The organism is Chlamydiales bacterium (genome assembly GCA_031292375.1).
In the GTDB taxonomy this organism is placed as follows: Bacteria; Chlamydiota; Chlamydiia; order Chlamydiales; family VFKH01; genus JARLHF01.
Genome location: JARLHF010000061.1, coordinates 1 through 42,327 on the forward strand (window position 1 = coordinate 1; position 42,327 = coordinate 42,327).

The 42,327-nt window shown below is 37.7% G+C and carries 34 protein-coding genes and 1 pseudogene; 13 read left to right on the top strand and 22 right to left on the bottom strand.

The window, feature by feature from the left end:
* Window positions 1–259: 259 nt before the first annotated feature.
* Window positions 260–1,132, bottom strand: a complete 873-nt coding sequence (locus P4L16_07565) for a hypothetical protein (protein MDR3624978.1) — start codon at window positions 1,130–1,132, stop codon at window positions 260–262.
* Window positions 1,133–1,310: 178 nt separating this feature from the next.
* Between P4L16_07565 and P4L16_07570 the strand changes: the two genes are divergently transcribed.
* Complete coding sequence (locus P4L16_07570) at window positions 1,311–1,568, top strand: type II toxin-antitoxin system HicA family toxin (protein ID MDR3624979.1); 258 nt, start codon at window positions 1,311–1,313, stop codon at window positions 1,566–1,568.
* Window positions 1,562–1,879 (top strand): type II toxin-antitoxin system HicB family antitoxin, encoded by a 318-nt coding sequence (locus tag P4L16_07575; protein MDR3624980.1) that lies wholly within the window; start codon window positions 1,562–1,564, stop codon window positions 1,877–1,879. The genes P4L16_07570 and P4L16_07575 overlap by 7 nt, the downstream gene beginning before the upstream one ends.
* Window positions 1,880–1,971: 92 nt before the next feature.
* Here P4L16_07575 and P4L16_07580 read toward each other — a convergent pair whose 3' ends face one another.
* Together P4L16_07580 and P4L16_07585 are read right to left on the bottom strand one after the other, a co-directional pair.
* On the bottom strand, window positions 1,972–2,778 hold the full coding sequence (locus tag P4L16_07580) for a hypothetical protein (GenBank protein ID MDR3624981.1): 807 nt from the start codon (window positions 2,776–2,778) through the stop codon (window positions 1,972–1,974).
* A gap of 7 nt (window positions 2,779–2,785) precedes the next feature.
* On the bottom strand, window positions 2,786–4,012 hold the full coding sequence (locus tag P4L16_07585) for a hypothetical protein (GenBank protein ID MDR3624982.1): 1,227 nt from the start codon (window positions 4,010–4,012) through the stop codon (window positions 2,786–2,788).
* Window positions 4,013–4,158: 146 nt separating this feature from the next.
* Between P4L16_07585 and P4L16_07590 the strand changes: the two genes are divergently transcribed.
* Complete coding sequence (locus P4L16_07590; GenBank protein ID MDR3624983.1) at window positions 4,159–5,364, top strand: aromatic amino acid transport family protein; 1,206 nt, start codon at window positions 4,159–4,161, stop codon at window positions 5,362–5,364.
* Between the two features lie 2 nt (window positions 5,365–5,366).
* Here P4L16_07590 and P4L16_07595 read toward each other — a convergent pair whose 3' ends face one another.
* The 5 genes from P4L16_07595 to P4L16_07615 are packed head-to-tail and all read right to left on the bottom strand — an operon-like array spanning window position 5,367 to window position 12,326.
* Window positions 5,367–6,293 carry a hypothetical protein gene (locus P4L16_07595; protein MDR3624984.1) on the bottom strand — a complete coding sequence of 309 codons (927 nt, stop codon included), beginning with the start codon at window positions 6,291–6,293 and terminating at the stop codon, window positions 5,367–5,369.
* A gap of 1 nt (window position 6,294) precedes the next feature.
* Window positions 6,295–6,966 (bottom strand): dTMP kinase, encoded by a 672-nt coding sequence (gene tmk / locus P4L16_07600; GenBank protein ID MDR3624985.1) that lies wholly within the window; start codon window positions 6,964–6,966, stop codon window positions 6,295–6,297.
* Window positions 6,956–9,511, bottom strand: a complete 2,556-nt coding sequence (gyrA, locus tag P4L16_07605; protein MDR3624986.1) for a DNA topoisomerase (ATP-hydrolyzing) subunit A — start codon at window positions 9,509–9,511, stop codon at window positions 6,956–6,958. The genes tmk and gyrA overlap by 11 nt, the downstream gene beginning before the upstream one ends.
* Window positions 9,512–9,529: 18 nt before the next feature.
* Window positions 9,530–11,992 carry a DNA topoisomerase (ATP-hydrolyzing) subunit B gene (gene gyrB / locus P4L16_07610; GenBank protein MDR3624987.1) on the bottom strand — a complete coding sequence of 821 codons (2,463 nt, stop codon included), beginning with the start codon at window positions 11,990–11,992 and terminating at the stop codon, window positions 9,530–9,532.
* A 7-nt stretch (window positions 11,993–11,999) separates the two neighbouring features.
* The gene (locus P4L16_07615; GenBank protein MDR3624988.1) at window positions 12,000–12,326 is read right to left on the bottom strand and encodes a DUF721 domain-containing protein; all 327 of its coding nucleotides are present in this window, start codon (window positions 12,324–12,326) and stop codon (window positions 12,000–12,002) included.
* A gap of 209 nt (window positions 12,327–12,535) precedes the next feature.
* On the opposite strand from P4L16_07615, the gene P4L16_07620 reads away from it, so the two are divergent.
* From P4L16_07620 to P4L16_07645, 6 genes are all read left to right on the top strand, one after another.
* Window positions 12,536–13,987, top strand: a complete 1,452-nt coding sequence (locus P4L16_07620; GenBank protein ID MDR3624989.1) for a deoxyribodipyrimidine photo-lyase — start codon at window positions 12,536–12,538, stop codon at window positions 13,985–13,987.
* Window positions 13,984–14,874, top strand: coding sequence for a TIGR01777 family oxidoreductase (locus P4L16_07625; GenBank protein MDR3624990.1), 891 nt, complete (start codon window positions 13,984–13,986; stop codon window positions 14,872–14,874). Before P4L16_07620 ends, P4L16_07625 begins: the two co-directional genes overlap by 4 nt.
* Before the next feature lie 142 nt (window positions 14,875–15,016).
* Window positions 15,017–15,493: a hypothetical protein gene (locus tag P4L16_07630; GenBank protein ID MDR3624991.1), complete on the top strand. Its 477-nt coding sequence runs from the start codon at window positions 15,017–15,019 to the stop codon at window positions 15,491–15,493.
* Between the two features lie 131 nt (window positions 15,494–15,624).
* Window positions 15,625–16,098 (top strand): hypothetical protein, encoded by a 474-nt coding sequence (locus P4L16_07635; GenBank protein MDR3624992.1) that lies wholly within the window; start codon window positions 15,625–15,627, stop codon window positions 16,096–16,098.
* Between the two features lie 125 nt (window positions 16,099–16,223).
* Window positions 16,224–16,448 carry a hypothetical protein gene (locus P4L16_07640; GenBank protein MDR3624993.1) on the top strand — a complete coding sequence of 75 codons (225 nt, stop codon included), beginning with the start codon at window positions 16,224–16,226 and terminating at the stop codon, window positions 16,446–16,448.
* A gap of 178 nt (window positions 16,449–16,626) precedes the next feature.
* Window positions 16,627–17,076: a hypothetical protein gene (locus tag P4L16_07645; protein ID MDR3624994.1), complete on the top strand. Its 450-nt coding sequence runs from the start codon at window positions 16,627–16,629 to the stop codon at window positions 17,074–17,076.
* A gap of 60 nt (window positions 17,077–17,136) precedes the next feature.
* On the opposite strand, the gene P4L16_07650 is transcribed toward P4L16_07645, so the two are convergent.
* Window positions 17,137–17,301, bottom strand: a complete 165-nt coding sequence (locus P4L16_07650; GenBank protein MDR3624995.1) for a hypothetical protein — start codon at window positions 17,299–17,301, stop codon at window positions 17,137–17,139.
* Window positions 17,302–17,432: 131 nt separating this feature from the next.
* Between P4L16_07650 and P4L16_07655 the strand changes: the two genes are divergently transcribed.
* A complete protein-coding gene (locus P4L16_07655) occupies window positions 17,433–18,698 on the top strand; it encodes a hypothetical protein (protein ID MDR3624996.1) in 1,266 nt (421 codons plus the stop codon).
* A gap of 95 nt (window positions 18,699–18,793) precedes the next feature.
* On the opposite strand, the gene P4L16_07660 is transcribed toward P4L16_07655, so the two are convergent.
* The 3 genes from P4L16_07660 to P4L16_07670 form a co-directional block, all read right to left on the bottom strand.
* A complete protein-coding gene (locus tag P4L16_07660; GenBank protein ID MDR3624997.1) occupies window positions 18,794–19,288 on the bottom strand; it encodes a hypothetical protein in 495 nt (164 codons plus the stop codon).
* A 9-nt stretch (window positions 19,289–19,297) separates the two neighbouring features.
* Window positions 19,298–24,865, bottom strand: coding sequence for an RHS repeat-associated core domain-containing protein (locus P4L16_07665; GenBank protein ID MDR3624998.1), 5,568 nt, complete (start codon window positions 24,863–24,865; stop codon window positions 19,298–19,300).
* Between the two features lie 86 nt (window positions 24,866–24,951).
* Entirely contained in the window at window positions 24,952–25,716 is a 765-nt protein-coding gene (locus P4L16_07670) for a hypothetical protein (protein MDR3624999.1), read from the bottom strand.
* 156 nt (window positions 25,717–25,872) lie between these two features.
* Between P4L16_07670 and P4L16_07675 the strand changes: the two genes are divergently transcribed.
* A complete protein-coding gene (locus P4L16_07675) occupies window positions 25,873–26,181 on the top strand; it encodes a hypothetical protein (protein ID MDR3625000.1) in 309 nt (102 codons plus the stop codon).
* 284 nt (window positions 26,182–26,465) lie between these two features.
* Here P4L16_07675 and P4L16_07680 read toward each other — a convergent pair whose 3' ends face one another.
* The 10 genes and pseudogenes from P4L16_07680 to P4L16_07725 form a co-directional block, all read right to left on the bottom strand.
* Entirely contained in the window at window positions 26,466–27,869 is a 1,404-nt protein-coding gene (locus tag P4L16_07680) for a hypothetical protein (GenBank protein MDR3625001.1), read from the bottom strand.
* A 73-nt stretch (window positions 27,870–27,942) separates the two neighbouring features.
* The gene (locus P4L16_07685) at window positions 27,943–28,566 is read right to left on the bottom strand and encodes a ribonuclease HII (protein MDR3625002.1); all 624 of its coding nucleotides are present in this window, start codon (window positions 28,564–28,566) and stop codon (window positions 27,943–27,945) included.
* A gap of 2 nt (window positions 28,567–28,568) precedes the next feature.
* A complete protein-coding gene (gene rplS, locus P4L16_07690; protein ID MDR3625003.1) occupies window positions 28,569–29,036 on the bottom strand; it encodes a 50S ribosomal protein L19 in 468 nt (155 codons plus the stop codon).
* A 53-nt stretch (window positions 29,037–29,089) separates the two neighbouring features.
* Window positions 29,090–30,184: a tRNA (guanosine(37)-N1)-methyltransferase TrmD gene (gene trmD / locus P4L16_07695; GenBank protein ID MDR3625004.1), complete on the bottom strand. Its 1,095-nt coding sequence runs from the start codon at window positions 30,182–30,184 to the stop codon at window positions 29,090–29,092.
* A gap of 1 nt (window position 30,185) precedes the next feature.
* The gene (gene rpsP / locus P4L16_07700; GenBank protein ID MDR3625005.1) at window positions 30,186–30,518 is read right to left on the bottom strand and encodes a 30S ribosomal protein S16; all 333 of its coding nucleotides are present in this window, start codon (window positions 30,516–30,518) and stop codon (window positions 30,186–30,188) included.
* Complete coding sequence (gene ffh / locus P4L16_07705; protein MDR3625006.1) at window positions 30,509–31,837, bottom strand: signal recognition particle protein; 1,329 nt, start codon at window positions 31,835–31,837, stop codon at window positions 30,509–30,511. The genes rpsP and ffh overlap by 10 nt, the downstream gene beginning before the upstream one ends.
* Before the next feature lie 381 nt (window positions 31,838–32,218).
* Complete coding sequence (prmC, locus tag P4L16_07710; protein ID MDR3625007.1) at window positions 32,219–33,064, bottom strand: peptide chain release factor N(5)-glutamine methyltransferase; 846 nt, start codon at window positions 33,062–33,064, stop codon at window positions 32,219–32,221.
* A gap of 1 nt (window position 33,065) precedes the next feature.
* Complete coding sequence (gene prfA, locus P4L16_07715) at window positions 33,066–34,121, bottom strand: peptide chain release factor 1 (protein ID MDR3625008.1); 1,056 nt, start codon at window positions 34,119–34,121, stop codon at window positions 33,066–33,068.
* A gap of 120 nt (window positions 34,122–34,241) precedes the next feature.
* A pseudogene (locus P4L16_07720) lies at window positions 34,242–34,475 on the bottom strand (type B 50S ribosomal protein L31).
* A gap of 76 nt (window positions 34,476–34,551) precedes the next feature.
* A complete protein-coding gene (locus P4L16_07725; protein ID MDR3625009.1) occupies window positions 34,552–34,782 on the bottom strand; it encodes a hypothetical protein in 231 nt (76 codons plus the stop codon).
* Window positions 34,783–34,881: 99 nt separating this feature from the next.
* Here P4L16_07725 and P4L16_07730 point away from each other — a divergent pair, with 99 nt between their 5' ends.
* Together P4L16_07730 and P4L16_07735 are read left to right on the top strand one after the other, a co-directional pair.
* A complete protein-coding gene (locus P4L16_07730) occupies window positions 34,882–38,064 on the top strand; it encodes a hypothetical protein (GenBank protein MDR3625010.1) in 3,183 nt (1,060 codons plus the stop codon).
* Window positions 38,065–38,126: 62 nt separating this feature from the next.
* A complete protein-coding gene (locus P4L16_07735; protein ID MDR3625011.1) occupies window positions 38,127–42,188 on the top strand; it encodes a hypothetical protein in 4,062 nt (1,353 codons plus the stop codon).
* Window positions 42,189–42,327: the final 139 nt, after the last annotated feature.

Here is a 42,327-nt window from a genome sequence, read left to right on the forward strand (position 1 = left end):
ATGTAACGTACTCGTTGAAAACGCTATCACAAAATATACATAATAATTTTTTGCATTTTACGTTAACATGTCATTTCTATGAGAAGAATTTTCTTATAATTTCCTATTTTCTTTCGTAAAACATCCCGCTCCTAATTGCTGTCTTTTAGCCAAAAGCTACCCTGCCAGCCATTTTGGCTGATCCTGTCCATCCTGTTATTATTTATACACAAACAAGTTCAAGATAAGAGACTCTCTAGAACAAGCCTTTGCAAAGCACTCACCTCCACATGGCTGCAAGAGTCGCGTTAACCCTAGCGACGTTCTGTGCCGCTGTTATTTCAAGTTGCATCTTTTCTGCATTTGCCCTTGCAGCGGCATTTGCAGCTGCTACTGCTTGGTTTGCAGCTATTGCTTGCTTCCTTGTCTCTTCTACAGAAGCTTTCAAGCGTTCTTCTTCTTCTTTTCCTGCACGCGCCAATGATTTTGCTACTATGCTAGAACTATACGCTTTTTCTGATTTTTCTTGAGAAACCTCTGCCTGTTTTGTAGCCCTATCTGCCAATGCAGCCATCGTGCTTTGCTGTTCTTTAAGGGCATTGATTGATGCCTCAAATTGAGCTACAGACTCCTCTATCATCTCTTTTAATTTTTTTTCTGTAGGAGTTTTAAGCCATCTGTCATAAGCTCTCTTAGCAGAAGATTGCACCGTAGCAATTTCATCATCTGTTCTAGCACGCAACTGATTTATATAAGGCACTAAGCGAGTGTCTACATGTGACCTTATATGAACAAGATCTTCCTTACAATGCTCAAGCTCCTGCGACAACGCTATTTCTCTAGCACGTGCTACTGCTTTAAATTCTTCATGCTTGCTTTCAAGAATTGAATAGCGCCTCTTAAGGTCGCTATAGGCTTCTTGCCATTCTAAAATATGCTCTGTATCACTATCTTCAGCTTTTCCGATAAAAGCTTGAAGTGCTTGGACAGAAATTGCAACGGCGCTTATCTGCGTACTCAGCACACGTAAAGCCGTCTCTGCTACGACAGAATCTGTCTTACTTGCTTCAGCCTCTGAAACAAATCCTGTCTCAAGAGGCTTCTCTTCTAAATTCAAACGAGGAGAATAACTCACTACATCAACTGATGACATAAAAACCCTTTAAGTAATTAACTCATGTTACGCAAAAACTTTAAAATAGGCTCTTGCGTAACATGAGTTATTAACAATGCAGCATAATAAAGTAAAAATGCGATTAAAGTATACACAAACAAGATGCAGCAGCAAAAATATAGTTGACTTTGACCCCATATTTTGGCATCATTAGGCTATGAATAAAAAACATGAACGCACACTCGAATCCATATTTGCCGTGCCGATCCAGTCTAGTATCAAATGGAAAGACATAGAAGCTCTATTTGTTACTCTTGGAGCTGAAATTGAAGAAGGACGTGGCTCAAGAGTGCGAATATTATTAAATAATGAAGAAGCCGTATTTCACAGACCGCATCCTCATAAAGAAACAGACAAAGGAGCTGTCGTATCTGTACGAAGATTCTTGGAAAATACAGGAGTAAAGCCATGTTAAAGCATAAAGGATATACAGGATATGTCGTCTATGACGATGAAGCGCGTATTTTTCATGGAGAAGTAGTTGGTCTCAGGGCTGTAATCACTTTTCAAGGCACTACTGTAGAAGAAATTGAACATTCTTTTGAAGATTCAATTAACGATTACCTCGATTGGTGTAAAAAGAGAGGCAAAGAACCAGAAAAAGCACATTCTGGAAAGTTTAATTTAAGAATGCCCCCTGAATTATATATAAAAATTGCAGCTCAGGCCGCACAAGAAGGTTTAAGTATGAATTCATATATTTTAAAGCGGTTATACGTAGCTTAAAGTTTAAGAGATCCTCTAAAACAAGCCTTTGCACTGATGTCATAAATATACACAAACAAGTTCAAGAATTGGTTTGTGTATATATCCTTTATCTAACGAATAAAGCCTATTTCACGTTCCATTCTTTGCGTTGAAGCATTCATTTCGGCTTTCAAGCTCGCTAATGCTTTTTGTGCATCTTGAGCTTCTGCTTGCGCATCCTCTATAGAAGCTCTTGCACGAGAGCTTCCTTCATTACCTCCAAGAACTAAAGATTTAGCTTCCAAGGCAGCAGCAAGAGCCTTTGTTGCCTTCGCATAAGCTTTTGCCACTTCTTCTATAGCTCCATGTACTACGGTATTTATCGAAACTTGCTCTTTTCCAAGAACTGCAATTTTCTCATGGAGAGGATCCAAAGCAGCTCTTATAAGGGACCTTGCCTTCAATTCTGTACAAGCACTACGCTCAAAACGTTCAGCACAATTAATATCTGTTTCAATTTTTTTGAGTATAGCATTTATCCTATTCTGCTCACAATCCAAATCAGGTGCTAATTCTTGGTCTAGATAATCATTGAATTCTCTTGCTTCTTTGCGGCAAATAGCAACTTCTTGCATCAACCGATCATGTCCAATTTTGCTAATAGATTCATATGCATCAAACTCTTTTTCTAAAGCACCTGCTCGTACGTCAAGCCTCTTTCCACATTCTTTTAAGCTTGCAACTTTCTCTTCTCGAGCACTCATTAATTTTTCTGCAGTCTTTTGTAATTTTTGAACGGTATCTGCCAGCGACTCTCTTTGTGAGCGAAATAATTGCAACGCAACTAAAATAACACTATTTTCTTGCATTGCAGGTAAGAGTGCACTTTTCTCTTGTTCACGAGGAGTAATAGGAGGTGTACTTATTGGTGTTGTCATAGATACCTTATTTAGATACAAGTAGGTTAACAGAGACTCGAAGTGCTTCTACTTCTGAAGTAAGAGACGCATTACTTGCTTCCAAAGTACGCACCTTTCTCTCCTCTTGTAAATGTTTTTTATGTAATTCTGTAAAATCGCGATCAAGAGTTGCATGCTGCTGATCTGCGCTGGCAGCGCGCCTCTCTAGAATTAAATTGTTGGCTGCATGGGATTCTGTAACCGTGATAATTGTGTTATTCGTTGTAATAATATTTTGTTGCAACTGATTTTGCTCTATTTGCTTAGCTCTAAGAGTTGCTTGAAATTCTTTTATGCGCTCTTTTCCAATACGCTCAGCTTCTGCAAGATGCGCATCACCTATCTTCTTATCTTTTTTGCGAAGCTCTTCTTGCAGTGCTATATCTTTTTGTCTCTCTTCTTGCAGCGCTAAAAGATTTTGCTGACTAGATTGTTGCATTTCATCAAGTTTAGCTGTATGCTCAGCCTCTTTTTTTGCATTGTCTTCTCTAATTTTTTGCAGCTCTTCTTTAAGACTCTCTTCAAGGCCTAAAAGCACTTCTTCAAGCTCTTGTACTTCATCATCATGCTCCTTTTGGCTTCTTGTCAAAAGCTCATCCTTTTTGCGACTTTGTATGTTAAGAACACGCTGACCCTCATGAAGACGAGCTCTCTCAATAAAGCCTGAACACATCATTGCTTTTAAGTCCGGACATGCAGTTAATGCTTCCATATTTGCATGATTAAGTTGTGACTGAGTTGTTGTTTTTTTACTTAACGCAGAGGAAGTCTGTAATTTAGAGAGAATAGGCAAAGTCCACTTGAGGATCTCTTGTGCAAACAGATGAGGCAATGCTTCCTGCCATGGCCCCCCTTCAAGAGGATCTTCATTAAAAACTTTTTTAAACTCTTCAAAAGCCCAGTACTCCCATACATGTGCTCCAACCAGCACAGGTTCGATAAGAGGTGATCCATCCATGGGGTTAACTAAAATATCATGGAGTAAAAAATTTAAGCGCGAACGTGCAATGGCAGAGATTTTGTCATCTGCAGAATCTACCGCAAGTGATTCAATAATCCAGCTGCGAAGATCTTCAGAAAAAAGCTCATTCCACTCTGACTCTGGATACCTTTCAAGAATGCCTCTCAGAGATTCTTTTTCTGTATCGGCAAGAGAAAGCGAAAAAGTCATTGGCACAGAGGTTGTTGTTACAACTGTTGTAGAAGATGACATAAAAACCATTTAAGCAATTAATAGTAGGGCATGTTAAAGCAGAAATATGATTAAAGTAAACGCAATTTAACACGCAATTTAACTTGTGGATAATTTTCTATAAATGGTATGATTAAGCACTTTTTTTAATTATAATTGGAAAATCCATGCAAGTTCACTCTTCCTCTAATCCATATAAAAAAATAGTTAGCGGCTCTCTCTTAGTTGCTGGAACTGCCATAGGTGCAGGCATGCTTGGAATTCCTATGGTTACAGGTAATGCAGGCTTTATACCAGCAACACTCATCACAATTCTTGTATGGGCATTCATGCTTACAACTGGCTTACTTCTCTTAGAAGTTACACTAAAAATGAAGCCTGGATCTAATATCTTAAGTATCACCGAAAAATATTTTGGTAAGTCCGGCAAAATATTTGCAGGCATCATGTTTGTCTTTCTCTACTACTGCCTTATTGTAGCCTATATCGCAGGTGGCAGCCCTCTTATTGAAAGCTTACTTACTAACTTCAATATCCATGCTATCCCCACAAGCCTTTATTACATCTTTTTTACAGTCGTTATTGCAATTGTCGTTTACACAGGTGTCAAGTGGATTGATCGCATTAATATCGTTTTAAGTCTTGCTATGTTTACAGCTTACATATTGATGTTTGTTAGCGGTGCACACGCTATCTCCAATGATCGCCTACTAGATACAGCCCTCTTTGGAGAGATGTTTTTTGCTGTGCCCATTTTATTTGGCGCCTTTGGCTATCACAATGTTGTACCCTCACTTTGTGATTACTTAAGAAGAGATAAAAAGTCTCTGCAACTATCCCTTATCATAGGAACAACTCTTGCATTACTAATCTATCTTGTCTGGCAATACCTCGTCATAGGATCTATCGATGCAAAAGCTCTAACGCATGCTATGAAAAGCGGACAAACAACTATTTCTGCTCTACAGGAGGCCACTAATCGCCCTTCTCTCTATCTTTTTGGAAGATGGTTTGGCATGCTTGCACTTCTGACATCCCTTTTGGGTGTTAGCCTTTCTATGTGTGATTTCTTTGCCGATGGCTTCAGGCATATTTCTGTTCACCTCAACAGATTCTGGCTCTGCTGCATCACTTTTATACCTCCACTCGTTTTTACACTATTTAACCCAGCTGTTTTCACAAAAGCACTTGGCATTGCAGGAGGCATTGGAGAGTCTATACTCAACGGCCTTCTACCAGTTGCTCTCATCTGGGTAAGCAAATATATCCTTCAAAACCAAACAAAAGCACATAGCTTCCATAAGCTTTTACTCTGCTTTCTATTTATCCTAGGAATTGCAGTAATCGGCATAGAAATTTACAACCTATCCTAAATTTAAGCTGGGATGAGCTTTAGCAAGAGATTTTCGAAGACGAGCTGAAAGGAAGAAGACCTTTCCAGAGCAAGCTTTGCGCTTGCAATCTCTTTTTGTATAGAAACAAGCTCTGGAAGAAATTTCAAGCTTTTTAATACGCTCTCTAACACTTCCTTGTTAGGATAGATAAGGTACTTAGTATCTGCTTTAGTACTTAATAGATGTAGATCTCTGTACCATTCAAGAACTGTTTCTAAAAGCATTTCTTGCTCTAAAGATATTTGAAGAGACACATACCCCTCAACTTCCTTTTGATATACTTCTTGCTGTACAAGAGAAAATTCTTTCAAAAACTTAGATGAAGACAACCCTTCTTTATACTCTTTTTCTAGCAATTTCTTTTTTTGCTCTAGTGCATCACTTATTGCTTTAATGCTCTTAAGAAGTTCTACATAGCCTTGTCTTTTTGCTTTTGCAAGTATTTCTACTACCCTTTCTTTTAATGGAGAAACTTGAACACCTACCCTCTCTTTAAAATCAAAAATTTGACAGCGAGAAACAATTGTAGGTAACAAAGCTCTTGCTTCTAAGCTAATTAAAATAATCGTTGCATCCAATGCTGGTTCTTCTAATGTCTTTAAAAGGGCATTTGCACTTGCAGGAAGCATTCTATCCGCATCGTATAAAATAAAAACTTTGTTTTTAGATGTATAGGGAGGCAAATAGACCTCTTCAAGAAAGCTTTTTATAGATGCAATGGAATGAAGAGCAAGCTTTCCCTCTGGCTTATATATATGTAGATCAGGGTGAGCTATTTTATTTGTTTGTAGGATCTCTTTAGCAAAGAATAACGCGTATTCTTCAGCACTACTTTTTCCAATAAACAAAAGCGTCTTTGAAAAGTTTTTAGTTTCCAGCAAATTTTGTAAATACTCTTTGGCATCCATGTTATACAGCTAAAACTCTTTGTACAGCAGCAAGTGCATGATTATAAACCGTATGAAAACTCTCTTCTGCATTAATTACAACGATACGCTCTGGATTCTTCTTAGCAAGCAAAAGAAAAGCGTTTCTTACAGCTACATGAAATTCCATAGACTCATCTTCTATGCGATCAAGCATGCCCTTTGAGGCCTCTTTTTTTACTACATTGGAAGAGCGTTGTAGCCCCACTTTTGGATCGACATCAAAAAGCAGCGTACAATTTGGCTGCAAGGAACTCGAAGAAAAAAGGCAGAGATTTTCAACAACTTCTTGTGTCACTTCTGCTTTTTGCAAAGCTCCTCTTGCAAATGCTTGATAAGCAATTGTGGAATCGTGAAAGCGATCACAAAGCACAACCTTTCCCTTATCAAGTTCTGGAAGGATTAACTCCTCTACATGTTGAGCTCTTGCAGCTAAGAAGAGTAATAATTCCGCGCGCGTGCCAATAGCAATATCTTTATTTTTATGGAGCAAAAGAGCGCGTATTTTTTCTCCAAGCAAAGAGCCGCCAGGCTCTCTTGTCCTTACAACAGGAATACCCTCCTTTTGCAGTTGCTTATAGATGCGCTCCAAAATAGAAGACTTACCAGCACCGTCACACCCCTCAAAGGTGATAAACATTCCTTTATTCTTCATCTTCTTCTGGTATTTCAGGAAGGTTTTCTTCTATATCTACACTAACCTCTTCAAGGTTTTCTACTTCAGGTATCTCTGTAAATTCTATACTTGCAGAGTCATCATCTTGAGAGGCTTCTACTTTTTGTACTGCAAACAAAATGTCTTTTGCACCAAGATTTGCAAGTTTTACACCTTGTGTATTTCTTCCCATAACACGCAAGCTCTTCATGTTGATGCGTATCGTCTGACCCAGTTTAGACATCATCACAATGCCATCAGCATCGCTTACACTAATTGCACCAAGCACTTTACCATTGCGCTCGCTTGTGATAATAGAGCGAACACCTACACCGCCCCTCTTTGTATGACGAAAATCTTCTACCGACGATCTCTTTCCAAAGCCTTTTTCACAAACAACCAATATAGATTCAGTCCCCTTTACAACTTCGCATGCCACAATATAATCCTTTTCATCCTTGAGACGAACACCAATGACTCCCCTTGCAGTCCTTCCCATAGGGCGAATTTCCTCTTCATCAAAGCGTACAGCCATGCCATCATGAGTAAAGAGCATGATCTGCTCTTCTGGGTGAGCAATTCTTGCGGCAATGACTTCATCACCCTCATCAATGGTGATTGCATAGATGCCCTTACGACGAGGATTACTAAAAGCAGATATTTCTGTTTTCTTGATAATTCCCCTGCGAGTTGCCATCAAAATATACCCCTCTTCATCGAAGCTTTTGACGCATAAAATCTTTGCAATCTTCTCTTCTGGTTTAATGTCCTCAAGAAGGCTAATAATAGGCTTTCCTTTGGAGCGTCTACCAGTTTCTGGTATCTGCCATACTTTAATCCAATAACATCTTCCCAATGTCGTAAAAATCAACAGATGATTATGCATTGTTGCAACATAGAGATCCTTGAGCGCATCATCTTCTCGTTTGATATCAAAGCCTATGATGCCAGAGCCTCCTCTTCGCTGCTCTTTAAAAGTATCTATTGGCATTCTCTTAATATAATCATCCTGAGAAATTGTAATCATCACGGTTTCATCTGCGATTAGGTCTTCCATTTGGAATTCCCCTTCTGCAGGAATAATTTGCGTTAAGCGCTGCGACTTATGATGCTTTTGTATTTCAAGAAGCTCTTCCTTAATGATGCCACGTACAAGCTCTTCACTTGCAAGCACAGCCTTGTAATGGGCAATTTTTTGTAAAAGATCTTGATACTCATTGTTAATTTTGTCTTGCTCAAGACTTGTCAGCTGATAAAGACGCAATTCAAGAATTGCATTTGCTTGGCGCTCAGAAAAGGTAAATCTCTTAATTAGCTCTTGCTTTGCATCGTCTTTATTAGCGCTTGCTCGAATAAGATGAACAATAGAGTCTAAGTGCTGAACGGCTCTTAAAAACCCTTCTAATATATGTGCTCTTGCTTCTGCTTTATTGAGCTCAAAGCGTGTGCGCCTTCTAATTACTTCAATGCGGTGCACAATCCAAGCCACAATCATCTGCTTGATGTTCATTGTACGAGGAAGACCCTTATCGAGTGCAAGCATGTTGCAACCAAAAGTTACTTGAAGGTCTGTAAACTTATAGAGCTGGTTGATTGTAACGTCTGGAATTTCGTTGCGTTTCAGCTCAAAAACCACTCTCAGACCATCTTTATCTGATTCATCTCTTACATCAGAAATGCTTGTGATTTCTTTACTATTTACAAGATCAGCCACGCGCTCAACAAGACGCGCCTTATTCACAGCGTAGGGAAGCTCTGTTACGACAATGCGCTGCCTATCTCCTGCCTCTGTTTCTTCAACATGAAGAACTCCCCTCACAGTAAGTTTACCTCTACCTGTGTGGTAAGCTTCTTTAATTCCCCGATATCCGCAGATAACACCGCCTGTTGCAAAGTCAGGGCCTGGCATTACTTTCATGATCTCTTCTATAGAAACGTCTCTGTCATCTAATATAAGAAGCGTTGCATCAATAAGCTCCTTTAAATTATGCGAGGGGATATTTGTTGCCATTCCAACAGCAATACCAGAAGTTCCATTGCATAAAAGATTTGGAAATTTTGCTGGAAATACAACAGGCTCGTTCCTTGTCTCGTCATAGTTAGCAACTAAATCTACGGTATCTTTATCCAAATCTTCCATAAGCTGGATAGATGCATGTGTAAGCCTTGCTTCTGTATAACGCATTGCAGCTGCTTGGTCACCATCAATGGAACCAAAGTTTCCCTGGCCATCTACCAACCTGTAGCGCATACTCCACTCTTGCGCCATACGCACAAGCGTTGGATAGATGACACCCTCACCATGTGGATGGTAGTCTCCAGATGTGTCACCGCAGATCTTCGCACATTTTCTATGCTTTGCACCCGGAGTCAAATTCAAGTTATGCATCGCGTATAAAATACGGCGCTGAGAGGGCTTTAAACCATCACGCACATCGGGAAGCGCTCTTGAAATGATGACAGACAACGAATAGCGAAGATAGCTCTCTTTGACTTCATCTTCCACATTGCGATTAACAATGGTTTCATTTTTTGTATAGGACATGGAAAGCTCCTCAACCAATCAAATATCTAAGTTTTTAACAGAAAGTGCAAAATGCTCGATGAAAGCTCTTCTTGGAGGCACATCTTCTCCCATTAACATGGTAAACATGTGGTCTGCTGCCATAGCATCTGGAAGGGCAACGCGCAAAAGGGTGCGTTTTTCAGGATTCATGGTAGTCTCCCAAAGCTGATCCGCGTTCATTTCACCAAGACCCTTGTAGCGCTGAATCTCAATACCTTTTCTGCCATTGATGCGTACATAATCGATAATTTCTTTAAGAGTATAAACAATATGAGATGTTCCATGGTCATCAACAATATCAAAAGTCTTGCCATCTACTCTAAAGTAATTTGTAAAATCTAATCCAAGAGCCTTTAGTTTGCTATGAAGTGCTTCTAATTCATCTTCTTCATAAAGCTCCACACACATTACACTCTTAGGTGTAAAAATGCGCATGGCCTCTGTCACTTCCTCTTCTGGCATAGCAGCAAGTGTTTTTACATGCTCTTCTCTTCCAAGTTCTTCATTCTCTTTTGCAAAGTGTGTAACTTCATCTTTAAAGTACGCAAAAACAGGTCCTCGAAGTAAATTCACCTGAAATTGAGGTAACCTACCACTACTATTTTTAGCATCTAGAAACTCCTGGAAAGGAACACCTTTTTTCTCGATACGTAAGATGAAACTCTCTACTTCTAAAATAGTCTCCAAAATTGCTTTAAGCTCATCTTTTGTAAAAAGGATCATATCACTTTTCAAATGAATATCGCTAAGACCAAGTTCTAATAAATAGCCATCCATCTCTTTTTCGCTATTGATATAGCGACTAACCTTCTTGCGTGTTACTTTGTAAAGAGGAGGCTGAGCAATGTAAATAAAACCATTCTCTACTAATGCTGGCATATGCCTATAAAAGAATGTAAGTAGTAAGGTGCGAATATGAGATCCGTCTACGTCCGCATCCGTCATGATAATAATTTTGTGATAGCGAAGCTTTTCAAGAACAAAGTTACCAGAGCCAATCCCACAGCCAAGAGCTGCAATCATGCTACCTACCTCTGTGTTCTGCAGTACTTTTTCTAGACGAGCCTTTTCTACGTTGAGGATTTTACCGCGAATGGGTAAAATTGCTTGAAAGCGTCTATCTCTTCCTCCTTTAGCAGAACCACCCGCAGAGTCTCCCTCTACGATATAAATCTCACAAAGAGAAGGATCCTTTTCTGAGCAGTCTACAAGCTTTCCAGGAAGTCTTGCGCTATCTAGAGCCGATTTCCTAAGTGTTAACTCACGAGCCTTTTTTGCAGCTTCTCTTGCCTGCGCTGCAAGAAGTGATTTTTCAAAAATAGACTTTGCAATAACGGGATTTTCATTCAAAACAATTATTAGCTCTTCACCTACTATTTGCTGTGCAATAGAGCCTACATCGCTATTTCCAAGTTTTTGTTTTGTCTGCCCTTCAAACTGCGGATTGGCAACTTTCACAGAAATAACAGCTGTAAGGCCCTCTCTCATATCTTCGCCCGTAATCGAAATTTTATCCGATTTGAGCAAGTTATGGCTTTTAATATAAGTATTCAAAACACGTGTTAGAGCAGTTGAAAAGCCAGTTAAGTGTGATCCTCCATGACGAGTGGAAATATTGTTGACGTAAGTATAGATCATTTCGTTGTAACCATCATTCCATTGCATGGCTACTTCAAATTCGATAGGGCCATCATCACCCTCTCTTACACCTCTAAAATAAAGGGGATCTTTAAAAAGAGCACCTTTATTTTCATTAAGATAATTTACAAATGAGATAAGACCGCCCTCATAACAGAAAACAACGTCTTCTCTGAGTGCATCGCGCTCATCTCTAAAATAGATGCAAATACCACGATTTAAAAAAGCAAGCTCACGAAGACGCTTAGCAAGAAGGTCATAATCATATTCAACAGTGGAAAAAAGAGTATTGTCTGGCCAAAAAGTAACCTTTGTTCCCCTTTTAGGGGTATCACCTACAACAGAAAGCTGCTTAACAACATCACCACGTGAGAATTCCATTTCATAGATAGAGCCTTCCTTAAAGACTTGGACCACAAACCTTGAAGAGAGTGCATTAACACAAGACACACCCACCCCATGCAGACCTCCAGAGACCTTATACGTTTCCTTGTCAAATTTTCCACCTGCGTGCAGTACCGTCATAACAACTTCAAGTGCAGAAACGTCCCTTTTCTTTTTAGCCGATTCAGAAGGGTGTAATTGTATAGGAATACCTCTCCCATTATCTTCAACGCTCACAGAATGATCTTTATGTAATACCACATGAATTTCACTACAATGCCCCGCAAGTGCTTCGTCGATAGAATTGTCAACGACTTCATAAACTAGTTGATGCAACCCATTTATATTAGTATCCCCAATATACATACCAGGGCGCTCTCGAACTGCCTGTAACCCCTCAAGAACGGTGATCGAACTTGCATTATACTCTTTAATCATCGTTTACCTAGCCTATTCGAAAAAATATATTTTTTATGTTTGTTTTAGGAAATTTATCCCGCAAAGCTTTTAATAACTTTGGCTTGTCATGCTGCGAGAGAACACTGTACAAAGTAGAATTTTTAACTACTACATGCAATACGCCTTCTTGAAAAGAAACGGCTCTTGTCATTGCTGAAAGCTTATCTCCAATAATTGTAGGCCATGCTGTAATGATCATGTCTCCTCTATCTCCAAAGCTCGTTCCAAGCTTTTCTAAAATAGATGGCAACAACTCTTTTATGGTCTTAGAAGTAGGTTTAGAGCCATCATAGTTTCTTGGAACTCTTGACATAAGCGGTTTTATTTTTTCCTTATTTTAAAGGACCGGAGTATAGGTCATTTTCGCCCAAAACTTCAACAGACTTCTTTCAAAAAGAAATTTCAAAAGATATCTATTATCAATAGATTTCAGCTTCAATCAATGATCGAATAAACAAAAATTTCATAACGACAAAAAAAATATTTTGAATTAAATTAATAAATTAATATAGATTTATGTTTATGAATTTACAACCAACTATTCTACTATTTCACAAAGATTTGCGCTTAACAGATAACCTTACGCTACAAGCTGCCCTGAATAAAGAAGAGCCCATTATTCCTCTCTATATTCATAGTACTGAAAAAGAAAAGTACCCAGCAGGAAGCGCAAGTAAATGGTGGTTGCATCAATCTTTATATCAACTAGATGCAAAGCTAAAACAGCTAGGATCCAGACTTATTTTACGAAAAGGCGATCCTTTCGAGATTCTTTCTGAAATCATCTCTCAAACTCATGCAAAAAATATCTATTGGTCACAAGGCTTTGAGCCTTGCGAAATAGCAAAAGAAAAAAAACTCAAAGAAAAACTTTCCACTCTCGATGTAAATGTTAAAACATTTAATTCTACTCTTCTCTTTGAACCCGGGCGCTTTAAAACTAAACAAGGAAAACCCTTTCAAATCTTTGCTTTTTTCTGGAAAGCTCTTCTTCAAACAAAAGAGTGCAATCCCCCACTTGCAGCTCCAAAACAACTTCCAAGAGTTCCAACAACAATTTTGAGCGATTCTCTTGACTCCTTTAATTTAGAGCCTTCTATTGACTGGACAAGAGGATTAAAAACGATGTGGCAACCAGGAGAAGAGGGTGGTTTAATTCGCCTTTCTCACTTCATTGAAAACTACTTAGAAAAATATGAAAAAACAAGAGATAGGCCCGACCTAGAGGGCGTCTCACACCTCTCTGCCTATCTACACTTTGGAGAAATAAGCCCCAGACTCGTCTGGCATGAAGTTAGAAAATGGATGGCTACACAAGAAAGTGCTGAAGCTCTTTCAAGCGCAGAAACCTTCTTAAAAGAACTTGCCTGGAGAGAATTTGCCTATCATCTTCTTTATCACTTTCCACACACCATAGAGTCTCCCCTCGATCCCGCTTTTAATCATTTTCCCTGGCATGATAATGCCTCCTTTTTTGATGCATGGACTTCTGGAACAACAGGATATCCCATTATTGATGCAGGCATGAGAGAGTTGTGGGTAACTGGTTGGATGCATAATCGCGTACGCATGATTGTAGCTTCATTTCTTGTGAAAGATTTGCTTATTCCTTGGCAAAAAGGATCTGCTTGGTTTTGGGATACACTCGTTGATGCAGACCTTGCAAATAACAGCATGAATTGGCAGTGGGTTGCAGGATGCGGCGCAGATGCGGCTCCTTACTTTCGTATTTTTAATCCAGTTGTCCAAGGAGAAAAGTTTGATCCTGACGGTACATATATTCGTAGATGGATTCCAGAGCTTGCCAAATTGGATAACCACTATATCCACAAGCCGTGGAAGGCACCAGAAATCGAGCTAAAACTTGCCGATATCGTACTTGGCATCAACTATCCACTCCCCATTGTCGAACATGATAAGGCAAGAATTCAAGCCTTAAAAGCCTTTGAAAAAATAAAATCCTCAGTCGCATGAAAATTCTAGTTACCGGAAGTACAGGCCTTGTTGGCTCAAACCTCATATTCTATCTTACATCAAATGGGCACAACATACTTACACTAAGTAGAGACAAGCAAGCACCCCTTTATTGGGATATTGAAAAGAAAATCATTCCAAAAGAGAGTTTAGAGGATTTAGACGCAGTTATCCACTTGTCTGGAGAAAATATTGTAAAAAAACGCTGGACGCCTCTATTTAAAGAGAAACTTTGGAAAAGTAGAGTTGGCTCAACAGATTTTCTTGTCTCGACACTTCTCTCTTTAAAAAATCCACCTCGCACCTTTATTTCAGCTTCTGCAATTGGTATTTATGGGGATAGAGAGAATGAACAACTTTTTGAATACTCTAATCCAGGAACCGGATTTCTTGCAGACCTCTGCTCTGCCTGGGAAAATGCTAGTAAACCTCTGCAACAAAGAAATATACGTGTTATCCACATGCGCTTTGGCGCCATCTTAAGTGAATTGGGAGGTATGCTACATAAAATGCTTCCTCTATATAAACTAGGACTTGGAAGTGTTATTGGAAATGGCAAGCAATACATGAGCTGGATTGCGCTAGAAGATGTTATTTGCTCTATAGAGCATGTACTGCTCAACTCATCTCTTAGTGGCCCTGTTAACTGCACATCTCCTTTTTCTATTACTAACTATGATTTTACAAAAACGCTGGGCTTTATATTAAAGCGACCCACTTTTCTAAAAATGCCAGGCTTTATAGCACGCATTCTTTTTGGAGAGATGGCAAAAGCTCTTTTTCTTAGTAGCGTGAATGCTTATCCTAAAATTCTTATAGAAAATCACTACTCTTTTCGCCATCCTATTCTTAAAGATTTTTTAAAACAAAAGTTAAGTCGCGATTAAATTATTTTCTAATATAGACATAAAAACTAACGCACTATATAATTTTGTCTTTAATTAATCTTAATAATTCATGTTACGCAAGAGTCTATTTTAAGGTTTTTGCGTAACATAAGTTAATAATTATAACCAATAAGGATTTTCCATGGATATCTCCGACCTAGTTTCAAATTTTTGGTCTGAAATCACTACCGATTACAATGCTATTGCAGAAAAGAAATGCAAATCTGATACTGAATACTATCGAAGACTTACAGACATAGCCCTTCGTGTGCTTGGGGGAGGCGTTATGCTCTTCTCTGTCTACTCATTTACAGCAGCTATTCTTGCTGGCAGTGCATCCATACTCGGAGTTGCAGCACTTGCTCTTCTTTTTACAACAGGGCATGATTTAGCCAGTATAGCACACAATGACCATGAAGCTCTACAAACAACAAAAAAACCTCCTGAAGACCAAAATGTTATCACCTTCGTAAAAGATGTACGCAACTCTGTTAGCATATCTAATTGGAATAAAACAGAAGATGGCACCCCATGGATTTTACGAGATACATGGCTTGCTAGTACAGCATGCAATTTCATTCACAATAATTCAGCTGCAGCACCTAATTTAAAAAATTAAGCATACGCAAACAAGTTCAAGAATTGGTTTGTGTATAAATAAAAAACAATATTTTTATTGCATTTATAATTATAAATATTATACAATTTTGCATAACTGTAATGTTTTTTAATAAATAATAGGAGATAATCATGAATGTAATTAGAGATTTCTGTGAAAGAAATGAATTTATCAACAGAACTGCAGAAGATATAAAATATATTTATAACAATGCAAGCGGAATAACAACCTTTTGGAGAAGTAAAAACCCGCAAGTTCAATACCAACACGATCTTAAACTTCAAAACATCGCTCTTCGTGTACTTGGCACACTCTTTATGCTTGCTACTACCTGGAGCGCATTTACAGCAGTAAGTTTGATTATAGCACCACTTGCTCCAGGTGGCATTCCCTTATTAGCATATAGCATTCTTGGTTTTATCTTAGGCCATGATATGGTAGTTGCTGGAATGAATAGCAGTAGAGAATTGATTACAGACACAAATAAAGTAATTCAACAAGCACCAATAATGCTTGCAGAAGTAAAAACTAAAATTCATGATTTCATGCAAAACAACTCATCTATTTTAGGTGGGACGTGGCTTGCTAAAGCATTTGGTGTCTAAACTCATACACCTCAAAAAATAATGACCAGCGAGGGAGAAGATTTTCTCCCTCGCTTTTTTTCTAGCTACTACACTTGCAACAGCTATTTTTGCTACAATTGCATGAGCAAGTATCAGGAGCACATGTGCAAACACCCGTTTCTGCGCATCCACACGTACAAGCACACTGTTTATTACAACTAGGTACCTGGTTGCAAGGACAATTACAAACACCTGTTTCCATACAACCACAAATACATCCAACAGGACATTTACTACATCCTGTACATTTTGTATCATCTGCTTGCAAAAATGTGAAAGCAAAGAGAGAGACACTGAGTAAAGCTAATAATTTCATAAAACCTCATTAATTAAAATTGGGATACGTAAGGTGCCATAGACTGTAATAAAATTGAGTTAGCTGAGCAAGAAAAATCTTTCTATTACCTTAATTTGCATAAAAATAATTATTTTTATGTTGATACTTATTGTTTTAATAACGTATAATGGCATATTAAAACTTTTAATTTAGATAAAAGGAAGTAATGTATGCAAACTATCTATGAATTTTACAATGGAATGACAAACGATGCAAAAAGCATTTGGGAAAATGCAAATGGAGCAACTTTTTGGAGAAGCAAGAACTCAGAAGCTCAAAGCGAACAATACCAAAAGATCCTGGACATTGGTACTCGCATACTAAAAGGAGCTCTTGTAGTTGTTTCTGTCCATTCAGCGCTCTCAGCATTGGGCTTGACTATAACATTTTCTTTGGGAGGTATTACTTTATTGGCTCTTACTACTCTTGGTTGTATAGCCATTTATGATGCAATAACTCTGGATAAACCAGCAGACAATGATACCCCTACCCTATTTCAGCGTACAGTACATGTGATCGCAAAAATTGATGAAGGAGCAGACTTACTTGATCGTATGACAAAAACATTTGCAAGAATCAAAATGATCATGGAACTTTTACTAAAATTATCAGGAAAGTAAGATTTCGCATATATACCGAAAACAAGTTCAAATTAAATTCTTGAACTTGTTTGTGTATATTTATGCGTCTGAAACAAGCACTCCATTATTCCACTCGCCTTGATTATTCCAGCCCCAGGTCTTGCCCCCATCTGTATTTTTTAAATCCTTCTGCTTCAAAGATTTTGCACCTTTTTTAGAGGCTTTTATATTAAGCGCTTTTTTATTCTTTTCTGCTTTTACCATACATTCTCCTAATTCTTGCGTTAATACTAACATTACCAAAAAAAGGAATAATCTATTAAAAAAATATTGATAGAAACGACAATTTTATATCATAATGGGCGCAAAACTCAGGTTAATAAAGGCGCATTACAATGACTATTCAGCAAGACTACATTCGCTTTACTAATGATGTTTCTTGGACAGAAACAGAAACGATAAATAAACTGCGCAACTTAAGCCAAGTTAATGGAAAAAATCAATGGATTTGTGCTCATTTAGAGACTCAAGATAGTAGCCTAATTCAAAAAATCATCTGGTTTGTTGTCAAACACTTCCAATGGATGCGCTCTCTCTTTTTTGACATCAACCTCAAAGAATCTCAAGAAATGCTACAAGACCTTGTTCATCAAGCAACAATAAAAAATAATCCTTTATTGATCGAACTTCTTTACAAAGCTATCGGTAACTTCAATGCGATAGCACCCCGCCATCAAGTTATCTGGTCCAAAGAACAAATGCACCAGGCAAAGAAAAGCGCCTATCAAGCCATTATGTCAGTGCAACCAACTTCTATTACCATTAAAGTCAACGAACAATCTATTAAATCCTTTTCTAATAACATGAACAGACAGTGTCATCTAAACATTGAAACTTGCTATCTTCCAGACTTTAATGAAAAGGCTACAGCTGCTGCGCTGGAAAAAGTAACTTCTCTTGAAATCATCTTCTCTCCTACTATAACTGACAATGATCTGGTTAACTTACCACCACACATTGAGGAGCTTATTCTTTATGACCTTCCAAGTGTTACTGAAGTGCCTCTCTTGCCATCTGGTCTTACTAGGCTTTACATAAGTACTCTAAACGTTGATAGCCTTCCTGTATTACCATCCACCATTAAAACACTTCGTATCGATCATCTACCTATTAAAAGCTTTAATCTATCTGAGAAACTTATAACGCTTGAGCTTGCTGCCTTGCCAAATCTTGACATAAATGCCCTCCTCTCCTCTTTAGCTTGCAGTAGGCATCTAAAACATCTTGATTTGCGCATAATCAATATCACTAATGCAGCATTGGCAAAGCTTCCACAGCTCTCTTCTCTCACTTTAGCTTACATGCCACAGATCTGCGATTTATCTGCTCTTCCCAATTCCATTCAAACTCTTACACTAGACTCATTAGAGAATGTAACGAATGAGACTTTAGCTTCTATTCCCAAAACAGTTCAACATCTAGAATTAAACGGATTACCAAAAATTACAGATCTATCTTCTGTATTCCATATTAAAGAAGTAAAGTGTTCCGATTTACCAAATGTTATGAATCAATCTTCCTTGCCCTCCAATATTACGTATGAAGATAAGGGCGCACCATCCATAGGAGCCACGGGTCTTGACAACAACAAGTCCACCTAGAGCTTATCTAGGGCGAATGCTTCCTAGGGCGTTGCCCTAGGTACCACAAAAAAGATATTGCAGGCTGAAGGCCTGCGTTATAATAACCTAAAACGTCACTCAACGGGCGTAAGATACTTTAAGTCCGGCTCTAACAGAGAATAGGGATAAGCAAAAAGGTCTTCTCCCTCTGCAACAATTTTCTTTCCTGTAATGCTTTGAAATTCAACATAAATGTGGTCGATACGCTCAGGATACATTTTTACGTAAGAGCCTCTCATGGTAATCTTGACAACACGCAAGTGATTTCCCCTCCTAACCATCTCCAAAAGCCTACAAGAGGGTGAGCTAACATACTTTGTTTTCGATCCATCTTTTTCAAAAACAACTTCCCAACTTGGAGATGCACTAATCGTGGGACAATCAGAACCACTTATATTATATAAATAAACATCTTTATTAAGGGCAAACGTCTTGCCTATCAATTGCTGGTATCTAGGATCGTCTTTCTCCTCTCTTTCATAACGAGTTGTTTTATCTACAACGACACTCAACATAGAGCAGCTAGTAAACATACCTAAAAGCATCACGGCTAACAAATATCTCTTCATGCTTTTTCCTCAATAGCCACTTTCAGTAAAATAAGCTCCATAATTCTGCCAGATGCTTTGATAAGATGCACTTAAAATACCATGATCCGCAGGAATCCAAGAGCCATGTACATGCAGATGCACTCCATACCCAAAATGCGCACGCAGCATACCTGGAAAATCACCTATCCAGGCAACTGGATCCAAAGAATTCACATGGTTGACAACTGATGCTGCCTGATCATTTGGAATCATATGAGCTGATCCAAAGCTGCGCACATGAATGTGTTCTCTTTCTTCTGATGACAAGTGCTTTAATCCAAGAGATGTGAGAAGACCCCCTTGACTATGCGTATAATGAATAACATGCGCACTTTCACTAATGGCTCTTTGAGTAAGTTCCTTTAATCCATCTCTTGTAACTTGCTCTGCATGCGTTGGAATACCCACCACATTAGCTATACATTCAAAAAAATCCAAAATAAAACCATGACTACTGTTATAAATCATATGAACCACTGCATTTCTATGAGCCCTAGAAATTTCTAAAGCTGTTGCCCTTGCTTCCTTAAAAGTATTACCTATCCCATTTTGAAAGGCATAGATTTTGCCAGGAGAGGGTTCTGTACCTACTTCGTGTGTCTTAGAGATGTCTTGCAAGGGGCTGCCATCGGGCGGCAAAAAGCTGCCATGCTCAATGGCATTACCAAGCGCTTTTATACCAAGGCGCACATAAGGAATAGGAAGCTCATGCCCCAATACATGAACAAACCTGCCAAGAGTAGAGCGGGCATAATCGATAGACTTTCCAAGATAGTTGACATTTTCCTTAGGAGAAATCACCTCTTGCTCTTTTTGATGAGAAGTGTGCATCTTATGACTTGCGTACTCATAACGAGGATCATGGCGGTGTACACCTGCCGTTGTAAGCCCATAAAGGTCAATAAAAGTTAACGGATTGTTATGCACATAGGCATACAGGTTTACCCCATCTCCAAAACCCTTTGGATCCATTGTAAGCCAAGTGCCCACTTGAGGATCAAAGTAGCGCCTTCCAAAGTAGATAAGGCCACTTTCATGGTCTTGCCTTTTACTAGAAAAAAGCCAAGGAATGGAGTAAGAGGAGTGTTCTTTTTCACAACCTGTTTCATCATAAACAAAAAATTTTCCAAAGGCCGTGTAGCGATAAGATTCCAGAGGAGCGCTTGTATCCAAATCCAAGAGAAGAGCCAAAGAGCCTTGAGTATCATGAATGGGGATAAAGATGCGATCACCTATTTCTAGAGCAATGGATGCTCCTATCTCTGCACCCAACCCCTCTCCTAATATTCTAAGCTCTTTAATAACCCCAGAGTCATCAAGAGATCCAATCTCATTATTACCGGCATAGAGATAGTGTTCCTGATCTTTTGAGATGCGACGATTAAAACCATCATAAGTATAACTATGTTCTTCACCACAACTTTTAACAAACTTAATAAGGCGGTTCAATGCATCATAAGAGTAAACACCTCTCGCATCTTGAACCCTGTTCCCAGAAAAATCATAAGAATACACACATTTTTCTGCCTCGACAACCTGATTTAATGCATTATGCACATATTTCTTATCATTAACGCTTATGCGATTATGGATAGAGTCAAAAGAATAACAAATAACTTGACTCGATCTCTCTTCTACCAGCTGGTAGAACTCATCGTACAAATAATTTGTAGAAAACCTACCTCCTGTATCAGAAGTAGTTGTTTTTAAAACATTGCCACAAAGATCAAAAAGATCGACACATTTTTTATAATGCTCTGAATCTATGCTAGAAATATTTCCATAAAGACTCCAACCAAAATTCACTGTTCCAGAGGGCGTCTGCATGCAGGTAATACGACCAGACAAATCCCTCTCTTTATACATGTGTTGATAACGTATATTTTTATTAGGGTCTAACCTGGTAATAGTTTGTGGATACTCTCCCACATAAGTAGTTTTTATTGAAGAGCTATCTGGAAGAATAAGCTCTATACATCTACCCAAATGATCGTATGAGTACTTGAGAACCTGGTCATTGGCAAGCACTTCTTGTGTTACTTGTCCATGCACATTATATGCCCGTGTAGTTACAGTCTTTGTAATCTTGTCAATGACCTGTAAAGGAAGATCTTGCTCATTGTAGACATAAAGATAATCAGTAGGAGCTGCCAAATCATCCCCATCAGAAAACAGCCTAGAAATCCTTCCACGTGCATCATATTCGTAATTGATAGCAACACCTACTTGATTTATACGCCTTATAAGCCTTCCTTCCCTATCATATTCAAAAGAAGTTGTTTGTGCATCTTCCGTGCCAGAGGCAATGACTTCTTTCTCTTTTCTATTCATGGGACCAAACTTAAACTGAGAGACAAAAGAAGATTTAAAATCTGTCCCCTCAAAAACATCTACAATGACACAAGATACATTGCCAGACAGATCATAGTACACTTCTTTGTAAGAAATACGCTCGCCTGCAGCATTTTTAACTTCTGTAGAAGAAATCTTCCCATTTCTATCATAAGTTACAAGTGTACATACGCCTATGGGATCTCTTGTTGTAACTTGAAGTACTCTTTGTCCATGAGAGTTAATGTAATTTCTATCATAAAAAATATGCGTTGCATTACCTGCAGCATCTATAATTTCTACTGGCATATTCAATGTATCATAACGTGTTTTTTCCACTTGAGGAGCTTTACCAAACGTCGTGCTCTCAATTTTGTTTCCATAGGAATCGTAAGTATACATAAGCCTTTTTAATAAACCCTGAGAAGATTCTACTTGCTCTTCAATAACTTGCCCAAGTAAATCTCTTATCGTAACATAAGTAATAAAATCAGTATTAGACTCTCCTATTGTTTTCCTACACACCTCATTTAAATCATCATATTCAAAAGTTGTAACACGGCCCTCTTTTGAAATCTTTATAACCCTTCCAGCACCATCATAAACATATTTTGTAATTACACCTGCTGCATCTGTTTCAGAAATAATATGAAAGGCATTATATTCTCTGGAAGTGGTTATCAACTGTTTTCCAGATCGATCAAAAACTGTTTTTTTAATCTCTCTATCCTTTGCATCGTACTCATAATAAACTTTAGAACCATTTTTTAGGGTTACGCTTTTTAGAGTACCGCAAAAGTTGTACTCATAAAACTTTTGTGTTCCATCTGGATAGAGAATATGCGTAGGATTGCCTGTTGTGTTATAAGAAATCTGTGTTACATACCCACAAGGACCAACCTCTTCGACAACATTTCCAAAGCTATCATATTTTTTTGTTACAATAGGTGCTTGAAGAGATCCATCCTCTAAAGCTATCTCTGAGCTCGCAGCTTTTAGTAAATTACCAAAACAATCATACTCAAAATTTTGTTGTGCTCCAAAAGAATCTTCTTCTAACACCTTCTGACTTAAATAATTATAGCCATTTTTTGTTGTCAGAAAAGTTCCATCTGGATGCACTTCCCTCGTCGATAGAAGGCGATTTACAAGGTCGTAAGTATATTCTCTGTAAACTCCTCTTGGAAGATCTTCTCGTATTTTATTTCCACATGCGTCGTAAGAATAAGTACTTATATTGCCAAAAGGATCTGTTTCTGATGAGATATGTCCTTTGTCATCATAAGTAATGTGCAATATGTAGCGAACGTCTCCATTCCCATCACAAATTGTTTGCTCCATAATCTTATTATTTTGATGATAACAATTGATTTTTCTAGAAAGCAATATTTCTCTTCCTGAGGATTTATCATAATAAAGCTCCTCTAAAACCTCTGGAAGACCCATACCAGGATTAGATTTTCTTGGAATAATTCGAGAAATACGCCTTTCATAGACATTTGTAAGATCAGAACATTCTTGAGAAGAGCCATCGTCAATGATTTTTGAGGTAAGCAAATGATCTGAGTCATACTCGTAAAAACACCTCTCATGAACTTTTCCATCGATGATAAGTAATTCGCTTTTTGGAAGATTCGTACCACTCAGATAAGTAAAATGCTTGACAGCTCCCTCTTTTATAGATTCTGTTAATTTCAAATGAAAATCATCTTTACTGTATGTAAATGCCTTAGTAAAACGCTCTACATTGCCTTTAAACTGCTCTAAATCATTTGCATTTTTAGGCGTTGCTTGAAACTTTCCAGATAAGTTACCACAAAAGCTCTCTTTTATAACGTTGCCTGCCTCGTCATATTCAAATAAGCGTGCACACACGATTTGTCCCATCTCATTTTTCCAAAAACGACAATTCAAATTCGTATAGTGAACACTCTTTGAATTTTCTTCCCATATCATATTCTCGCTATGATAAAGCCTTCCAGAAGAGAGGTGGCGATCAATTGCATAAACACGCCGATTTTTATTAAAGTAATAACGCACTCGGTTATCATAAGCATCAAACACATCCGTATAACCTGCATCTTCTCTATGCTTATGTGTCAGCTGATAATAACAGAAACGCTGCGTAATTACAGGTGTTGCATCAAATCCTACAGGAGCTCTTTGAATAAATACTTTACCACCATCATTGGAGGGTTTATATCCCTTATCAGCCTTCTGAAAAGGGCAAATAGGGGGTAAATAATCTTTTTCACAATAGTAAAATGTTTCGAAAGAAGCACTATTTGGCAATATTTTTCTGGCAAGAGAGCCCTTTTTTTGATGGTACTCATAAGTGATATCGCACCCCTCTCTTCCGTTTGCTTCCTCTATTACAAAACTATCTTTTTTTAGTTGCTTATAATTATAATAAACCCTCTTACAATCACTTGTTGAAAGCTCAACTAATGCGCTCTTTCCTGCTTGCATATTTTGTATCTGCAATGTTGCACTACCAAAAACCTTGTCTTTTGAGGGATTTGTTGCTTTCAGTGTTACGACATTTGTACTTGCCGTTTTACTTCTTTCAATGATGATACGGTGTCCACTTGGTTTAATGATCTCACAAAGCTCGAAGGGGTGAGCATAAAGTCCGCTCCAGCCAGTGGTTATAGGTGTCTCTGGCTTATAGATACGCTTTGTTCCATCACTTTCTTGAAGATAAAGTTCTTCAAAAGAGGAAACACATGCATACTGATTTTTTTTATTGGTACTGCCTCCAATCTCGCCTGTTGCAGAATTGACAAGACCTTTGTCAAAATGGGAGCGTGCGATGGGAAGGGGCGTCTGTACAGCGCAGGGCTGCTTAGAAAAGTAGGCAAACTGATCCCCCGTTGAATCTGTTGCCAAAACCTGAAGTGAAGTTCCATTTTGTCCAAGTAATGCTGTATGGTCATGTAAAATATGCCATCCACCACAATTAGAATGCTCTTTATCATCATGATAACGCTCAAAAACAAAGGGAACGGGACCTGTTAGCACATAATCTATGTCCCTACCAGCGCATCTTCCTGTCATCACATTGACAGTACCATTCACATGCGTTGTAAGCTCACCCTCTTGAGTAAGCTCCAAGTTCTTTTCTGGGTTTACTCCCTTTCTTGATTGATCAAGCAGATCATTACAATGACCTTGATTCAAGCTTAATAGGATTATAAAAGATGTAATGAATGACAATTTTTTCAAAATCCCACCCCTATTTAAGCAATACGAGCAAGACTTTATATATTTAAATTAAGTTTGAAGCAAGTGTAAATTTTGAAAAGTATTTCCTAATCTGGCTCCGTTATAGCAGCATTAAGATCAAATAGCTTATTAGCTCTTTTAGGCTCAGTACGAGTGTGGGTGGTTGTTTCATGTTGAACGATCATCGGATTCATCTTAATTAATACGACCTTATCATCATGCAATAGCTGGCGGTCTGCTAGATTAAGACATCCCAAATTCCAAAGAAGATCTACATCTCTCAGGATATCCCCATTAACTTGAAAATTTCGTGTTGAAAACTTAGTTATCCAAGTTTTTTGTAAATAGCTGGTACAATGATGCGTTTCATTACGTAGGGCTATATAATCAACCTCTGAAAGAAAAATGATTTTGCGATTCTTTAAATCATTCTCCTCAAGTTTTAATTTTTGAATATAACCACTAACCAGCTTACCAAAAGAATTTTGACCTTTGGATACATATACTGTTCCAATATCTTTATTTAGACATTTCTTGATAAATTCATCACTCCCTTTTGCATGGTATTGATGCATTGCATAAGCCTTCAGCGCAATACCAATAATGACACCTGGAATGAGCAGAACGACCATAATTGCACATTTTTTCCAAGAACGCTCATCTAGTTGGTAGATAAAATCTGTTTGAAGAGCCAATTGTTCATCTCTTTGAATTAACTCTACTTTTTTACCATTCCAAAGATATTGAGCTGGCTTCAAGCACATATTGGCAAAGTTTTCTATAGAATGTATTTCTTTCCCTTTAACTTCTGTAGTTAAAATATAGCTCATCGTATTTGCTAAACTACTCATAAAGAAACCTCATCTAAATTTATTTACAAGCTAATTATATCATAATTTTACATTAAATATCAATTATTTTTTATAATTATAAACATTAAATTTTTATGTATTTTTTAAATCAAATTGATTACAATCTTGTGAGTTTTAATTTAACAAGGATAATTTATGAAAAAAATTACATTATTAATAGTATTCGCATCACTACTTGCTTCTTTAAGCTTAAGTGCCGCTCACCCAAGAAAAAAACATAAAGAACACTCCATAAATTTCTCATTTAACGTAAATTATGGATCCCCTGCAAGAAAGCCCTCATTTCAAAGATACCGTCCTATTGCATATGCTCCTCAACCAACTGTTATTATCCTCGATGATAGCCACTACTACTCTTCTTTTTACAGAGAGCGTTGTTATCCAATTGTTGTAAGAGAACCTGTTATTATAAGAGAATCCGCGCCCGTTATCTTCCTTCGTTAAACGTATAAAAGCCTGGTTTAGAATACTATAAAGCAGGCCTTCAGCCTGCAAATCATGTCCTCAGCACACCTAGGGCGAATGCCCTAGGCTTTTATAAAGCAGGGCTTTCGCCCTGCAAATTACGCATACAATCATTAAGGTACATAGAAAAAGATACTGCAGGCTGAAGGCCTGCGTTATAATAGCCTAAGGCACACGCCCTAGGAGGCACACGCCCCTAGGAGGCCCTAGGAGCCCTAGGTGTGTTGAGATGTGATTTGCAGGCTGAAGGCCTGCTTTGCAAATTATGGTTGAGACTCTGTTACTTTAACCAACTTAACTAACTTAACGCGAGTTTCTGACTCAGCTTGTTTTCCTGCTAAGAAAACTCTGGCTATATCTTCCTGTGGCAATGCTTCACCTGTAACGCTTGTAAATACTTTGCCTGCACTACTCTCCTTCTTCTTCTCATACTCTTCAGCAATTTCTTTGCGTATATCCAGGACAACTTGCCATCGATTTAAAATGCTTTGCATACGCTCTTGAACTACAAGATGCGGCTTTAAGAATTCTCCTATTTTTTCTTCTTGCTCGCTTGCTACTGCCTTTCCATTTTTATTAATATTCTCATGCTCATAACCAAGATAGACACGAGTAAGCCAAATGGCTGTAGAGATACTCCAAAGAGGTATTGCTATATAAACTGCAGAGGTAATTAAAGCAGAAGTTGCAAAAGCAGAAAATATTGCAGAAACAGCTCCCACAATAATTAAAGCAACTTCTGCCCAAGTCTGATAAGAGCGTAATCTGTCTATTCTAGACTTTAGTGCACAAATTTTACTCTCATAATCACTAATTTTTTCACGTTGTTCTTCTGTAAAGAGCTCTATTAAATCTTGAGCAGGCTTGGGCTTTGCACTAGAGTTATCTTTAACAAAATAATGTTCAATATTACCAGTAGTTCTGATTTTATCAGTAATTAGATCTAAAATCGCATCATCTTTAGGGTCTTTATTATCAAAACAGTTATTTTTAATGGCTTCAAGTAAGGCGCTTACCCCAAATTCACTATCTAATGCATCGTTCAATATCCCTTGTAATGCACAATAATGCTTATTCAGGTTCATGCAAAAATTTTGCTCTTCACGATAAACGCTTTCACCCTTTTTAGAGGCCAAATCTTCACGATATTCAGAGTAACTCTTAACAAGCCAAACAATTACTGTAATAATAGAAATAGGTAAGGCAACGTACCATCCCGTGGTAAGTAGTCCTACACGAGCAATGAGTATAAAAACAAAGCTTGCAAGACTACCTACAATACCAGCTATATTTAACCATTTGGCGGCAGAACCCCAACTTTTCCATTCTTGCTCAATTGAAGCAATAGAAGATTCCTTTTCTGCAATCCAATCATTAATCCCCTTTGCATGCTCACCATAAACTTCCACTCTATAACGACAAACTGTTCTTCCATTTTCCTTGGTGACTGTTTTAAAAGGAATAGGCTCTAAAGAGCCATTAGACTCTACAAAAAAATTTAAGATTTTTTCTTTATGATCTTGAAAAATCTTGCTAGCGCTTAAATCAACTGATCTTGCAATTGGATGATTATTAATACTACAAACCCTTCCGCCAGAACCTCTACTTACAATATGTTCAATAATATTAACAGAAGAGATAGATGGTATTATTGCAGAGGCTGACATAAATTTTATCCTAACGTATGTAACTTAATTGGTGTTAAAGCAATTATTGTACTAATAAATAATTAAGAAATAATTAAGACCCCTTCAAAGGTTCAAAAGTAAAACGGTGAAGCGGTGTTGGCCCATGAACTTTAAGAGCATCTAGATGCTTCTTTGTACCATATCCTTTATGAGAATCTAACCCATAGTTGGGCCATTTTTCATGATATTCAAGGACCAATCTATCTCTAGTTTCTTTAGCAATAATTGAAGCTGCGGCAATAGAATAAGACAAAGCATCTCCACCAACTATTTTTTTACAAGTAAATCGCTCATGGAAAAGCTGCATTCCATCTACAAGTGCATAATCAGGAGAAACTTCTAGTCCATTAAGCGCGAGAATCATCGCCCTTATACTTGCTTGATAGATATTAATTTCATCAATTTCTGCGGCAGAAACGATTCCAACTGCATAAGAGACTTTTGCATGACGTATGAGCTTAGAAAAGATAGATGCTCGCTTTAGAGGAGTAAGCTTTTTACTATCATTGACACCCTCTATCCAAACACCTTCTGGGATAATACAGGCGGCTGCAACCACCGGCCCAAAAAGGCAGCCTCTTCCAGCTTCATCAACACCTGCAATATGTTTATACCCCAGGTCTCTTGCTGCCGTCTCATACGCATAAAGTGCTTTAAGACGGCTCAGTTCATTCATACTTAGGCACTAGCTGTAGCTTGAACAACTTTTGCTTTCTTTGGCCCGCCAAGCAACTCTTGCACTTTTGCTTTCTTACCAGAAGATCCACGTAAATAATAGAGTTTACTACGTCTTACGCGCCCTCTTTTGGCAATTTCAATTGTAGCAATACGTGGGCTATGCAAGAAAAATACTCTCTCCATACCCTCTCCATAAGCTACTCTATGCACAGAAAAAGTCTCAGAAACACCTTTTCCCTTACGAGCAATTACAGTGCCTGTAAATACTTGAATACGCTCTTTTTCCGCTGCAGCCTTAGCTTTAGATTTACTCTCAGCAGTTTTTGCGCCTCCACCCTTAACTCCTTCTGTAAGAGCCGCTTCCACAATACGCACATGCACACGTACAGTATCTCCTACTGAAAAGTCAGGAATATTGTCCTTCAACTGACTCTTACCAATCTCTTCCACAATTGCGGCATTGCTCATTTCAAACTCTCCTCATATACCCTAAAATAAAAATATCTAAAAATAAAAAATACTTAATTACCCGCTAAAACAGCATACCAAATGTGCCCATCAAGATCAACAAATGTGATTTCCTTTTCAGCAATAACAAGATTAGGAGATCTCTTTGTGCACGACTTTTTACTGCGTAAACGGCCTGTAAAACTGTTAAATTCTTTAGGATCTGTAAAAACCATCTTCATGCAGCTTAAAAAGCTTGTTCTCTCATCCGCACTACTAGCTTCTACTAACCCAATCCTACTCACAACTTTTTCTTCACAACTTGTAAATTCAAGTACTGCCTCTTGCTCGTTTTTCTGCTCTAAACGAAGGCCTAGTTGTTCAGAGTAAAACTTTATACTCGCTCTTAAATTTTTAACAACTAAATAAGGAAATAATCCCCTATTTTCCAACTTACTTTTCGACTCACCAAAAAGATGGCACGTAAAGAGATCTGGTCTAACAACGTAAGTTTTTGCTAAAGATTCACTATAACGCCATTTTCTAACCCGCTCATGATTCCCGCTGAGCAAAACTTCTGGAACTTCTAAGTCCTTATCAATAGAGGCATAAATAGGAGGTCTTGTAAAATGTGGGCAATCAAAGATTCCTGCTTCAAATGAGTCTTCAGCTGCAGCATCTTCACACCCAAGAACTCCAGGAACAAACCTTGCAATGGCATCTACTAAAACTATTGCAGGCAAGCACCCATTAGTTAATACATAATCTCCAATACTTATCTCTTCATCTACCTCTAAAAACAGAGCTCTCTCATCTACACCCTCATAATGCCCACAAAGTAAGATAATATGCTCTTCCTTAGCAAGAGCTCTACTCCTTGCAGCATTTAAAACAGCGCCTTGAGGAGATAAGTAGATAACTCTAGGCTTAACTTTAGAAGCCTTTTTAAGGCTTCTAATTGCATCCACCACAGGCCCTGGCATAAGAACCATTCCAGGTCCTCCTCCATAGGGTCTATCATCTACTCGCTTATGCTTATCTGTTGCAAACTCACGAAGATCAACTAAGTTGATCTTTAAAAGCATCTGCTCCCTTGCACGCTTAATGATACTCTCATCGAATGGACCTTTAAAATAGCCCGGAAATAAGGAGAGAATATCTATCTGCAAATTACTTGCTGCCTGCTTTTCTACTCTTTCTCTTCAATGCAACTTTTGCTCTTTTAGCAACTTCTTTTTCGCGCTGAAATGCAACTACATGAGGAGCTACTTTTGCAAGGAGTGCTGTAGCTCTTTCAGATACTTGTACGCCATGAGAAATCCAATGTTGTACACGATCTGCTTTAATAGAAACAAGTTTATCTTGCTCTTCTTCAAATGGGTTATACCATCCCAAATTCTCATGATACTTTCCATCTCTCTTAGAGTGCTCATCAGCAAGTACCAATCTATAAAATGGACGATTATTACGTCCTTGTTGCCTTAGTCTAATTTTTAGCGCCACGCCATTCCTCCCATCATTTTTTCTAACTGTTTCATGTTAGGCATATTTTTAAAAAATTGCTTTGCTTGCTTAAAACTTTTAACAAGCTTGTTAACTTCTTCTACTTCTGTCCCGCTACCCTTTGCAATTCTCTTGCGTCTACTCGGGATAAGCTCTACTTTTTCTTGCCTTTCCGCAAGCGTCATCGACAAAATCACAGCCTCAATCTTGGCAAACTTTTCATCTGACATCTCTAACTCTGGCATCGAGCCTACACCAGGAAGCATTTTTAGCAAACTTTTAATGGAGCCCATCTTCTTCATCGTCTGCATTTGGCTCAAATAATCGTTATAGGTAAACGTAGCTTTTCTAATCTTTTGCTCAAGCTTTTTAGCTTCATCATCATTCACGTGCTCTTGAGCCATTTTTACGAGATTAATCGTATCTCCCATACCCAAAATACGATCTGCCATCGATGTTGGATTAAAAAGCTGCACATCATCAAGCTTTTCACCAGTCCCCTCAAATTTCAGTGGCTTTTCAGTAATATGTGCAATAGAAATAGCAGCCCCTGCTCGTGTATTACCATCGAGCATGGTTAGGACAGAGCCTGTAATTTCTATGCGCCGATTAAATTCAGCTGCAATATTTACTGCTTCTTGACCCGTTGCCGCATTCGCAACAAAAAGCACCTCTTGAGGTTTCAAAGCACTTTTAAGAGTCGAAAGCTCCTTCATCAACTCTTCATCAACATGCAAGCGTCCTGCAGTATCCACGATAATGACATCAAAATTTTCTGCACGCGCCTTTTCAAGGGCCAATAGGGCAATATGTTTTGGATCTGTTGATCCCTTTATCGAAAATACAGGAACAGAGATCTGCTCACCTAGCACCATTAACTGATCAATGGCTGCAGGTCTTTGCAAGTCACACGCCACAAGTAAGGGCTTTTTATGAAACTCTTTTTTCTTTAAAAACTTTGCAAGCTTCGCTGCAAACGTTGTTTTTCCAGAACCCTGAAGACCACAAAGTAGAATAACAGCAGGACTCTGTGATAAATCTAAAGCGGATTCCTGCTCACCCATCAAGGCAATTAATTCATCATGTATAACTTTAATAAATTGCTGACCAGGACTTACCGACTTAATGACAGCATCACCCAAGGCTTTTTCTTTAACTCTCTTAACAAAATCTTTAGTTACAGAATAGTTTACATCAGCCTCTAAGAGGGCAAGACGTACCTCTCGTACTGCTTCAGATATGTTATCTTCGGTCAGCTTTTTTTTAAAAGAAAGCCCTGAAAATACACTGGATAACTTTTCGGTCAATGCACCAAACATCTTAAAACTAAAATCCACATTCAAACGTGAGCATTATATTTCATTAGAGAGTATTTCGCAAAGAAGAAATGATATTTGATATATACTCTCTCAACAGTAGACTTCTTGCATAATTACATTTGCTTAGAAAAATTGAAATTTTTTGAGTAGATTTGTTGATAAATTTTGAGAGCATATATGAATATATGGTTGAAAAATTTAACGATAAAGATGCCAAAAAAGACAATTTTAACAAGCAAATGTAATTATGCAAGAAGTCTAAATAAGATAAAAAATTTTTTATGTATATTCTATCGCTGAAGGCGATCTTGTTTATCCTGTTCTTCTCGATTCAGAAGGCAGCAACATTTAAACATAGCCCTCTAAACATAGCCCTCCGTTTCAACTCTTTGAACCACTCAAGAACCGATCCCTTTGAGACCAGTCTTGTTCTACTTGGATGTCTTGCCAGCCTTCCCTCTCAAATAAGCTCCTAACTGCCGGGCCTTGGCTACAACCTATCTCTAATGCAATGATGCCACCAGAGGGCATATGTGCTAAAGCCTCTTTTGCAAGCTTTTCGTAAAACTCAAGACCAGTTAGGCCTCCTACAAGTGCACCCTTAGGCTCAAAGTTCACAACGCTTTCATCTAAAGCAGAAAACTCCGCTTCAGAAACATAAGGAGGATTACAAATGATAAGATCTACTGTTTCAGAAAAATTTTCCAAAAAATCTGCATGAATAAACTGGATGTTAACACCATTTTTTTGTGCATTGCGCTTTGCAACTTCAAGCGCATCTGCCGAAATGTCTAATGCATAAACCGTTGCAGTTTTAAACCTGTTTTTAAGTGCAATAGCAATACAGCCAGAGCCTGTACATAGATCCAAAATAGAACTATTTTCAAGTCCTCGCTTTTTGATGTCTAAGGCAATTTTATCCACCAAAATTTCTGTTTCTTGTCTTGGAATAAGAACAGAAGAGTTTACCTCAATTTTGCAATCATAAAAGTCGACATAACCCTGTATATATGCAATAGGCTCATGAGTACTCCTGCGCTTTAAAAAATGACGACACCTAGAAAGCTCTTCTTCTGTTAGGGGCTTTTGGTAATCTAGATAGAGTTGCAATCGCTTAAGTCCAAGGGCACAACTCACAAGTTCATCTGCTTCTCGTCTTGGATTTACAAATCCCTTCTCTTCTAGATACTTTGTCGATAACTGAAGAATATCTGCAATTGTTTTCACTCTAAATTGCTTCTAATTTTTTCTGATTATAATGGCTTACAAGGGCGCTTGTGATATCATCTAGCTCACCTTCCATTACAAGATTCAAGTTGTAAAGTGTCAAATTAATGCGATGGTCTGTCACTCTATTTTGAGAGAAGTTATAGGTGCGAATACGCTCTGAGCGATCACCAGAGCCAACTTGTGTCGATCTTTCATTGGCAATATCTGCTTGTTTTTTTGCATGCTCTGCTTCAACAATCTTAGCCTTTAAAAGACGCATAGCTTTATCTTTATTCTTATGCTGACTTCTCTCTTCCTGACAATAAGAAACAAGTCCTGTTGGGATGTGTGTCACTCTTACTGCTGAGTCTGTTGTATTAACGTGCTGACCACCTGCTCCTGATGATCTGTAGGTATCTATACGAAGATCTTTTTCGTCAAGTTCGAAATCTTCCTCAGCACCAGGCTCAAGAAGGACGGCAACCGTAATTGCAGATGTGTGTACTCTTCCTTGCGTTTCAGTTGCAGGAACCCTTTGAACCCTATGTGTGCCACCCTCATGACGCATAAATCGATAGACGTTTGGGCCAGAAAGAACCATTACGTATTCTTTGAAGCCACCCACCTCGGAAGGCGAGGCTGAGAGAGTCTCCAATTTCCAACCCTTTTTAGTTGCATAATACTGATACATACGTACCACATCGCCCACAAAAAGAGCCGCCTCATCACCACCCGTTCCTGCTCTGATTTCAACGATTGTATCTCTATTATCATTAGGGTCTGGAGGGACAAGAAGATGCTGCAACTGAGTTTCCATTTGCACAATCTCTTTTTCAGAGGCCTCTATCTCTTCTCTTAAGAGCTCTACAAACTCTTGATCAGTTTCATGCTTTAAAAGCTCCCTATTTTCTTGCAAACTATTTTGCTTTGCAAGCAAGAGCTTCCATGTTGCGACAACTTCAGAGAGATAAGCATGTTCCGTCGCTAAAAGACGATAGTTTTTCTGATCAGACAGGACTTCGGGCTTTCCTAAAGCCTCTTCGCATTCAGCAAGCCTTGATGCAAGCCTTTCGATCTTTTCTTTCAATGCTTAGCTCTTTTTTTTCTTTTTTGCAGCTGCTGCGCCTTTTGCTGGGGCTTCTTTTTGATCAGACGCAGATTCTTGATCACTCTCCTCTCTTTTTTTAGTAGCTGCTGCATAACGCTTTAAAAACTTGTCTACGCGTCCCTCAGAGTCAACAAACTTATTGCTACCTGTAAAGAAAGGATGAGATGCTGAAGAAACTGATGCATAATATGCAGGATATTCTTTTCCTTCAAATTTCTCTACTTTATCAGTCTTTAATGTGCTTCCACAGACAAACTTATGGCCAGTAGAAGAATCTATAAAAAGAACATCTCTGTAAGCAGGATGGATATTTTTTTTCATGGTATAATTCCCAAGGGTTCAATAGTAGATTAAAAAAGAGCAAGCTTACCCACAAAATGAAAAAAATACAAGGCATTTATTCTGTATAAGCAATAAGCGCCATCCGAAGGGTAAGCATACCTTCCAGAATTCCTTCCTCGTGACGAAATTGAGGATTATATTCAAGTTCTGGATAATCATTTGGCTGCAAAAGATCCTCTTCTGTAATGTTGGGAATAAAACGCTCAGCCTCTTTTAATAACTTTATCTTTTGCTGCTTGATGACATCATCTGCTACTTCCATAAAACTTTCTTTTATTAAATCCATATTTTACATTCCATTTTTTAACTTTAACTCTTCTTAATATAAATCAGCTACACTACATTTCATTGAATTATATACCTAATGATAGTAAATACTTAAATTATGAGCAGCACTAATCCTATTCAGCCCTTTAAGGCAAATTTTTCTCAAGGACCTAACTTGCCAAAGCCACGCACTTCCTCTTGGCTCGGTCGTATCTTCCGATGGATAGGAAGCGCCTTTGGATCTCTCTTTCATATTTTTAGCCGAAGTATTCCCTCTCATCCAAGACAACTTCCTCCTCCACTTCCTCTTCCACCACCCCTTCCTCCCACAGGCAATGCTTATACAGAACCACCTGATCAAAAAAGTCTAAGGGATGCTTTAAAGATGATTGCAGAAAATCCTCTTTTCGATGTAGCCCTACAAGTAGAACAAAGAGAAGAAGATAGACCCATTGAATTTGTAAATTTTTTATTTGAGCCCTCAACAGAACCTGAAAAAATTGAAAAATTAATAGATTTTGAAAAATTAAATGCTTTTAGACAACAACTTTTAGAGACTATTTCTTTTATAAAACGCCAAGATCCTACTGAAACTATCCCCAATTCACAGATCATGCGTCTGCAAACTCTTTTTCAAGGTCTAGATAAAAAAGCTCCCAAAAGTGCTGAAGAAATCGTTACAAGCATTGGAACACTCTTTCAAGTAGACTTTTCCCTCCTTATTCCTACTCTAGAGCAATCGATTACTGATGATATTACCAAACTAAATATCTCTCCTACTCCTGAGAATCCCAATTTTACTTCAGAGATACCTGAAGACTACAGTACCGTTCCAAAAATACCCAATAGATTACTTAATGTAGAAGAATTGCTCCATCAATCACTTCTATTCATAAGCAAAAGTTCTTCCTTCTGTAATGCCTTCCTAAACCCGCAACAAGTAAGTCTAGACAGTAGCAATCCAGAGCAATATACACATGCAATGCAACATAACGCCTATCTTCGCGCCCTTTGCACCCATTTAACAGCACTTGTATACAAGCTCAGAGAACATCCTCCAACACCTATTTCAAAAGAAGAACTAAGCACGCTCAAACAATTATGTCAAAACCTCAACATCGTCATAGACAATAATCTCGATGTGGTAGACGTCATTGCACGCCTTGGCAATTTCTTTTCAAGACCTGTAAAAGAATTAAGTCCACTACTTCAGCATTGCACTCTTGCTTTTACAGCCAATTGCCTTCCAATGCCTCCAAACCTAGAAGAAAAAATCGAAAATGCACCACAACCCCCTTCTCAGTTTGCCTCCTCTCTTCAAAGAAATCTTTGGAAATCCCTCTCAATTGCCAGTAGAACTGACATTCTATTGCCAAGTGAACCCAACAAGGTTGTTGATGAAAATCAATCCCTTCTTGAATACTGCAATAACTTAAAAATTCAATCTATAATCAACCTCTTTCACTCTCAATACTTTGCTATTATCAATAAAATAAGACTACAACAAACGATTAGCAAAGAAGAAATAAGTACTCTAGAAAACTTATGGATAAAATCTCAAGGATTACCAACAACACCTCCATCGCCCATTGCAATTCTATCCTCAATTGAATCTGGTTTAACAATGGATATGCGCGCACTTGGGGATCTCTTAAAAAAACAAGTTGAAACTTATACAAGTGACTTAAAAGTCCTATCCGTAAAAAAGGGACAATATAAACGGATCTCAAGTGAGCCCTATTCTCAATCCCCCCCGCAAGGTTTAAACAACGAACAATCCCTACTTTTAGAATCACTTTTATTAATGAGCCGCAATCCTATTATTGATAAGCTTTTAGAGTATCCTAAATGTATTGATCTTCCAAAAGAAGTTACAAACATTGACGAGACAGCTATTTGGTTTCAAAAACAGGCTGCAAATACAGAGAAAAAAGCCACTCGCTCTCACCTTATAGCTGTTATTACAAAACTAAGAAGAAATGAGCCCATTAGCAAAGAGGACCTTGCCACCCTACAAAACGCTCTCGAATCGAGTAATATAAATGCTGCATCTACAACCCTAATTACAGACTTGTTAGACTATTTTCATCCCGATTTTAATGCTAAACAAACATTTCCTATTTATGTTGGGAAAGACCGGGAGGGAGATCCTATCTTTGAGCAAGTTACTGTTATGCAAGAACTTTTAAAATTACAATCCCTTGAAGGAAGTGGACGCTTACTTTCAGTTGATAGTCTTGCACCAGCAGATGCAAATGTACAGATGCTAAGCCTTAATAACCTATCTTGTACTTGCTATATGAATGCCTCTCTTTGGATGCTAGCTCGCCTAAAACATTTTGACAGACCTCTTAAAACGCTTATTCCTTCTAAAGAGTTAAATTTAGCAACAGCTACTGCCAACGACATTCATCTATACATCCAACATTCCCTTACAATAAAATTACAACAACATCTTGCAGCTATCATTGACCGTTTACGACGCGGCACTGAAGTTACAAGAAAACAGCTAGATACCTTATTTGAATTACTCCAACTAACGGGCTGGCACCATGATAGAGGGGATCAACAAGACCCTCAAGAATTTATTGAATCTCTCATCAACCTCTTTGCAGAGGCTTATACAGGAAAGGTCTTTAATGCCGATCAAGTTATTGATACATACCGATTCACAGCTGAAAAAGACTGGGATCCGCTTTCTTTCACTCTTTCAAGCCCTGAAATAGCTATATCATTACCACTACCTACCAAAAATCGTGAAGAACTTGACAGTGAGCTTACAAGCATGGAAAAAATTATACAAAATTTTCAAGTTCAAATACTTACAAAGGACGAGCGAATAAAACTTGATAATGGAGAATTGGTAGATGGAAAGCTAATAAGCCATTTTACTGAAGGTAGAACGCCCGACACTCTCTTACTACAAACAAAACGTTTTTGGACGGAAGGAGGATTCAACCGCGATTTTAAAAGCGGTAAACTAACTTTTGAACTCCCCATTTTTACAGAACAAGGTGCAACTCTTACAATCCCCGTCTATAAAGAACAAAATGGTAAGATGATCCATACAGAGGATAAAACATACGCCCTCTCATCTGCCGTGTGTCACTGGGGAGGAAACTCAGCAAATTCTGGACACTACATTAACTACTCAAAAGATGTTAAAGGCAACTGGGTACGGCATAATGATTCGAATGAGCCAAAAATCGTAAATTTTGAAGAAGCAAAACAAGACATTTCAACAAATGGCTATTATTTGGGCTATGAGTTAGTTTCTACCAAGAAAATTAATCCCCTTTAACTAATCTTTATAATACTTAATTACAATACCGCATTCATATATAACTTAACAAAAGATTAATTATGTTTGGGGTAAACTCTGTTCATTCTTTTAATTTACATCCCATTCCTCACAAATCTAACTCAATGATTGAAAAAAGTTCTTGGCTTGGTCGAATCATTCTCTGGGTAAGACAAAGCTTTGAGTCTCTCTTTCGCCTATTTTCCTCAAGAATTGTATTACCAGCCCCAACTTCCATAGACGATGAGGATACAGTAATACTTTGTCCTCCAGACAATCTCCATATTGGAGTAAGTATAAATGAGCTAAAAGAAATAGAGGGTATAGCCCCTAATCAGATAAGTCTTTTAAATACTTTAAAAATTATTGCAGAAAATGACTTTTTTAATGCATTTCTTACTAAAAAAGACAATCCGCTTATTGAACCTTTAAATTCTTTTAAAAAGCAACTCTATGCAATTATTCATTTTATGAGGGGTGGAGATTCTACAATTTCTGTAAAAGTTAACCATGTAAAATACCTTCAACACCTTTTAAAGACATTGAATCAAACATATCTTCCTCCAAATACCACAAAAATATTTGAAGCCATTGGCAACCTTCTCCAAATAGATTTGGATGCTCTTAAACCCTTTATAAAGCTATCTATTGATAGAGATATTACTATTCTCAATATTACTCCTACATCCAATCCCAATCTTCCTTGTGCAGAAGATGACAACATAGAATTTACACCTCCACAACATCTTACTGGTGAAGAAAAAACGCTCTACCTAATGATATCTTTTATAAGTAAAAGTGCTACCTGCTTTAATGCCTTCACAAATAGAGAACAACTCGAAGAAGATCAAGAACATTCTGTTACGCACATGCAACACAATGCTTACTTTAATGCTTTTTGTACCCATTTGACAACGCTTGTTCACAAAGTAAGAAGTCAGCTACCTATTACAAAAACGGAGATGAATGCCTTTAAAGAGCTATGCAACCAACTTGATATTAAAATATGTGGATACCCTAACACAATAGATCCTCTTATCTCTTTTTGTCGATTCTTTCAAGTAGATCTTGAAGTATTCAAACCTTTTATTGATAGCTGGATGCTATTTCAATTACCGCAAGGTGAACAAAAACCTGTTGAATTGATACCTCTTCCAGAAAACAGGGTTATAGAGGCTCAAACAGACTTTAAAGGGAATAAACTAAATAAAATATGTTATGAAACTCTTTTATCTATAGCACAAACCATTGACAGCGATAATTGTATTTTGCAAGCCGATCTCAACAATATGCCTGCACATGAGCAACATGAGCAAGAAAATGATTTTGACTATTATTGTCGCAGTGCCCAGTACAATGCACATGTATCGGCATTTCGAGGCGTACTCACCCATCTAGCTAATAAAATAAGACAAAATGGAAATATTACAAGCCAAGAACTTGATCGTTTTAAAAAGCTCTTCTTCTTTCTTGGAATAGATCAACTAATAGGAAAAGACCTAAGAAGCAACACAGACTTTATTTTGTGCCTTGGCAGCTTTTTCTTTAAATCCCCTACAGACTTAAAACCTATACTTCAAAAAGCTATAAGTTCCTCTCTTTTGTCATTAAAAATTAACGACAGAGCTACTAAAATAGCAAATCCATGTACATTTGATCCTCAAAACACTCCTCGATCACCTATTTTAACTTACGACTTTCGTCTTTTTTGGGATACACTATTATTCATAAGCACAAACCGCCAGGCCTTGCTCATTATAAAACCACCTTACAAGGCCCTGCAACAAGAGCCACACGAAAATGAGGGCGTTTTTCTATGTCGTCAACTTAAACTCAAATCTGCAGCTCCTTTGTTGCATGCTCATATACGATTCCTAGTTAATAAAATAAGAGAAAATAAGGAAGTATCTGCTGATGAATTAATGGCTTTAAAACAACTATGGGAGCTAATTAGAGAAGAACACTTACCATTTGCTGAATCCATTACAAATAAAACTAGAATGCTAGCTGCTCTTGGCGATTTATTTTCTTCAGACCAGAAGACTTTAAAATCTATTTTACAACAGTCAATGCCCTCAGAAGCTCCTTTAGAAAAGTTGGAAAAAAACACTAATAACGCTTTACAAAAGCCTACTCCCTATTTACCTCACGATGGCCAAGCTCTTTGGGATTCTCTTACAATCACAAGTAGATCTGATGATATGTGCGAGCTTCTTTTCAAAAGTAATTTCAGGTATACCATCCCTGACAATGCATCTCTCTCTGAATACTGCAACTACTTAGAATTTAAATCTGAAATACAAGCTTTCCGTGCTCACTATCTAAAACTTGTTAACAAAATGAGAAGAGGTGAAGAAATTAACAATGATGATTTATATCCTCTAAGAGATATGTGGCGTAATTTACCAGGCTCAAGAGAAACATCCACGAATCACCCTATTAATATTCTACTTTATATTAGCTCTAATTTTACAAATGAGAGTACTCCTCTTATCAAGGCAATACGAGCATGCTATGAAATTTTCAAAAAGGACTTAAAAATTCCTAACATATCTAGGATTTCAGCCAAGATTGTAGATACACCAAAATTAACTGACAGTTATACAGAAGACCCTCCAGAAGGATTAGATAGGGATCAAAGAATTCTAATGCAGATACTTTTATTTGTACGTGACAACCCAATTTGTAACAATATTTTTGACCCTCTAAATCTTAATGGTTTTAATCTAAACGCTCCTGTTAAAAGTATTAAAGAAGCCCATACTCACTTCCCAACACTAGTAGAATATACGCTGAAAGTTGCAGTCCTCAAACACCTTGCAAATCTTACATTAAAATTAAGAACAAACCAGGCAGTTAGCAAAGAAGATTTAGTCGATCTTCAAAGGGTCTTGAAAGAATCTGATATTGATATTTCTGATTCTTTATCATTTATTAAACACGTATTAGACTACATTCATCCAAATTCCAAGCATGATAACACAATCCAAAATATCAACATGCTTTTAGTGTTAAATTCTTCTGAACTTAATGAAAACTTACTTTCTCTTACTGGAGACCTTACAAAAGTAGATACAAGTAAGAAGATGTCTTCACTTGGTAATTTAGGTGCTACTTGCTATATGAATGCATCTCTTTGGCTAATTGCTCGCCTAAAACACTTTGACAAGTTACTTACAATACCTATTAACGTAGACTCAGAGAACATAGAACAGCGCCTTAAGCAAGGCCTTGCAAATAAATTACAAAAGCACTTAGCTGCCACCATTGATCGCTTACGGCGTCAAGTACCCATTGAAAGAAAATATCTAGAAACACTATACACACTGATTCAATCAACGGGTTGGCCATATGATTTAGGTTCTCAGCAGGATCCTGAAGAGCTTATCCGTCATCTAATAAATACCTTTGAAGAAGCTCATACAGGAAAAAATGAGACAGTAACTCAAGTTATTGATACATACAAACTTACATCCGTAAAAAGTTGGAGTGCAGACTTAGAACCGCAAGAATATCGCGCAACCATTGAATTACACTTACCTAGCATAGAGGATAAGGGTGAATATCTTGAAGAGCATATCAAAACAATGGAAGATCTTTTAGAAAATCTTCATACTTCTCACTTTAACAATGAGAACAAAAACCAAATACATATTGGGACAGAACAAAAAGATGGTAATGATGTCCAGATATATGTAGATGGAGAACAACATCAATATTTCACTGAAAACGCAATACCAGAAACACTTTTGGTTCAAATAGCACGTATGCACTACTGTATGGAAGCAAATACTAGTAAAAGGCTTGACTTTCCAATTCCTGTTTTTAAAGAGGATGAAGCTACACTTACCATTCCTATCTATAAAGAGCAGGATAATAAAATGATCCAAACACAAATAAAAAAATATGTTCTTTCATCTGCAATTTGCCACAACGGTGCTGGATCAATAGACAACGGGCATTACATTAACTACAGCAAGAATGATAAGGGTGAATGGGTAAGATATAATGACTCTAGTCAGCCAGAAATTGTAGACTTTAAAGATGTAAAAAATGCTATCTCGATAAATAGTTATTATTTAGGTTATGAATTGTCCTCTACAACCAATGTAACACATGAGTAAATAGACTTCTTGCATAATTAGCTTTGCTTAGAAAAATTGAAATTTTTTGAGTAGATTTATTGATAAATTTTTCAAGCATATGTGAACATATGGTTGAAAAATTTAACGATAAAGATGTCAAAAAAGACAATTTTAACAA

Bases quoted from the DNA above. Each gene is read 5' to 3' on its own strand.
- P4L16_07565 (MDR3624978.1), bottom strand. From the start codon at position 1,132: ATGTCATCAGTTGATGTAGTGAGTTATTCTCCTCGTTTGAATTTAGAA.
- P4L16_07570 (MDR3624979.1), top strand. From the start codon at position 1,311: ATGAATAAAAAACATGAACGCACACTCGAATCCATATTTGCCGTGCCG.
- P4L16_07575 (MDR3624980.1), top strand. From the start codon at position 1,562: ATGTTAAAGCATAAAGGATATACAGGATATGTCGTCTATGACGATGAA.
- P4L16_07580 (MDR3624981.1), bottom strand. From the start codon at position 2,778: ATGACAACACCAATAAGTACACCTCCTATTACTCCTCGTGAACAAGAG.
- P4L16_07585 (MDR3624982.1), bottom strand. From the start codon at position 4,012: ATGTCATCTTCTACAACAGTTGTAACAACAACCTCTGTGCCAATGACT.
- P4L16_07590 (MDR3624983.1), top strand. From the start codon at position 4,159: ATGCAAGTTCACTCTTCCTCTAATCCATATAAAAAAATAGTTAGCGGC.
- P4L16_07595 (MDR3624984.1), bottom strand. From the start codon at position 6,293: ATGGATGCCAAAGAGTATTTACAAAATTTGCTGGAAACTAAAAACTTT.
- tmk (MDR3624985.1), bottom strand. From the start codon at position 6,966: ATGAAGAATAAAGGAATGTTTATCACCTTTGAGGGGTGTGACGGTGCT.
- gyrA (MDR3624986.1), bottom strand. From the start codon at position 9,511: ATGTCCTATACAAAAAATGAAACCATTGTTAATCGCAATGTGGAAGAT.
- gyrB (MDR3624987.1), bottom strand. From the start codon at position 11,992: ATGATTAAAGAGTATAATGCAAGTTCGATCACCGTTCTTGAGGGGTTA.
- P4L16_07615 (MDR3624988.1), bottom strand. From the start codon at position 12,326: ATGTCAAGAGTTCCAAGAAACTATGATGGCTCTAAACCTACTTCTAAG.
- P4L16_07620 (MDR3624989.1), top strand. From the start codon at position 12,536: ATGAATTTACAACCAACTATTCTACTATTTCACAAAGATTTGCGCTTA.
- P4L16_07625 (MDR3624990.1), top strand. From the start codon at position 13,984: ATGAAAATTCTAGTTACCGGAAGTACAGGCCTTGTTGGCTCAAACCTC.
- P4L16_07630 (MDR3624991.1), top strand. From the start codon at position 15,017: ATGGATATCTCCGACCTAGTTTCAAATTTTTGGTCTGAAATCACTACC.
- P4L16_07635 (MDR3624992.1), top strand. From the start codon at position 15,625: ATGAATGTAATTAGAGATTTCTGTGAAAGAAATGAATTTATCAACAGA.
- P4L16_07645 (MDR3624994.1), top strand. From the start codon at position 16,627: ATGCAAACTATCTATGAATTTTACAATGGAATGACAAACGATGCAAAA.
- P4L16_07650 (MDR3624995.1), bottom strand. From the start codon at position 17,301: ATGGTAAAAGCAGAAAAGAATAAAAAAGCGCTTAATATAAAAGCCTCT.
- P4L16_07655 (MDR3624996.1), top strand. From the start codon at position 17,433: ATGACTATTCAGCAAGACTACATTCGCTTTACTAATGATGTTTCTTGG.
- P4L16_07660 (MDR3624997.1), bottom strand. From the start codon at position 19,288: ATGAAGAGATATTTGTTAGCCGTGATGCTTTTAGGTATGTTTACTAGC.
- P4L16_07670 (MDR3624999.1), bottom strand. From the start codon at position 25,716: ATGAGTAGTTTAGCAAATACGATGAGCTATATTTTAACTACAGAAGTT.
- P4L16_07675 (MDR3625000.1), top strand. From the start codon at position 25,873: ATGAAAAAAATTACATTATTAATAGTATTCGCATCACTACTTGCTTCT.
- P4L16_07680 (MDR3625001.1), bottom strand. From the start codon at position 27,869: ATGTCAGCCTCTGCAATAATACCATCTATCTCTTCTGTTAATATTATT.
- P4L16_07685 (MDR3625002.1), bottom strand. From the start codon at position 28,566: ATGAATGAACTGAGCCGTCTTAAAGCACTTTATGCGTATGAGACGGCA.
- rplS (MDR3625003.1), bottom strand. From the start codon at position 29,036: ATGAGCAATGCCGCAATTGTGGAAGAGATTGGTAAGAGTCAGTTGAAG.
- ffh (MDR3625006.1), bottom strand. From the start codon at position 31,837: ATGTTTGGTGCATTGACCGAAAAGTTATCCAGTGTATTTTCAGGGCTT.
- P4L16_07725 (MDR3625009.1), bottom strand. From the start codon at position 34,782: ATGGATTTAATAAAAGAAAGTTTTATGGAAGTAGCAGATGATGTCATC.
- P4L16_07730 (MDR3625010.1), top strand. From the start codon at position 34,882: ATGAGCAGCACTAATCCTATTCAGCCCTTTAAGGCAAATTTTTCTCAA.
- P4L16_07735 (MDR3625011.1), top strand. From the start codon at position 38,127: ATGTTTGGGGTAAACTCTGTTCATTCTTTTAATTTACATCCCATTCCT.